Raw genomic sequence first — 53,998 nt, forward strand, 5'->3', positions numbered from 1 at the left:
GCACCATGACGGCGGGCGTGATCTCTCCTTGCTGCAAGCAGTGCTGGCATAGGTGAGCGTCGCGCGTCAGCGCCGCGTCTCTGGCGTGTTCCCAGTCGGCGGATGAGTAGAAGGCACGCGAGAAGTCCTTAGCCATGGCGCACCCCCTGAGATATGGCGGAGCGTGTAGGATTCGAACCTACGGGCGCTGGCGCGCCACACGGTTAGCAACCGTGCGCAATAAGCCACTCTGCCAACGCTCCAAACAAAAAGGCCACGAGCGCGACTGCCCGTGGCCTTGACCTAATCCACCGTACCGAATTCTAGCAGAAGTAGTGAACTGATGTGAACAACGATTTATCAGGCGCTTTTCACATGCGCCCATCCAACTTCGTCAATGTACGCAAAACCTACATCGCAAAGCGCGTGGCACCACCGCACCGAACCTTGCATGATTTCGGCAATCTCACTCCATGGCTGCGCTTGCAGATACCCCATGCAGATAGCGTCTGCGTATCGCGTGCCCTTCAGCTTCGCAAGCCCTCCGCGACCGTCAGCACCGTATAGCACTTCGCACGCTTCGTCTATGGCTTCCTCTGCATCGGCAATGCGCTTCTTCAACCTTCCCTCGAAGTCTATGCGGCGCGATATCGAATCCATAGGGTCGCTGACGTCTCCACTCCCGCCGCCAGCCTGATAGCTCTGCGCCTTGGCTCCTTCACGCGCCTTCATGCGTTCGAGCATTTCCCGCGCCCTGTCGGTCTTCACCACCTCGGCGCGGATGCCCTCGAAATACTCCTTTGCCCTCACATGCCGTCACCGCCAGATCGCGCGCGCTTGAGCTCTGAGCGCCAAAGCTTGAAGGCTTCCCACATCCCAAGCTTCGCAAGGTCGGTGCTCGGCGGCTGAGCCTTAACCAGAGCAACGCCGTCTATTGAAGCCGCTACCACTTCTGCGCCCGTAATGCACTCGATGAGCAATCCCACCTCATCAACAATGACGCGCTCGCCCTTCATGACGTAGCTAGAAGGCGTAATCACTGGCGGAATTTCCTTGTGCATCCTTCGAGCCATAAGCTCGATGCTCTCCGCCATGCCGCGCGTCGCGGTCAGGATTGGATAGCCAGTCTCGTTCGACATTTCGATAAGGCACGTTGTCTTGCCCGTTTGCCTTCCACCGATTATTGCCAGCATGACAGCCACCTACTAAACGCCCGTGCTGCCGAAACCGCCAGTGCCGCGCTCGGTGTCGCTAAGCTCATCGACCGGCACGAGATCGCACGGCACATAGGGCATAACGACAAGCTGGCAGACGCGCGTTCCAGCTTCGAGCGTAACTGTCTCGTAGCTCTGGTTTATGAGAGCCGCGCAGACCTCGCCGCGATAGCCGCTGTCGATAACGCCAACGCTATTCGAAAGCGTGATGCCCTGTTTTGCCGCAAGGCCGCTGCGCGGGAACACCAGCCCCACGCAACCGCTCGGAATCTCGACGGCAAGGCCGCAACCGACAACGCACTTCTGCATCGGCTCGAGCGTGACAGTCTCGGTAATGCGAAGGTCAAGCCCAGCATCGCCCTCATGCGCATAGCGCGGCATCTCGATTCCCTCATTGACCTTCTTAGCGCGAAGCTTCCTGCCAATCATTAGCGCACCCCCAGAACATGACGCGTGACGCGCACGCTTCCAGCCTTAACCCACTTGCCGCCGTAAGTCTGACCCTTCGGACGGATAACAACCTTGTTTCGGTGGCTCATCGCGACAACCTGATATTCGCTGCCCTCATGCTCCACCGTGTCGTTGAGAAAAACGAGCTTACCCGCCGAATCTACCGGGAACGAAGCGGCACTGGCGTATGCCGCGACCTCCGGCACGAGCACGACATAAACGGGCTGCTTGATCTCTGCGCCCTTCTTCTTGATTCCGAACATCCTTCTTCCTCCTAAAACGGTACGTCATCGTCGTAAAGGTCTGGCGCTGCCGGTTGCACTGACGCAACGGGCGACGGGTCGCCGGTAGCCATCGCAAGACCGGGCGCGGCTGCGTTCGCTTGTGCTGGCGATTGCGCGTCGCGCTTGTACTGCATGAGTTCCACATCATCAACGCGCACTTCCCAGCGTTTGATGCTCTGTCCGTCCTTCTGGTAGCTGCGCGTGTGTATGCGTCCGAGAAGCGAAATCTTGGTACCCTTGCGAAGCCACGGCGCGAGCGCTTCGGCGCGCTTGCCGAACATAACGCAATCAGGCCAGTTGGTGTATTCGCCCCACGTTCCGTCTCCGTTCGGCGTGCGCTCGTTGACAGCAAGCGAGAACGAAACGACAGGGTTTCCGCTCTTCGTATAGCGCAGCTCGGCATCTGCACCGAGATTTCCAGATAGCGTGATCTTGTTAAGGCTCACCGCGCACCCCCGAACAGTTCGACAAGCGCCGCTCGCTGATTCGCCCCAAGACCGCGAAGGCGACGCGATTCGGAAATGTGGAGCTTGCGCATGGTCTGCTGCGTGCGGGCAAATCCGTAGCCCGGTGCAGCCTTGATGAGAGTGAACACCTTCATTCGCGACACCGCATCATCGGTGAAAGCCATGTTGAGCACGTCGGGGACGGTATAGGAGCCGTCGGCAACGCCCTTCAAGATCGCGGCGCGGCGCTGCCGTGCCGCCTTGGCCTTTTCAAGGTTTTCTCTGCGTTGCTCAGTTGTCAATGTCGGAATCATCTTTCTTCCCTTCGTGTTCGTAAATCGTTTCTTCGGTTCCGTCCTCGTTGCGGACGGAAATTGAGAACTGCAAATCGCAGTCTTTGAAGATTTCTGGTGCCCTGTCAGCAACACCGTTGAAGATACGTTTCCATTGCTCATTCGTTAGACCGCTCATTGTCTTCTTCACCCCCTGTTTCGTAGGTGATGTATTCGTTGCCGTGCGTAAGCTTGACGGGCGGCGTGTAGTCCTTCATGGCATCGTCAACGCTCTGCGTCATGAGCTTGCGTTTGAGCCGTGCCCAGTCATCGTCGTTAAGCTCAATGGTCTTCATCGCACCTCATTTCTTCGTGACGCGGTAGGTGCCGGAAACCCGAATCGCCTTCAGTGACTTCAAGACGTGCTCCGCGTGCTCCTTGCCAACGATGGTCAGCGTTTGGGCGGGAATCGTGATCTCGTAGACCGTCTGCGCTTCCTGCTTCTCGCGCTCCCACATCCGCTTCAGGGCGGCTTCGGTCTTAGCCAACGTCGCTTGCATTTCCTTGCTTAGCTTCGGCGCGTCAGGCTTGAAATCGAACGTTTGCGGCTCCACTGGCACCCTCCCTTCTCACGATTGCCTGATAATTACTTCTTATCCGGCACGGGCTGTCTAAACCCGAACCGAAAGCGGCGGTTTATCTCGCGTTTCGTCCTCGGTCGCCGCGATGCCCGAAAACGGCGTTTTGGTTCACCTTTGGCACACCTCCTAACCCGCCGCACGGCGCTTCGCTTCACTGAAGAGCTGAGCCGCCGCCGCGTCTCGTCCGGGCATCAGGTGGCCGTAGATTCGAAGCGTCGTTGCTTCGTCCGCGTGCCCCATGCGCTCCGATAGCGTCTTCAGGTCGCAGCCGTTGGCGATAAGCCACGAAGCGTGCGTGTGACGCAAGCTGTGAAACGTGATCTCTCGCGGCAGTCCGCATGCGTCGCGTATGCGGCTGAAAGCCCGTGAAATCGTCGTTGGGCGCATATATGAGCCGTCTAGCGTCACCAGTGGGCAATCTGCGCCCAAACGCCCCAGAACGGCGCTCTGAAGCTTCGTGAAGGCATCAATGACCGCGATATCGTCTTGCGTAAGCGCGATGTTGCGGCACTTGCGGCCTTTGGTGACGTTGCGGCGATAAGGCTTCTTGCCCTTGCCCTCAATGACGTTGCCGCCGACGTGGACGTAAGACAGGGCTCGCTTAACGTCGATGCGCTGCACCGCGCAGACCTCGCCAACGCGCATGCCGGTAACGAGCGACAGCCACGAAGCGAAGGCGTAGACGGCGGCGCGGTAATCGGCCTTCGTCTTGATCTCCTTGCTAAGCGCGCCCTCTAGCTTCTCGTTGAAGCCCTCGAAGTCCCATTCGGTGAGCGCCGAAGCTTCGTGTCGTTCCGGCGATGGTTTGGCGACGTACACCAGCGGGTTAGCGTCGCAAATGCCAGCGTCTACGAAGTGGTTATAAGCGCCGCGCAAGAAGTTGTGGACGTTGATAACGCTATTGCGACAAAGCCCTTGCCCTCCTTCGTCCTTTGCCATGAGCAAGCGTTGCTCAAATCGGTTGAAGTCCATAACGCCAAGATCGCGTGCGTTTGCGGTCTTCAGGTAACGTGCGACGTAGCGGCAGAACAGCCGATAGCTCTTAATGCTGTTCGGGCTTGCGCCGTTGCGCTCGCGCAGTTGCACGTAGTCTTCGAGCAAATCGGTCAAGCGGGCGCTTCTAACCGTTCCGTCAGCCGTCACGTAAGCCGCCCACGTCTCAGCGAGGGCTTGCGCTTCCTCTTCGGTTGCCGCATTCGGAAACCGCTTGTAAGGGCGAATCGCCTTGCCGTCGATGCTGCGACCAAGGTACAACCGGCACTCGAAAACGCCATCTGCACCGCGCTTGACCTTAACGCCCATCATGACCACTCGCAGTTTTCACGAATCCGCGAAGGGCAGTTATCGTCGTGGCAGTCCGCGCAATCCAACGGCTCTTTCCTGATGTTGAACTCAACGATTCGGTACTTCAGAGAAAATCGGATGAGCAGCAGCAGGGCATGAGCAAGCGAGTTGGTAAATTGACCGTCCCAGAACGGGCAAAGTCCGCTCATCGCGCCGCGAACCTCGTACTTGCCGCCCATGCTACTTGCCAACCTTCATGAACGCGCGCATAACGCAGGTGAGCGCGAACACGACGAACACGGCAAAGGCGATAAGCCCGAAACCAGCGCCGAAGAACACGCCAACCGCGATGCTCACAACGAGCGCCAGAATGGAAAGCAGGACGATTGCGGCGCATCCGTATGCGCCCTGCTCGATCTCTCTATCTTCTTTCAGCATGTGAAACCTCCTAAAACGTGAGCGCTATAAGCGCGAGAAACACTAGAAACAGCGCGATTGCCAGAAGCGCTTGATAAGCCCAGTAGCAGACGCACCAGAACGCGGCTACGGTAGCTGCGGTGGCAACGGCGCAAAGTACGATCTGGTAGCGCTTCACTTCTTTCCTTCCGTCTCGGCAATCAGGTAGTCGATGCACTGCTTGCACTTCTGCAAGTCCTGAACGCCGTTCTTGCGCCGCCAGCGCCAAAGGTATTTGAATGCGCAGCCCCACCAGTAGGCCGATTGGGCGGGCAAGGCGTACTGGTCGCCGCTCATCATCGAGCGCATAGCGTCCATGCACTCAATCTGGCCGTCGCCCGCGTAGTGGTCGGGATGCTCCACGGCATCACCGCGCGAAAGCTCGCCAAGGCTCTTCGCGTGCTTCGTCTCAATCATCGGTAGGTAACTCCAATCATCCACTCACAAACCCACTTGTGAAACGCTCTGAGAAATGGCTGAACGTTCGTGTCATCAGCCCAGCCCGCAATGCCTATGAATCCGTCTTCGTTGAACGAGATAGCTTCACGGCCTGAGAAGTAGAAGCCGCTAACGCGCAAAAACGCGCTTTTGATGCCTTTACCGCCATCGGCAAGGTTGATTTGCGGCTGGTACTTCTTGCGATAGCACGGGTGCATTTCCATGTGCTCGCCGTTGCGCTCATGATGCGCGTACTCGATTGCAAGGAATCCTTCGAGCGCTCGAATGTCGTTCGTCGTGATCTGCTCATAGGAAAGCTTGCTTGCGAACAGCTCGCGCGCGCCGTCTCGTGTTGTTGGCGCAATCATGCAGTCACCCCCATTTCGTGCCATTGTTGAAAACTCTGTTGAAAACCTGTGGAAAGTCGTTTTTCTGGCGCTCGAATGAGCCGCACAAAACAAGACCGCAAAGAGAAGAAGCAAGAGAAGAAACCTTGCTTGTAGAGTTGACTAACAAGCAAGTACGGTGGGTTTTGGTTTTGGTTCAAGGAACCAAAACCCACCTTGTCTTGTTTTGTATTGTTTTGTTTTATGGTTAGGCGACCATTTGCGAGTGGGTTTAGCCAACCTGAAACCAGCGGTTTTGCATTGGGTTTGCAAGTCATGTCTTTACACCTCCTGACCTGCTGAATCGTTGTTCTTTGGGTTCTTGCGCGGTCTTCCGCCCTTGCGACCGTTTGCGCGTTGGCGACCGAAATAGAGCGCGTTTTTGAGCATCCGAAAGTTCGTCAAGAAGCCGTCAGGATCGCGTTCGAGCAGCCCTATATCCAACAGCTCTTCGACAAAGGATTTGCAATCTTCAATCGCCATGTACTCATCGAACGCGCCAGACTGTCCGAAGCCCAGAACGCCCGCGAGAATAAGCGCGTCTTCCTCCGTCTCGAAAGCGATACGGTGCCCCTTGGTAGCCGCCAGGTATTCGCAGAGCCGCCACCAGCGCCCGTAGCCGTCATAGCCCCGGCGATGAATGAGCCGTTGGCACTTCACATCTTGCGATGCGTTGGAATCGTGCGAAAAGAAGGCCATAGGCTCTTGCGCAGCGGTCGTTTCCTCCCGTGTAGGCATGTAGTCACCTCCTAACCGTCTTCCTCGTCGCAGATCACGTCTGGCGCGCCCTGCTGGTGCCATCCGTCCCATACGCAGTGCCCAACTTCGCGGCAGTTCGTCCAAACGTCGCGCCCAACGAACGTGCAGCACGTCTTGCCGCGATGCCGCATGCTTTCGAACTCGCATGCTTCGGGGTCTGGCATGGGCGGTTCGCCGAAATCGAGCGGCAAGGTTTCCTGCGCGCTATTCCTCTTCATCGCTTGAAATGTCGTAGGCAATCGAGCTGCCAACGTAGGTGAGCAGCTTTTGCATTTGCTTAACGGTGCTCGGCTCGGGCTTCGCGTCATCTTCAAGCAGGGTGTCAACCCATGCGAGGGTGCCGCGAACGATTGCGAGCGTCGCGCCCATATCAACGTCGAAGCCCTCGCCGGTCTTGGGATTGATGAGCGACATGCTGCCGTTAATGGCGAAGGTGCCAGCGCCAACCTTGGCGATTGTCTCGGTGATCTCTTTACGCTTCATGGTTGTTCTCCATTTCGTCAAATAGTGAGTGCTTAGTCCAGATGTTCATTTCGGGGTGACGTTCGAGCAGCCAACGCGCCAGAAGCGGCGTGATGGTGTTGCATATTCCGTATGTGTGCGGGTTGCCCTGATCGTCGTAGAACGTCACGGGATTGAGCTTCGCGCCGCCTTCGTAACGCTGCTTCTCGATGAGGTATTTAGTCGAAACTCGGATGCCGCGAGCGTCGATAGCGAGCGCGGTAAGCTCGATTTCGCGCATAGCGTCCGGGTTGATTCGCACCCACTCTTCGAAAAGCTCCATATGGTCGCGCGCCTTCAGCGGCAGCGGGCGCGGCCTGCGCTCTTCGCGCATGACCTTTTCGAGTGGCTGCGCGTAGTTATCGGTGTCCATGGCGCGGGCACCTCGCTTCACGGCTCATGACGCGGCGCAAGGCCGCTTCTGCTTCCGCCTTGCTCGCCGATGGTGCGACGGGTAGCATCTGGCGGCGGTAGACCCTGCCGATGCCCCGGTTTTCCGGCGTGCTCGCGTCTTCCTCTATGCGTGCCATCCAGAAGCCCGCGTTGTCGCGGTAGACTTCGGCCTTCATGACCAGATCACGCGCCACAAGACGCGTCCAACCACGATGTAAAGCGGGATGAGAAGCCACCAGCCCACGAGATCGCACAACCACCCCAGAAGGGCGGCAGCGGTCATAGGAAGGATGCCTGATAGCGTCAGAGCGGCGATTGCATACAATCCCCAGCGCTGGTAGCGCGGCATGCGCGCTATACTGTCTTCTGTCAATTGCGGCCTGCAATTTGACGCGCCCGTTCGAAGTTGCCGCTTCGGGCGGGCATCTTTCTTCGTTGCCACCACGCGATAACGAGAACCACAATCGCCCGGTAGAACTGCCGTTGCGCGGCATCTAGGCCGCACGGTTCGTGCATCCGTAAAACCACCTCCAATACCACCGGTTTTAATGTCGGTTTCCGATTTGAAGAACCGACGATTTGCGCACGGGTTCATTTACGCCGTCTCCTTCCATCCCATAAGCTCGTTGGGGCTTTTGCGCACGACGTGACAAATCGCAATGATCTTGTCCGCACCCGGCGTGTATCCCTCGCCGCTCTCGTACTTAACGATTGCGTCTTTGGACACGCCGACAGCCTTTGCAAGCTCTTCTTGCGACATGTCGAGAGCCGCGCGGGCTGCTCGAAGGTTTGCAGCGAAAACCTCCTTGTTGAATCCCATGTGTGTTCACCTCCTTCATCAATAAGTGCTAACCACGTTAGCAACTGTAACGGAACAATAGACAAGCAAAGTAGCTATGTCAAGTGAAAACAAACAATTTCGTTGTGAATTAGCTAACTACGTTGTACTATGCACTTGTACGAATAGCGAAGGAGGGTAGCGGTGAATGTCCAACTAATGAGATTGCGCAAAGCGGCTGGCTACTCAAACAGAGACGATTTCGCGAAAAAGATTGGTGTTAACAAGTACACCTATCGTTCTTGGGAATCTGGCGCGGCGATGATGAGCGCTGAACAAGTATGGAATTGCGCAGTTGCCCTAGGCTGCACACCCAACGATATTCTCGGCTGGTATGAAGACCACCCGCGCGAAGACAGCGGAGAGCGTTTGACTTCCGAAGAGCGCGAGATCGTAGGGTGCTACCGAGAGAGCACGCCGCAATGGAGACAGAACATAGCCATGACTGCCCGCGCTGCTGCGGGCGAATCTAAAGAGACTGCCAAACGTGGTGTTTCTTCCACCGAAGAGCGGAAGGTTGGTTAGAAATGATTATTAGAGCCGAAGAAGGCAAGATCATTATTGAACTCAATGAGCACGAAAAAGAGCTAAGTATCAACGAAGATGAAGTGACCTTAGCAAACCGCGCTCTTAATCGCTTTGTGAACCTTGGATTAGATGCTAATAGGCTTGTTCTAAAGCAGAACACAACAAGCTATGCAACAATTTCATATCGCGGTAATTCGTTCGATTGGGATTTGATTAGATTTAAGTACACTAACCGTGCGAAGTGGGTTTCGGTCAGCATGTCATCTAATGAACGAAAAGAATATGAACATAGCCCCATATTTGCGGCTCAAAAGAACAAGAGACAGGCAATGTGGAAGGCTCAAATTGAATCAATCGAAGACGTAGACCGCCTTACTGATATCGCTTTTAGGTACATAAAAGAGATCATGGAGAAGTTCCCTGAGAAGTTCTAACGTTTCAAGTGCTTAGCCAGGAACAGCCAGGGCAATTTTCAGACGTGTTTTAACGCATCGCAAGCCTTCTAGCTGGTGTTATTCGGTTTTAGTTGTGTTGGGAAGTGGTGAAAAACGGCAATATAAAGTGCTGTTTTCAGAGAGAAACCCCGCGCGGGAACTTTGGCGGAACGCGCGCGGGGCTGGTCAAGAAGCAGGGCGCTTTACCGCGCTCGCTCTAAGGGGTGATTTTAGCATGGTAAAGAACCGCGCCGCCATATATGCGCGCTTCAGCTCGCACAATCAGCGCTCAGAGAGCATAGAGATACAAGTTGAGAACTCACGCGCATACTGTGAGCGCGAGGGTTTGCAGGTCGTGCGCGAATACTGCGACTATGCGCAGACGGGGCGCAACATCGACCGTGCCGAGTTCCAACGAATGATGAGCGATGCCCGACACGGCCTGTTTGACTACGTAGTGATCTACAAGGTTACGCGCATCATGCGCAACCGAGACGAAATGTCGCTTGCCCGCATCATGCTTCGCAAGGCTGGCGTAGAAATCCTATACGCTGGCGAAGACATTTCCAGCGGGTCAAGCGGCGTGTTGCAGCTCGGCATGCTCGAAGTTCTCGCCGAGTACGAAAGCGCGCTTGACAGTGAGCGCATCAGAGACGGAATCCAGAAGAACGCGCAGCGGTGCATGGCGAATGGTCGCACTCTTTACGGGTGGGATATCGTAGAAGGCCGCTACGTAATCAATGAGCGCGAAGCGTCCGTGCTTAGCAGGATGAAGAACATGTTGTTTGCCGGTAGCTCCGTCGCCGATATCGTGCGCGCCGTGAGTACCGAGCGAAGCAAGCGCGGTGCCAAGTTCAATCAGGATACCGTCACGAAGCTTCTAAAGCGCGTCCAGAACGCGGGTGTATACAAGTACGCCGGTCATGAAGTGCCGGACGGGATGCCCGCCATCTGGTCGCAGGTAGAACAAGACATGATAGACAACATCCTTGGCGACCGTCACAAGCCGCGCCGCAAGATCAACTCAACGCTAGAGTTCCCGTTGTCCGGCAAGCTCTACTGCGCCAAGTGCGGTGCGCCAATGGCGGGCACAAGCGGCACGTCATGCACTGGCGCGACGTATCACTACTACAAGTGCCGGAAGTGCCGCCGAACCGTTCGGCGTGATCTCGTAGAAGACGTTGTTTGTGATATGACGCTGCAAGCCGTGGCGCGCGAAGACGTTAGGCAGCGCATAGCAAGCGGCATGGTTGCGTTTCAAGCCGAGCAACCGAAAGAGCAATCGAGAAGCTACGCGATAAAGAAGGAACTGAAGCGGATTGACCGCACCTTTGAACGCATCTGGCAAGCAATAGAAGACGGCATCGCGCCGCCCGGTGGCAAAGAGCGCACCGAAGAGCTGAAGCAGCGCAAGAGCGAGCTTGAAGCAGAGCTGCGCATCGCCGAGAGAGAAGAAGCGTTCAACATCGGCGTTGACGAACTCATGCTGTGGCTCGATGATGCGGCGGAAAACCTAACGCCAGAAGTGATCTTAGGCACCTTCGTTCGATTCGTTGAAATCGACGGGAAGACGCTTAACGTCTACTTCGCCTTTGACCGCTACGGCGATGATTTCAGGCCGAAACAGAAAAAGGCCGAACCATGCCCCGAAGGGCATAGTTCGACCAATTCTCTTGTGGTGGAGCCAAAGGGGAAGCAGTCGAACTTGACGGCTTCCCCTTTAACAAAAGGGTTGCCGTCCTCCCCGTATAGCATGTCCCACGTGACTTCAGTCCTGTCCTCCGAATACCACGACGTTACCACCAGCCCGTCGTCGGTCAGATAAATCTTATCGACGAAATACTCCAGCACCTGGTCGCGGGTCTCGGGATTGTCGAAGTCCGCGTGCAGGAACTTCTCGAAGTACGCCTTGATGGTGTGCTCGTCCTCGCACAACGCGGCGCGGATGTTCTCGGCCTCGATGGCCTCGTTCAGGGCGCGCTTCTGCTCTTCGAGCTGCACCAGGCGCTCCGTCACCGTCTCGCTGATAAGACCCGACTCGATGACCTTCACGAGGTTCGCAAGGCTCTTCTCGACCTCGCGGCGCTTGGCCTCCAGGCCGTCCAGGTAGCCCGTATCGCGGTAGTTCTTCTCGTAATACGCCGCCGCGTCCACGGCAAGCGACATCAGGTTCTCGGAGTCGTGGAGAATCGACCTGAGAATCATCGTGACAGCATCCTCCAGCTTCTCCTTGCGCACCTTCTTCAGCGTGCACTGCTTGCGGCGCTGGGCGGAGCAATAGTAGTAGTAATACGTCCGCCCCGTCCCGCTCGTGCCGGACACGCCCTGCAGGGTGCTCCCGCACTTCCCGCAGTAGACCTTGCCGGTCAGCCAATAGCGCGGGGCGTCGTTCTCGTCCATGCCGCGCGCCCGCTGGGAACCCTTGCGTTTGTTCTCGGCGAACTTCCGCTGCACCTTGTCGAAGGTCTCCTCGTCCACCAGCGCGGGCATGCCGCCCTCGACCACGATGTCGCCGTGGCGGTACTCGCCGATGTAGGCGCGGTTCTGGAGCATCTTGTTCATCGTCTTCACGCCGAACTTCGCGCCCCGCGTGGTGCGCAGCCCCTGGGCGTTCAGCTCGTCGCAGATGGTCTGCATCGCCTTGCCCTCGGCGTACTCCGCGAACATCCGCTGCACGAACGGAGCGGTGTCCGGGTCCACGATGTATCTCTTCGTAGACTTGTCCACCCCATAGCCGAACAGCTTGTGCCCGTTGTAGAGCGCGTGCTGGGCGTTGTAGTCCATGCCTCGCTGGATGTTCTGGGACAGCTGGCGGCTGTAATACTCCGCCATGGCGTCCATCAGCCCCTCGATGAGCACGCCCTCCGGCCCGTCGGTCGGGATGTTTTCCGCCAGCAGGCGTATCTCGCACCCGGCGTCGCGGATGGTGCGCTTCGCCATCGCCAGCACGTACTTGTCGCGCCCCAGGCGGTCGGTCTTCCACATGATGAGGACACGGGGACGGATTTTCGCGACCTCCGACAGCATCTGCTGGAACCCCGGTCGGTCCTCCGTGGTGCCGGATATGGCCGCGTCCTCGTACTCCTTCACGATTTTGAACCCGTGGGCATCCGCCCACGCATGCGCAAGCTCCCGCTGCTGGTCGATGCTCGCCTCGTTCTGCGAATGGGAGGAGAATCGGTAGTAGGCGATGGCGAGGTTGTTGTCGTTCAGCTCGAACTTCTTCTTGCGTGCCAAGCTCTTACCCCCTCCCGTAATTTCTGCTTATAGGTTTTCATGGTGCTCTCCTTTGATTAAGTAATTGCTTAAATGCATAATTAGTTGTCAGTAACCGATAACCTCGGTCTCTACCGTTGAGATTACATCCGCAGGAATGTTGTTTACATCGAGTCTGTACACCACATTCATACGCGGATTGTATATGCCAAGATATTTCACATTCCTATACTCGGGATGAACAGAATGAAGCCCCATGCGCCAATACATAAGCAGCTGAAGGGTGTACTTGTTTTGGAGCTTCTGCTTTGAAACCTTAAAGTCCCACAACGTATCATCTGTTAAGAAGTCACCGTCGCCAGTGGCAACGTAACCAGTATATCCGCCTTCAAAAGTCAGACCATCCAGCACCTTTGGCCCATATTGCTCAAAGAATCGTAGCGAACGCTCAACCATTACGCGTATGTTCTCAATCGTATGCGCGTCAGGCACAATATCCTCTACGGGACGATATGCCATGACCCCTGCTCTATATGCTGAATCAAATCCAGACAACTTTACGGCTGCATCTATGGAATCGTCATCCAATCCGCTCACATGGGATATCAGCCTCTCGAAAAGACCAAGTTGTTGAACATTAACCGCGCCCATCCGAGAAATCTCAAACGCCTCTTCCGCCGAGGTCCCAGACATGAACCGCGTAAGATAGTCCACGGCAAGACCGACTAAACCAGGAGATACGTTTTCCTCTGGATATAGGTCATCAATACCGCCTCCGTCGAGCACTGTTTGCTCGAACTCTTTTGGCTTGAGATAACCGCCTCTCGGCTGCTTTATCTTGCCAATGCGCTGCGTTACAGAACACATCCATCCATTTGCAGCGATATCTTGCGGCGTCAGTTCGCCGTTTTTGAGCTTTTCGATTACATCTTCTCGTGTCAACATAGCTTCCACTCCTCTCAAATCACTTTTCCAAATGCTCCGCGACCCATTCGTGGATAATCGCGGCAATCGTCGTCTCGCGCTCCGCCGCCATCATCTTCAGCGCCTTCTTGTCGCTCACCGTGAGCGACAGCGAGAGCGTGGTGCGCTTCTCGTCCTCGGCGGGCGCAGCGTCCGCCGAAACCGTTGTCTGCTTCGCAGCTGCCGGTTCAGAAACCGTCTGCTCTATCTTCTTCTGCTCGGCCTCGCGGTCGGCAGCATACTTCTCGAACATGTTCGCCATAGCTCGACCTCCTTTAATCATTTACGCATTTGTACAATTATACACCTTGTGTCTCGATTTGTCCATACGGAACACGGCTCTGACCTGCGGTTATTCCCTCGGGAATCCCGCAGCCTCGCGCACCGTGTCCACCAGGGCGCGCGTCGCCCTCGCGGCCTTGCCCCTGCGGTCGAACTCGACCACGGACACGCCTGCAGCGCCCGCCTGCACGAACGCCTCGGACTGGGGAAGCGTGACCACCGTCTGGTCGCCCGCAAGCCCCTCGAACCACTCCATGAAGTCGCGGGACGCCTTGAAGCGGTTCCACCCGTTCATCACGTAGACAATCTTCGCCCGGCTGTGCTTGAACACCGCCTTGCGCATGCGCATCAGCGGCTCGATGTCCCTCGACGTGGTGCGGGTGGGGATGACCACCACGTCCGCCTCCTTCAGCCACTCCGACAGCGCCTCCTGGAGCGCCCCCGGCGTGTCCACCACGGCGACCTGCGCGCCGTCCGCCTCGTGGGTGCGGTGCAGGGTGCCGCCCTGGGCGTCCAGGTCGTAGAAGCTCACGGGGATGCCGGAGCGCTCGAAGGAGAATGCTATCTCGTCGGCGACCAGGGACTTGCCCACGCCGCCCTTCTGGTTGCACACCAGAATCGTCTTCATATCGCTCACCTCGCTATACATTTAATCAATTACACATTTCCATATTTAATTATAAGCCCGCGAAAAGCGCAGTTCAACTGCCACTTTCTGGGCTTCAGCTGGGCTTTTCGTGGTCTCGAAACGGGCTTTCTCTCGTCGCCCGGAACGGCTCGTTTCCCGCATCGCCTCGTAAACGAGCGGATGCCGAAAACCGCCGCCTTCCGCCCCTTGCGCGTACTCCCGTCAAAAGCCCTTCTGCAGGTCTCTTCGCGTGCCGTTAGCGGGCCTGCACCCCTTGAAGGATGCCTTCGGCATCGGGTGCCCACGTGAAGAGAAAGGAGGTCCGCACATGAACGAAGGCTGGAAGAGGTTCCACGGCACGGACGAGGAGGTCATGTGGCGCATCCAGGTGCTGAAGCGCACCTCGCGCCTCTGCGCGGCCAAGGCCAAGGAGCTGGAGCGCATGGCGAAGGCGGACGGCGACATGCCCGCCATGGACCACGCGTCGCTCATGGACGTGCTGAAGCGCATCGACAACGTGATGGAGTGGCGGTTCGTGAACGCCCTGGGCGAGGTGGTGCTGGACGCAGACATCCTCGCCGAGAGCATCGACTGCGAGACCCTGCGCTCCATGCGGCAGTGCGTCGTGAACGCCATCGTGGACATCGAGGAGGCAGAGGAGGGGCGCGATGAGTGACTACGGCATCAAGACCTACGCCGACCTGGCCGAGACCTGCTGCGGCATGGTGCTCGCCAACGAGATAGCCAGCCGCCCGCTGGAGCCTGTGAGCGGGGATTGGGCACCCTGGGACGAGATATTCCAGTGGTACATCGTCCAGGACCCGAGCTTCCTCATGGAGCACACCGACGAGCCGGTGTTCTACGACGCGGAGCTGGGGCTGTACGTCTGGGGCGTGACAACTTACGGCACAAGCTGGGCAATCCTGCCCGCGCCGGAAATCCACTGACCCACAGGAAAGGGAGCAGCATCGCGCTGCTCCCTTGTTTTTTAATCAGCGAGAAAGAAGAAACTATGAAGCGAGCTGTGGAGCGCTCAAAATTAGACAGAAAAACAAATGTTGAATTAGTAGAAACCATGTGGGAGCAATTTTGCAATCTGGGAATATATGAATCGAATGTTATAGATACGACCACTTATTCCATTCAAGAAACTGTTTCCGCAGTACAAGAAAAAATCGCAAGTAGGGCAGCGTTGTTGTCTTAGATTTTTTTGCTTTTTTGTGGTATATTATCCTCAGACAGAGCTAAAGGAGAGAGCGGAACATGAAGGCTATGTCACAACAAACAGTTGATAAATAGCCATTTTTATAGGGGAGTATCAGAACTCCCCTATAAACTGTTATTTGCAGTTATCTATACTCATTTGGAATTTCGATATGAAGTGTCTCACACAATAACTTCACATCATGTGCATCATTTTCATCAAACTCGTATCCCAGATGGAACATTACTTGACTATATGGTTCAATACAGGAAACCTCTATTTCCTCAATTCTTCCTTTACCCGAAAAAGTTTCTACCGGAAAACAATCCCCATCATAAAGAATTTCACCTTCGTCCGTATATTCAAAACAATGCAAATCAATAATTCTGTTTTTCAAATCTTCCCATACAGTATGGTTCAATGTTGTATATTCCATCTTAATCTCATAAAAGCCATTAGCTTTCATTATTTCTATAAAGTTCTGATAATCGTTCTTTTCTACAAAAATGTCAATATCATTATGGGCTCTTGACTGATATCCAAGAAGAGCATCTACACCCCAGCCACCATCAAGAAAGACTTTAATCTCCGCATCTATTGCAAATTGAAGAATCTGTTTTACATCTGTTATATTGACCATCTTATCATCTCCACAAATTCTAATTAGGCGACCAGAGGAACTGCTGGTCTGTTTGATAAATCTCTGCATTTAGCAGTTTTCAATGTTGCCAAAACGAAAGTTAAGAAGATGTTCCTTTTCTCCATGTCGCTTTCTTTGGCGTAATTTACAAGGTTATTCCACACAAGATAGTTGTTCAGATACTTGGTAGAAACACCGTTAAAGCCACGCATAAACCTCTTTAGCTGGCTATGGTAGCTATTGATATGTTGGATATTATAAATGCCTTTCTTGGCTTTGCCAGTCTTTAACTGCACAAGGTCAATGCCATTGGCATTTGTAAATCTCACATAGGAGTTCATCTTGTCCGTAACAAGAGTGGAATTGGTCTTAATCCTACCATCATAAATATGATGTAAATCTCTTGTAGAAACTCTACCAGTATTCGTAATCTTGGAGATAGACAAGCCATTCCTATTAACCGCACAAGGAACACATACCTTTTCTTGGGACAAGCCTCTGATATGTGTAGAATGACCACGCTTATGAGCCTTGCGTGGCATAGCAAATGTCTTACTCTTGCTATGATTGCCCTTGTACGAGATGGCGAAAAAAGTTTCGTCAGCCTCAATAATGCCGTCAAGGGTAACATCGTCTGCCATATTCTGAAGTGCATCCAAAATCTTGTGTCTCCAAAGGAATGCGGTGTTTCTGTGAATCCCACAAGCAACAGCAGTCTTACGAATGGATAAGCCATTCATCATACAATCAATGTACTGCTCCCACACGGACAAGTCTTTTCTTGTACCAGACACAATGGAGTTCGTAGCAATCACGAAGGACTTGCCACAATCCTTACATACATATCGCTGTGTGCCATCTTTACGATGACCATTGCGAACCACATGGATACAGCCACAAAGAGGGCATACACGACCATTTGCAAAGCGTTCCTTTGCTACGAAATCTTCAATATTCAAAGACTTTACAAAGGCAGGACTTAAAAGCATTGTTTTAAGGCTTTCCTGCTCTGCGACAGTCAACTTACCGATAATATCTAATGCGTCTTTGATAGTAGGCATATCCAATTACCTCCTTCGGTGGTACTGTTTTTTACTATTATTATACGCTATTTCTCGTCAAAAATCAACCATTTGTTGTGACAGAGCCAACATGAAAAGCGATTATTCAAAAGAAAGCATCACAGAGTTTTTAAGCCGAAAGTACGGTGAGGATATAAGGCTTTTTCCGATAAAAGAAGGGCAGGAGTCACAGGCGTATTGGTTTTCGCGTGGCGGCAGAGAATATGTCGTGCGCATAAATTCAAATATGGAAGGCTTCAAAAAAGACAAATACGCCTATGAGCACTTCCGCTCGGATAGAGTTCCTATTCCAGAGGTTGTTGAAACAGGCAACTTTGACGGCACGCACTACTTCTGCATCAGCGTAAAAGCGGACGGGATTACATATGAGGACTCCGATGAAGAAACGGTTGTGCGACTGCTCGGCGATATTACGGATGTAACCGAAGCAATATCGCGAACCGATATATCAGGCACTTCCGGCTGCGGCGTGTTTGACAGCGATACGGGAAACGCTCCGTTTTACAGCTGGAGAGAATATCTTGCGGAGGTATTCGAGAGAGACTGGACGGCGGTAAGCAGGAGCTATGTTAACCTCTCACTCATCGACGAGCTTCTCGCGGCATATCGTGAGCTTATATCTTATTGCCCGGAAGAAAGAGCGCTGTTCCACGGGGATTTCGGCTCGAATAATGTTATCGTAGGCAAAAAATCGAGGATAAGTGGCGTTATAGACTGGGACTGCGCGGCTTACGGGGACTTTCTTTACGACATCGCGACCGCGTATTTTTGGCGGACATGGCTCATGTGCATGGAAAAAACTGCGGCGTATTGGGAGAGAAAATACTCTCACCTGCCGAGATATACCGAGCGAATTTTATGCTATGAGCTGCGGATAGGGCTGACGGAAATATACGAAAACGCTGTCGAAAACGATACTGAGACAACAGAGTGGCTTCAAAACAGGTGCCGCGAGATTTTGAGAGAATACAGACAAAGAAAGAAGTCGGAGCGAAGGACGAGGGACGGGGGCTTTCATATACCTGCCGCCGTTCTCTGAAAACAGGCCGATTTTTTGCTCATTCCCATTCGCAAAAATTCAGCCTGTTTTCCTGCCGGAGCAAACGGGGTGCAAGAAGCACCGCACCCCGTTTCCTCTGTCAGCCACGCCAGCAGGTATAACACACTACACTTTGCAAGCAAAGTCGTGTGCCAAAGGGGGCACCCCTTTGGAAACCCTAGACAACAAAACAGGCGGTATGCTGCCCTCTCCGGGAGCATACCGCCGTTTGTTGTCAGCAGCCCGTTTCACGGTCTGCGTGTAGTTCCTTGTAAACTGACCTAAGAGAGAGACTATACTCCCAAAGACTCCGACCGTCGGGCATCCGAAACGCTTTCATCCTCTCAACCATCGCCAACGTCTCAGAAGCAGAAGCGACTTCTTTATGGGCAACCATCAACGCCCACTCCATATCGTCTATCTTCTGGCGCATCTTTTCCATCTTGTATAAAGGACCCGCCTTATTCATGTCAGTATCCAGACGAATAACCTTGCGCCCGTACTTTTCTACGAACAACTTCTCAATAAAAGCTATTTCGCGGTCCATCCATACTGCACAGGAATTATGCATCAAGCCCTCAGATTCGCATCTCTGCTGCGCCATCGCACGATTCAGGCTCGTCTGAATGGAAGGTCCGCGCTCGTATCTATCTGCCCACGGAACAAAGGCAAGATGAAGATGTATCGTACCTCCCTTTGAGTCAGTCCAATCAGACTTACCACAGGAATACACACGGAAGAGGCGCAAACGAGGATTGCGCCTATCCCACGAATTAAAATACGATTCCAAAATACTAAGGCGCATACGCACCTCATCGTGCAATTCAATCGGAGTATAAACTTTCGACATACTCGATTCATCGAAGCCGAGAGAAACGACAACCTCATACGCAAGGCGCTGACCCTTTTCGTCACTATTATGACGATTTCGCCCTCTTAAATCGGCATCAACCCTCGCCATATAGCCATCTATGCCACCATAACGGCGGTCATGACGCTTCTGATGAGCGTCATATTCTTTAACCGCCTTTCCGAACAATTCCTCATACACATCGTTCAACGGCATGTTGAGATATACATGACGCGCAACGCTTTCTATCGCATCGCCCGGTTTAATATCCATCATCTCGTAAGGCAACACATAATACTGCATCGTAACAGTCTTATCTTCAATCATTGATTTACACAACCTCCCTATCCATCTACTCGTACTGCTTGTCCGCATCGGCCCCGTATTTCACGCGGCCACCGGCGCGCCTTGCCGCCTTGTCCTCGCGTTCCTGCAGGCGCACGCGCTTTGCCTGCTCCTCGCGCTCGTCCTCGTGGGCAAGGGCCTTCTCGGCTGACTTCAGGCGCTTCTCGGCGTCCCACATGTTCCTGCGGGACTCGTACAGACGCCTCTCCGCAGCTTCGCGCTCCCGGCGGCGCTGCTCCTCCATGGCCTGCTGAATCAGCATGCGCAGCATCATGGCCGTCATGTCCGCCATCATGCGGGACACGGGGTCCCTGGCGTCGCGCCCGGCCTTGGCGAACACCCATGTACCGGCCAGCAGGTTCGGGCACGGGTGGTTGAGCGCGTCGCGGGCCTCCTTGGAGGCGTGGAACTCGCGCCTCGCAGCGTCCACCTCGGCTTGCAGCTTCGCCAGCTGCTCCTCGGGGTGGCGCTCCGCCTCCATGAGCTGCCCGTAGCGCTCGCCCATGAACGGCTCGCCGCTCTCGCGGCAGCGGTTGATGTGCGCCCTCTGGAGGTCGCCCGCCATCTGCGCCACATCGGACTCCTCGACCGCGTACACGTCGAATGAAGGCTCTGCCGGGGAATCCGTCTGCGGTTCCGCCGCGACGGTTGCCACTGGAACAGGTGCCGGCGCGTCTTCCTTCTGGGCCTCCGCCTGCCTCTGCTTCTCCTCGAAGTAGGCCTCGACGCTTTCCTTGGTCAGGTCGTCGGCGAGGTTGGAGGCGCGGCGCCTTCTCTTGCGCTTGGTCTTGCCCAGCGGGTCGTGCGCCTTGTAGCTCCAGCCCACGGTCTCCTCGCCGGTCTCCTTGTCCACCTTGCGCACCTCGTTCAGCTCCACGCCGCGCAGCCTAAGCTCCTCGCGGAACTCGTCCATGCTGGACGACGCGTTGCGGGCTTCCTCGACGCGGTTTCCCAGCATGCGCTCGAAAGCGCCCGGCTCGAACTCGCTCTTACGGTCCGCCCATCTCGTCCTCTGCGCGCCCGGCTGGGGACCCACCACGGAGAAGCCCATCTGCCTGCTCAACTGGTCGTTCTTGCGCTTGACCGTGGCGTAGTCGGTGCCGTGCGCGATGGCGTTGCCCGTCTCCAAATCGTGGTTCGCTATGGTGGCGTGGACGTGCACGCAGCCGCCCTCACCGTCGGTGTGGACCGTGACCCAGCACGGGGCGTTGGGTGCCACCTCCTTGCACAGCAGGTAGCCGTACTCGCAGGCTCGCTGGATGTCCTCGGGGTCGTCCTTGGACAGCTCCTCGGGTGCCCACGAGACACGCACCTCGAACCCCTCGTTCTCACGCCCCTGGTTCTGCCTCTTCATGGCGGAGCAGAAGCGCACGAACTCCTCGCGGGAGTCACCGTCGCCCATCTGGGCGGCGATGCGGTTCGTCCCGTTCTGGATGTTCTCGGTGCGCTTCTTTCCCTCGCCGAGTTCCGTGTAGGCCATGCGCCCGTAGACGTTCGGCAGAGGCTGGATGTGAGTCGTTGACATCAGGCATCACCTCCCATCCCGAACCAGTAATTGACGAGCCGCCTCAACCTGCCCGGGTCATCCGAGTACATCAGCGCGGAGAACATGTCCGACCCGAAATCCTGGCGCAGGGTCTCCACCTCGCGGGCCAGCTTCGACAGCTCGCCGCGCACCTCTTCGAGGCCCTTTTCGCATCCGTTCAGGGTGTCGGAGCGGAGCATGCCCCCGCGCCCTTTCGCCTCGGCGTTCAGCGTCCTCGCAATCTGGTTCACGTTGACGCCTATGCGCCTCGCCTCCATCGCCAGACGCTCCGCGTCGGCGTTCTTCGTCACCACGTACACGGGGTTGGAACCAGCGCCCTCGCCGGGCACGGTCCAGCTGCGCAGCACGGCGGAGCGGGTCATGCCCGTGCTCTCGCAGACCGCATCCAAAGCAGCAAGCTCCTCGTCCGAGAATCGCACCTGCACGGTACGGTTCTTGCGCTGCTTCTTGGACGCCTGGCGGCGCACGCGGCTGCTTCTCTTTTCGGCACTCACTGCCATATCAACACCTCCCTTTTTTCTATCAATCGCCCGCGTCTGTTCGACGCGATTTCTCGCAAATGCTTTCGCAGGGAAAAAAGGTAGCGAGCATGGGACTTGTCCCTACAAAACTTCCGGTTTTTTCGCTGCGGCGAAAAATACCTCCGTTTTGTATGTACACGTCCCGCTCGCGAGGGGGCAGCTTTCGCTGTCCCCTTCGAACCCCCAGGAGTGCCCTGTTCCCAACCGGTTTCAGCCGACGACTCGGCAGAACTCTCCATTCGGAACGGGGCACGCCGGACACCCCTTGCGGGGTGCCGGATGGAGGCACGACTGCCTCCTTTACATGCCCTCGCCGTAGCCCCTCACGGGCATAGGCTCGCGTGCATTGTGGGCGGAATCGCCGCCCGAATCGGACGCGGCAGGCGCTCCGTTCTGGGCGGTCGCCTTGCCCGCTTCGGCACCCTTCGAAGATGCCTTTTCGGGCAGGTTGTCGCGCAGGAAGCGTGCGGCCCTGCGCATGTCGGTGACGTTCATATCGCCCAGCTCGGGGTACTCTTCGAGCATCACACGACCGACCTGCTTGTAATACTCCTCGCGCCTCGCCTCGGCCTCCTTGATGGCCTTGTTGATGTCCGAGTAACGCTTCTTAGTTGCCATATCGGATACCTCCTTTAATCAGAAATCGGCATGTCGCCGTACATCAAAATCGTGCCGTTACCAAGGTCCTCGATGGTCTGCTCGCCACCGCCATCGGTGCCCTGAACATTGCCGCCGTTAGTGTCTTCGACAGCCGGGATGTCCCATGTCGGCATAGAGCTAAAATCGACGTTCTTCGAAATCATGAACACCGAGAAAATCAGAACGAGCGTAAGACCGATGCCCATAGCAACGGCCTCAATCGCCTTGCCCCCGTCGTTCACGATTTTCCACTTCGTATCCCGCTCGGCATACCCGCAGCGCTTGCATACGTAATACTTGTGCGTCACCGAATAATTGCCACGATAGAACGCCCACATCGGAACAAGCGCGGACACAATGACAACTATCAGCGCCAGTACGGTGACGAACATGTTGCGCAACAGGAACGCCAGCACAACCGCAATGAGCGGAGCGAACATCATCGCAATCACCGTGGCCGGCTTGCGATACGTCACGTCGCTCACAATCTGCGTTGTGATAGTCGCATGGCCGCAATACGGACAGCAGAGAAGCGTTTCCGTGTCCGCCGGAACGGGCGTCTGAGGAGCGGGCTGCGCCGCAGCCTCATACGCTTCCAATGCAGCCCTCTCCTCCGCTGTGAGCATCCCGCGCTTGGCCTTCAGGTGCAGCCTCGCGTACTCCTCCTTGGTCAAATTCGTCATATCCCTAATCCTCCTTATCCTCTGAATCTGTTTCGTTGCTACCGCCCGAACCGAGAGGCACCGTACGCACGAGACCCCTCACGCGGGCGGGCAGGTCGGGCATGCAGACACGGCCCTGGTCGGAACCGCGGTACGCCTTGTTCATCCACTCGGTCACCTCGTACTCGGCAATCAGCGGCTCGGGCTGCGCCCTCATCTCGTCGGGCACGAACACCGGGTTGTCGGTGTACGACCACTCATGCCACTCCGGCAGGAGGCGCTTGATGTCAGCGATGAGCGCCTTGCGGCTCTCGGGCCTGCCGGACGGGATGTTCCTCTGGAACCAGTGGCGGTACAGGTCGTGGACGAACTGCCACGAGAGGATGTCCCAGGATGCCTCCGGCAGCACGTCGCCCAGGAACTGGCGAACGGGGTCGTTGACCTCCCGGAACTCGTCCAGGAGCGCGGTGCATGCCTGCGGCTCGTCCAACTCGTAGTAGTCGGTCTCCGCCAGCAGGTGATACAGCACGTACTCCAGCACATCCTTGCGCTTCAGATAGTCGTCCTTGATGTACTTGCGCTCGTTGCCCTCGAAGCGCTTCTCGAACGGCACGACCAGCAGGCGGCGGTACATGGACTCCGACCTGTCGCGGAGCCTCGGCAGCTCGTTGACGCACTGGACCATGAACCCCTTGAAAAGGACCGTGCGCGGCTCCTTGAACTTGCGGTTCAGCTGGAACGGGTCCCCCGTGATGATGGACTTGAGCGCCGCCGCGTCGTCCACGAATGTGCCCGTGTCGTTCTCGTCCGTGATTACGGCGGAAATGCGCATCAGCGGCTCCAGCATGAACGGGGAAGAGAAGTCCTTCAGCGAGATGGACTCCCAGGAACCGCGCCCCAGCAGGTTGCGCATGAGGGAGCACAGCGTGCCCTTGCCGTTGTTGCCGGACGTGGAGTAGAACCACGCGCTCTTGTTCCAGCTGACGCCGGGTCGGATGACCGCTCCGACAATCTGCCACAGCAGCCGTACGATGCTCTCGTCGTCGGACAGCTCGCCCATCCAGGACACGACGTCCCAGTCGGTGCCGTCCTCGTCGTTATGTATCACGGGGTTCTTCGCGTTGTTCACGAAGTCCACGCGCACCTTGCCGGTGAACACGAACTCCGGGTCGAAACCGAGGAGCATCTTGCTCCCATAATCGTATACGCCGTTGTTCACGGCGATAAGGTCACGGTCGTGACAACGCTCGACGTGCGGGCACACGGAACGGAGAACCGCAATCGTCTCGTAGACGCCGCGAATCGTAATCGCGCTGTCGTAGCTGCGGATGAGCCGCGTCAGACCGTCCTCGGAGACGTCGTAGGTGCCCTCGTTGTCGCCGGACGTCTGGTAGACGCCGATGTCGAAGTTGCCGTCGTCGCCCGCATCCTTCCAGAGGATGCCCACCGCGTGATGCAGCTCGCGCACAATCAGCGCAATCTGGTACGGGTCCAGGTGCTTGCGCAGGCGCAGGCGGGCGTCTCCCGTCTTCTGGTCGGGATAGGCGTCCTTCAGCGACGCTCCGACTGGCGCGGACGGGTCGCGGGGACCCCGGTTGTACGCCTCGATGGCGTTGTTGGTCGCCTGCAGAAGCTCCCGCTCGACCTGTTCGGGAGCGGAGCATATGTCCACGTCGATGTCCGCCAGATAATCCTCTGTGACCGTTCTAATCAGCTCGTTCTCGGTCATGTCTTGACCTGCGTAAACGGACGTGCTATCATAATTACAGGTAGAGGCCGTCCCGGAAGCTGTGCAGGCATCGGGGCGGTTTTCTTTTTTGCCCATATTCACACCTCCTTAATTCGTTAGCTCAATGCGCCTCACGTTGGCGCTCTTCCACGCCTCAAGGTCATCCACCTTGTAACGGACCGCATTGCCGACCTTGTAGTAACTCGGGCCTTTGCCTTGACAACGCCAGACGCGGAGCGTCCCGGCGCTCAGGCCGAGCAATTCCGCCGCTTCGTACGTCGTCATGTAACGGGGTTTCGACCCCTTCGTCTTCTTCTGTTCTTTAGCCATATCAGCCACCTCCATGTTCAGAATCCGTTTCACGAGAACAAAAAAGCTCCCGTGGAAACCAAAGAAGGACATAGGCAGAACATGCCTTGTCTATCTCGGTTTCCACGGGAGCTTCGTGTTCGTTATTTCGCCCGTGACGCACGGCCTATTTGACCGAGCGCTCGGCTCCTATTCCCGGTAGCAACCCCGCATCAAAGACGGGACGGGTGCTGAGCCATTTATCTATGCAACTGGTATTATACAGCGTTAACTCGATTAACGCAATACCCGATATTCCGTCTCCGCAGGTCAGAGGCTTGTTTCCACTCGTATACGAGCGGAAATCGCCCGAAAAAAATATTGCGCGCGCCCATGTTCCACTACTGCGTTCGAAAAGTGGAACAAGTGGAACATCCGCCTCTACTCCCCGATAAACACGGGGAACATTGCGTTCCACTCTCGGATTGGAAAGTGGAACGAGCCACCAAGAAGCTGAAAGCAGAAGAAGGGCCGTACACGGCAGGAGAGGGAACCTCTGACACACTTTGACACACTTCGAAGTGTGTCAGAGATTTCCCGCATTCATCGGCTTCCCCGAGCGATTGCCCGTTTTTCTGACACACTTCCATTTTTTATAGTGTGTCGGTACTTTCGTAGGATTTATCGGCTTCCTCGGACGCTTGACACACTAAACACACTATTTTTCCAACCTACGCGTACAGAGAAATTTTTTCCCTATATATATCTATATACTTATTTTTTTCTCTCGCGCGCATTAGTTCAAAAAAAGGTGTGTCAAGTGTGTCAGATGGTTGTACTCCCCGATGAACACGGGAAAAGTACCGACACACTAAATTTTTCGCAAGTGTGTCAGAAATCGGCCACCTTCCCGTACTCCCCGATAAACTGGGGAAAGTTCTGACACACTATTTTTTCGCGATAGTGTGTCAGAACCCGAAATCGCACATGCCCGCCCCCTGCTGTACCCAGACTCAAGACCCGAACCAGCCGCCCGCAGGGCGGCCAATCCCAGCATCGAGCGAGAGCGAGATGCGCACCTGCATCCGCCTTTGCTTCTCTGACGCTCTCAGAGGCGTTTTAAGGCGCAAAAAAGCCCGTTAGGGTATCGGAGTACCCCAACGGGCTTAAAACGTCTTAAAACGTAAAATACGGCGTCCTATGATTGCAATACGAAATGGGAGCGCCCCTATCTGGCGCTCCCAAATCTATACACAAGCGCGAACTCATTCCGAAAGAAGAATAGTTCGACGCTTCCTACTCTGGTGGAGGCGCGGAGAATCGAACTCCGGTCCATACTACATCGTCCATGAGGCCCTACAAGCTTAGTCGGCGATCAGCATTCGGTCGCGCGCGGTCCGCCGACGGGCGTTGCGCTTCCTAGCCGGTTCGATCTTTGCCCGAGCCATACCGGCTACGTGCTCGAGCGCATTCCCCTAGGTTGATGCCGGACCAAAGGGCGGGGAAATCCTAAGGCCGACAGCCTGGTGCTATTAAGCAGCCATGGCGAGCGCCGGAGCGCTCTGAGTCTTAGCTTTGCCAATTAAATTGACGGTACCCCTGTTTTACGTGGCGAGGAGACCACGACCTGCTCCTCATTTCGGACGTACCATGTCGAAACCAGTCGCCCCCTTGCAATGCAAGGCGAGCTCGTCGAGGGACGAGCTGTGCGGGTCGAAGGCCCCACCTTGTCAAAGTCCGAACGCCGAAAACCATCCGGCAGGCCGCCAAACGGCGAACATCCATTCTAACCGCGTCCGCTCGTTTGTCAAGCCGCGCGCAGGCAACGACGTTGTTCGGGGAGTCCGAGGAGCCGCTTTCGAACGGGAACGAGCAACGGGCGCACGACAGGCCGATGAGCCTGGCGCAAGAGGGCGTGGTATGCTTGCGCCTTTCAAAAGCGCTCTTGTCGGGAGTTAAGATACGTCGCCGTCGGTTCGCGATATGAAGCGCTCGTGGCGATATTGTGGCGCTCGTAGCAAGAGGGGCTTCGCTCGTCCTTTTGTTTGCCGTTGCTTTGCCGCATCTTGCTACAATGGAAACGAGCACCCGAGCAATGAGAGCGAGTATGAACAAGAAAAAGAACACGGCTCCGCAGGGCCGTCATGCGATCGGGCCTTCAACGGCCGACTCATCAAAGAAGGCTTCCGATCAAGGAAGCGGGACTGCGCCGTCTTCTTCCTCGGCTCGTGGCCAGGCAGCGCGTTCCGGCCTTGCAGGAAAGCCCGCTCCATCGCGGGTTCCCGACGCGACGATAGCCATGCCGCCGGCGAAGCGCGGTACAAAGCCCCCGAAAAGCACTGTTGCCGCCAGCAAGCAAAGCGCTCCGTTTCCGGGCGTGCGGCCCGTCGATGCCTCGAAGGCGAGCAAGCGCTCGCGCAAGAACAAGCCGCTCAAGGTGGTCGGGATTACGCTCGGCGTCATCTTGGGCCTGCTCGTTGCCGTTTACGCCGGGATCGCCGTCTACTTCACCGATCGATTCATGCCGAATTCCAACGTTGGAGATATCGACGTATCGCTCATGTCCGCGGCGGACGCGGAGAAGGCGCTTGTCGAAGCTATCGATGACTATACGCTCTCGATCGGCGGCGACGGCTTTTCGCTTACGCTCTCCTCGTCCGATGCTGCGCTATCGATAGACGAGGCGTCGGTCATTCGTGACACGCTGGACGACACGAACCCCTGGCTTTGGCCGCTCGAAGTGCGCAACGACCACGACGAGACGGACAAGCTCGTCGCGGTTTCGAATGGGACGGGCCTCGAGGACGCCATACGTTCAGCGGTGGAGGAGTTCAACGCGTCGGCCGAGCAGCCTGTGAACGCCACCATCGCCTACGATCCCGACCAAGGGGCGTTCGCTGTCCAGCCTGAATCGGCCGGCACTGCGCTCGATGCCGATCAGATCGTCCGCAAGGCCGATGAAGCGCTGGCGGTTCTTAATCCGAAGGTAACCCTCACAGCCGAAGATCTGCTGAAGCCTACTGTGCTCTCCACCGATGCGGCGCTTGCCACGGCAACTGCGAATGCGAACACCATGATCGCGGCCGAGCTCGTTCTGACCATGGCCGGTGACACGGCGGCGACGCTCGACGCGGGCCTCATATCGCAATGGGTTGTTCTCGGTGAGGATCTGTCTGCGACGCTTGACGATGGAGCTCTCACAGCATGGGTCGAGCAGCTTGCGTCCGACTGCAACACGGTGGGGACGCAGCGGTCCTACACGCGTCCCGATGGCAAGTCGATCACGGTGTCCGGCGGGGCGTACGGCTGGACGGTGGACTCTGAGGCGCTGCTCGCTACGGTTAAGGACGCCGTAGCCAATGGCACGCAGGCTACCGTAGAGATACCATGCTCCACGTCGGGCAAGGCCTACAACGGTGCGGGAGGACAGGACTGGGGCGCGCGCTACTGCGATATCGACCTGTCGGAGCAATATGTGCGGTTCTATGACGAATCCGGGGCGCTCGTGTGGGAATCCCCGTGCGTATCAGGCCTGCCCAACGGCAAACGCGATACGCCAACCGGCGTGTACTGGCTCAACCAGAAGGCAAGTCCGTCCACGCTTATCGGCTACGAGAACGGGAAGAAGACTTACGAGACCCCGGTACAGTACTGGATGCCGTTTGTCGGTAACAGCGTTGGCCTGCATGATGCTAATTGGCAGTCCTCGTTCGGAGGCACGCGCTACAAGACCAATGGAAGCCACGGATGCGTGAACCTGCCGCCGTCGGCTGCAGGCGAACTGTACGGTATCATCCAGGCGGGCGACGTAGTGGTGTGTCACTGGTAGTTCAGGTGATCGTGAGATCGGCCGCTTTTATCGGCACGATGCCTCTCAGGTCTTCGAGCGAGACCTCCACCTGGCAGCCGATGCGGCCGCCCGAGAATACGATGCGCTCGTGTAGGAGCGCTGTTTCGTCGATAAATGTAGGGAAGAGCTTCTTCATGCCGATGGGCGAGCACCCGCCGTGCACGTATCCCGTAAGCGGCAGGAGCTCGCGTGCCTTGATCATGGCAATGGACTTTTCGCCGGTCGTTGCTGCCGCCTTCTTCAAGCTGAGTTCGCGACCTGCGGGGATCATGAACACGTAGTAGCCGCCCGACCGTCCTTGCGTAACGAGTGTTTTGAATACGCGGTCCTGGTCGATTCCGAGTCGGCGCGCCGACTCGACGCCCGAGAGCGCGATAGGCGTCTCGAAGAACCATGAGCGGTAATCGATTCTCGCGGCGTCGAGCACGCGGATGGCGTTGGTCTTGCGATCGCGTTCTTTCGTCATCCAGTCCTTCCTATCTATTCGACTTGGGCTCCGTTGCGTCTTGCTGGCCACTCGATCGTACCGATCATGGATCGCGCAAGGACTCGAAGCATCCGAGTGTCTCGGTGAAGAATGCTTGCAGTATACTGGCAAGCATGAACGATAGTATACCAAGCGCACCGAACCAAACTTCTTCCCTCCGGTTTCCGACGCACGGGCCCGCGGGCGCTCTCTTGTCGGGCGTGAGCCCCTGCGCGCCCATAGGCGTGTTTGATTCCGGCTTCGGTGGGCTCACGGTCGCGCGCGAAATTGCGAAAGCACTGCCGCAAGAGTCCATCGTGTATGTGGGGGACTCTGCGCGATGCCCCTACGGGCCGCGCGACCTAGCAGAAGTGGATGGGTTCGTACAGCAGATTGGCGCCTGGCTTGTAGAGCGCGGGGTGAAGCTCATCGTCATCGCCTGTAACACAGCGACTGCGGCAGGACTTGCGCATGCACAGAGGACGTTCCCCGTCCCGGTCATCGGCGTTGTGGAGCCGGGTGCTCGCGCGGCTGCTCATGCGACGCAGAACCGTCGCGTAGGCGTCGTGGCTACGAAGGCCACGGTGGAATCGGATGCTTACACGCGCGCCATCCGCCATCTCGACGCCGGTATCACGGTATTCTCCACAGCTACGCCGCGCTTCGTGGAAATTGCCGAACAGGGCATCCGTATGGCAGAGGGGCCCATTGAGAATTACACATCGCTTGCATCGAAGGTCTATATTCGCCCTGCGTTCGAGGAGATTGCGCGCGAGTACCTGGAACCCCTCCGTCGTTGCGATATTGACACGCTCGTGCTTGGTTGCACGCATTTCCCTCTGCTCAAAGCGCTTATCGGCGGAGTCGTCGGGCGTGGCGTCACGCTGATTTCGTCGGCGAGGGAAGCGGCGCTGGACGTCGCCGAGATTCTTGCGCGACGCGATGCTCTGGCTCCATCCGATAATGGACCTTGCTACGAGTTCTTCACGACGGGCGAGGACGTGAGCGAATTCGCGAGCTTCGGCAGCCGCGTGTTCCGCGCGCCTATCGACACGGTTGCTCGTGTGGAGCTGGCTTGAGGGCGGCTGGGTCGCAAGAGGCGGGAACTGGAAGAATATGCCGAAGGAAGGCGGAGGCATGAAAACGGTAGTGCTCGCAACGAACAATGCGCACAAGGCTGCGGAGATCGCAACGGCGCTTGACTTCCCCGGCTGGGAGTTCCGTACGTTGCGCGAGTTGGGACTTGAGTCTGATCCGGAGGAGCTTGCTGATTCCTTCGAAGGAAATGCTCGCATCAAAGCGCGCGCTGCGCACGAGGTATCTGGCGGACTCGCGTCACTTGCCGACGACTCCGGTCTTGAGGTGGATGCGCTCGACGGAGCTCCCGGAGTGCGCTCGGCACGGTTCGCCGGCGAGCCGTGCGATGACTTCGCGAATAATCAAAAGTTGCTGGCTGCGCTTGCCGACATGCCGGATGGAGAGCGCACAGCGCGCTTCGTGAGCACGTTGGTTTTTATCGACGAGGACGGTACCGAGACGGTCGCACGGGGAACGATCGGAGGCTGCATCGGTCGTGAAGAGCAGGGGGAAGGCGGCTTCGGATACGATCCGCTGTTCTTTCCGGACGTGTTTGGCGGCAAGCGCACGCTCGCCGAGGTGAGCCAAGGCGAGAAGAACGCGGTGTCTCATCGCGGCAATGCGCTGCGCGACCTTCGCGAGCAGCTGGAAGCCTCCCTGCATTTCCTCGGCGATTCCGAGGGGTAGCGCGAAGCCGTCATCACTTCGACAAGGCTTCTGGTATAATACCCATTGCCGTTTCGGCGTCGGGGCGTGGCGCAGTTTGGTAGCGCGCCTGCTTTGGGAGCAGGATGTCGCAGGTTCGAATCCTGTCGCCCCGACCATCATATTCCGACTACGGTTTGATCGCGCACTTCGTGTCTTCGCCGGAATGCATCCGTTTGCCCAGGCGCCGCGTTCGGAAGAACGCTTGCTTTGCAGCGCGCGAGGTTGTGCATAGCTACGATTGCTTTAATGCCTGCTCCACATCGAAGAAGCCCTTCCAAGGATCGCTGTGCGAACCGATGCGCTCAAGGGCGTCAGCCATCGTCACGGCATCGGGCGCAACGTGGTCGAGTTCGTCCCATGACAGAGGCGTTGACACGCGGGCCCCGTGGCGGGCGCGCAGTGAATATGGGGCGATGCTTGTGGCGCCTCGACCGTTGCGCTGCCAATCGATGAAGATACGGCCCTTGCGCTTCGCCTTGCGTATGTTGTTGGTATACCGGTCGGGCCAACGCTGCGCCATCACGTCGGCGATGCGCCGCGCGAAGCTATGGAACGCCTCCCATGAGGCCGAGGGTTCGAACGGAACGACCACATGGTAGCCTTTACCGCCGCTTGTCTTGAGGAACGACGTCAGCGACAGCTCGTCGAGCATCCCTTTCAAGTCGCGCACGCCTTGGCGTATCTGCTCAAGACCAAGGCCCTCGTCGGGATCAAGATCGAATACCATCATGTCGGGCTGCTCGAGCGTTTCCACACGACTGCCCCATACATGGAATTCGAGCGTGTCCATCTGCGCTTCCGTGACGATGCCTCGGACGTCGTCCACGTAGAAGTACTCCTCCGGCGTGCCATCGCTTGACGGCACGGTTACCGTTACGACGCCTGCGGCGCCCGGACCGGGATGCTTCTTGAAAAAGCATGCGGATTCAATGCCGCGCGGACAGCGTACGATGCTCAAGATGCGCCCGCTCGCATAGGGCAGCAGGGCTTCGGCGGCTTGCGCGTAATAGCGTACGACGTCGGCCTTGGTCACGTCGGGATCGGTGAACAAGAGCTTGTCCGGGCTCGTGATGCGGACGCCATCCACCACGAGTCCGTCAGTCGCGGCGGTTCCGCGGGGGCTCTTCGGACGGGGCGAGCGCTCGCCCGGCTCGGCAGCGCGTCGCTTTGAGCTTGGCGGGTCGGAGGCGCGCTCGAGCCCGTTCTTCGAGTCGCTCGATTCCGCCAAGGCATGCGCGGCTCCGGTGTTCTCGGTGGTCATGCGATGCTCCGTTCTATTTGTGCTCGATGCGTTGCGTTCGGGGGAGGCGATGCGGGAAGCGGGTTCGCTCTGCTTCGCAGCGCGTCGAGTCGTATCGTCGGTGTCGTTGCTTGCGGCACTGGGTCGAGGCGCGCCGGCGGCATCCTCGCGATGAACGTCTCGGGGTTCTTTGTCGGCGCGTAAGCCCTGGTAGCTTGGATGGCGGAGTTGGCCGTCCTCGGTCCATTCGGAAAAACGCACCTGAACCACAAGCTCAGGCTTGAGCCATGTAAGGCACTCTCCCGTTCGAGCGCGAGGCGGGTTCGAGAACGGGGGGTCGCAGCGTTCAAGGCCCTGAAACCGCTCGAGCAGCTCATGCGCATCATCTGCCGAGATGCCTGACCCCGCACGCCCTGCGTATTCAAAAACGCCGTTCTCAAAGGTGCCCAGTAGAAGAGCGCTTACGCCGGCACGGGCTTTCTCGGTGCAGGTGTAGCCTCCCACGACGAACTCCTGGCTGCGGTCGCATTTCAGCTTGATCCAATCGCCGGTGCGCCTTCCACGATAGCGAGAGTCGCTTCGTTTGCCGACGATGCCTTCTAAGCCTAGTTCGCACGCGGCGCGGAAGCTCTCTTCCCCCTGCTCTGAGACGTGCGCACTGAAGCGAACAGCCAGTGGCGCATCATGTACGAGTTCCTCGAGGAGGCGCTTACGCTCGACAAGGGGTTGATCGCGTAGATCCTCACCGTCGAGCGCGAGGAGATCGAACACGATGTAGGCGGGTCGCTTGCCTTCGGGACTTCGAAGAAAGCTCTGGAGCGCCTGGAAGTCGGACCGTCCGTCCTCGTCCGTCACCACGAGTTCTCCGTCGAGGACCATCGCACGACCATCTGACCAGCGAGAAAGCGAGGCGGCTATATCGGGAAAACGATCGGTGTAGTCAAGTCCATTGCGCGTCGTAAGGCGCGTTCGCCCGCCTTCGACGTATGCGACGATGCGATAGCCATCGTATTTTACTTCGTATAGCCAGTTGCGGCCTGTAGGGACGTCAGTTACAAGCTTGGCTAGCTGGACCGGCGTTTCCTTGAAGGGATTGCGCTCTCCATGTTCGGCTGCTTCTTGCGCAATCTCTTCCATCGTGCGTCCGGTTTCAATGCTCGTCGTGAACGGCGAAATCGCGTTTTCGGATTGAGCGAATTCGTCGCGCTCCTTGATCAGAAGCCAATTGTCGCCGCGTTCGCCGGGTTTTTGCCTAAGCTTGACCAGCACCCAAGCTCCTTTGAGCCGCTGCCCGTATAGCTTGAACTTCAGCTCTCCATTGCGGAGGCTTTCGTCGACGTCGCCGAGCGGCGTCCAAAATCCCTCGTCCCACAGCATCACGGTGCCGCCGCCGTACTCGCCTTTCGGTATGGTTCCTTCGAACGAGCGGTACTCGAGGGGATGGTTCTCAACGTGCACAGCCAACCGCTTGTCACGTGGATCGAAGGATGGCCCTTTCGGAACGGCCCAGCTCAAAAGCGCGCCGTTCCACTCGAGACGCAGATCGTAATGGTCGCGCCGTGCTACGTGGTGCTGTACGACGAACCTGAGACGGTCGGAAGGATCGACCGTCGGAGAACCCGATCCGCTTTCGATCCCCTTGGGCTCGGGTGTGCGGTCGAAGCTCCTCTTTCGGTTGTACGCTTCGAGTTGTGCGTTCATGGTCGCATCGGTCCGTCCTCCGCTTCGGGTGCTGCCGGCTCGCGTTGGCTGACGACGCGACTGTACTGCTTCGAAAGCGATGCCTGGCTTGGGATGGTGGCTTCGGCAATACGACGTCAATGTGCTTTGGTATCGCCGTTACCCAGCGGACGGGAGTTTTTCGGATCGACGTCTTTGCAGTGGGAAGCGCACGTGCGATACGGCGGCTTGTGTATTGCGGGCAACCCGCGCATAGGCCTTGATGAAGCCGGGCTGTACCTCTGTGTAGTAGGGGAGGCCGACGGGATGTGAAAAGGCCGAAGGCAAGGTGCCCTCGGCCTGGCAATCGGATGGAGCGGGTGACGGGAATCGAACCCGCGTCATGAGCTTGGAAGGCTCAGGTTCTACCATTGAACCACACCCGCGTTTTGCGCGACGCTCATTGTACCGCAAATTCGTCGCATGCGCACGAGATTCTCGTGCGCAAAAGGGCCGCAGCCTGCGCCTGCAACGGCTATGGTCCTTATCGAAGAGGGCAGTCCCGGCGAGTAAGGGTACTCGCGAGAGAACGTACTCCAATGCAGCGGGTTCCATGCACGTCTTTCTCGCGGATGATCTTGAGCGCAGCGCGCTATCGTTAAGCGTACAGGTTATTGTGGCACCTGTGTCCTGAGATATTCGACGATGTCGTCCGATTCATACAACGGTTTGCCGTTGACGACCAGACAGGGAACCTGCTTTTTGCCTCCTACGCGCACAAGGTCGTTCTGAATGCCCGGCTGCAGCGTATCGCGCGTATCCATCATGATCTTTCGATCGTCCATGAACCGAAGAACTTTCTGACAATAAGGGCAGGATTTCTTGTAGTACAACGTGTGATTTTCTAGATAGGGCATTGGCGTTGCTCCTTTCGACGCTCGTCGACGAGAGGTGAGCGCACGGCGATTGAGCTTTCTATGATAAAGGAGGGTGCCATCAAAACGGCGCATCCAAACGAACCGTTGCCAATCGGTTTACCGAAGGATTACAAGGAAGCGCTGAGAACTACGCCTTGTCTTCAAAGTGCCAAAAAAGCAATAATGTCTATTGCCATACTATTATAAATATGACATCATAAAAAGTTTAATTTTTAGAAAATAAAAAAGGCCGTCCTTGTTGAGCCGGACGACCTTCGAATTCTGGTGCGCCCAGCAGGATTCGAACCTGCAACCGACGGATTAGAAGTCCGTTGCTCTATCCATTGAGCCATGGGCGCCTTTCGGAAAGCACCGATATTATACCGTAAAACTACTGCGCGAGAACAAAGGATGCGACAAAGGGGTCGAGAGGGCCGAGTCTGTGAGGATATCAGCAAGTAACAGGGGTTATGCGACAATCGCTCGGTTTCAATTCCACAGGTAAGCAGATCGCGAACGGCCTGTTTGACCGCTATCTATAAGACGCTTGCATCGGAATTGCATCTTTTCGAATGTTTATGCATTCACATTAATAAAGACTTGGCTGCTTCGAGCTTGAAACGCGTTTCTTTTGCCGCAAAACAAGGGATTGAAGCGCATGCGAACCGCTACAGTGCTTTATCGTAAAAAAGTAAATTTGTCGAAAATATGGAGAAATGCACAAAAGAATGACTCCGTTCGCCGAAAAACCACGAGGCATTTTGACGTGTTCAGATTTGTTTCAGTTTTGTGGTTGCAATTTGACCTGAAGCATGAGATTTTGGCGATATCGGACGGACGCCTGGTGCGCAACGGGCGGTTCCGAATGGCGAAAATCTGGAAAATGCATACAGAAAAGGAGGGTTGCAATGGCTGGTGTGAACGTCAAAAGCGAAATCAAGCCTTTGAAAAAAGTTCTGCTCCACCGCCCGGGTCGAGAGCTTCTGAACCTGACGCCGAACACGCTCGAGGAGCTGCTGTTCGACGATATCCCGTTCTTGAAGGTCGCCCAGGAAGAGCACGACGCCTTCGCGCAGATTCTGCGCGACAACGGCGTTGAGGTCGTGTACCTCGAAAAGCTCATGGCCGAAGTACTCGATCAGAACCCCGAGCTGCGTGAAAAATTCCTCAAGCAGTTCATCGAAGAGGCCGGAATTCGCACCGAGCGCTACCAGAAGATCATCTACGATTACCTTAACGACAACTATCCCGACAACTACGACCTCGTCCTTAAGACGATGGAGGGCATCAACCTCACCGAACTGCACACCGACAAGTCGAACTCTCTTGTCGACCTGGTGAGCGATTCGTCGAAGATGGTGGTTGCCCCTATGCCGAACCTGTACTTCACCCGCGATCCGTTCGCGATGATCGGCAACGGCGTGTCCATAAATCGTATGTACTCCGTCACGCGCAACCGCGAGACCATCTACGGAGAGTACATCTTCACGTATCACCCCGAGTTCAAGGACGTCCCTGAGTACTACAGCCGTTACAACACGTTCCACATCGAGGGCGGCGACATCCTCAATATCAACGACAAGGTGTTGGCCATCGGCATTTCGCAGCGTACCGAGCCTGATGCGATCGACGCTATCGCGAAGAACATCTTCGAGGATTCCACCAGTCCCATCGAGACGATCCTTGCGTTCAATATCCCGAACTCCCGTGCGTTCATGCACCTCGACACGGTGTTCACTCAGATCGACGTCGACAAGTTCACGGTGCACCCGGGCATCCTTGGCCCTCTGACCGTGTTCGAGATCACTCCTGACGGCCAGGGCGGCATCCACGTCAAGGAGATCAACGACACGCTCGAGGATATCCTTGAGAAGTATGTGGGTCATCCTGTTGAGCTCATCCCCTGCGGCGGCGGCGACCGCATTGCGGCCGAGCGCGAGCAGTGGAACGACGGCTCGAACACGCTGTGCATCGCACCGGGCACCATCGTGGTGTACGAGCGCAACGACGTCACAAACGCCGTGCTCAAGGAGAAGGGCCTCAAGGTTCTCGAGATGCCCTCTGCAGAGCTCTCCCGCGGTCGTGGAGGTCCACGCTGCATGAGCATGCCCATCTGGCGCGAGGACTAGGCGCTCAGCTTTTAACTCCCGGGCGAGGCGAGACCCGCTGTCGCCCGAACGTGGGGGATCCGAACGGATCCCCCACGGAAGCGGTAATCTGCGGGCGGTTTACTTGGCGTCGCCCGCTTTGTTGGACATCGATGAAAAACTTGGCAACGTACGACGAAAGGAATTGAATCATGCCCACGAGCCTCTCCGGACGCAACTTCCTGAAGCTGCTGGATTTCACCCCCGAGGAAATCCGCTATCTTATCAGGCTGTCCAAAGAATTCAAGAACCTCAAGCTGACGGGTACCCCCCATCGTTACCTCGAAGGTAAGAACATCGTGCTCCTGTTCGAAAAAACCTCCACGCGCACCCGCTGCTCGTTCGAGGTTGCCGGCATGGATCTGGGTATGGGCGTCACCTATCTCGATCCCGGCAGCTCGCAGATGGGCAAGAAGGAGTCCATCGAGGATACCGCGCGCGTGCTCGGCCGCATGTACGACGGCATCGAGTATCGCGGCTTTGCCCAGGAGATCGTCGAGGATCTGGCCGCAAACGCCGGCGTGCCGGTGTGGAACGGCCTGACCACCGAGTTCCATCCCACACAGATGATCGCTGACATGCTCACGGTCGAGGAGAACTTCCCGCAGGGTCTCAAGGGTCTCAAGTTCGTGTTCATGGGTGACGCCGAGAACAACGTGGCGAACTCGCTCATGGTCGTGTGCGCGAAGCTGGGTCTGCACTTTGTGGCTTGCGGCCCGAAGGCGCGTATGCCGAAGGCCGAGCTCGTCGAGGAGTGCAAGAAAGTAGCGGCCGAGACCGGCGCTTCCATCACCCTGACCGAGGACGTGAAGGAGGCCTGCACGGGCGCCAACGTCATCTACACCGACATCTGGGTGTCCATGGGCGAGCCGGACGACATCTGGGCCGAGCGTATCAAGCTTCTCGAGCCCTATCGCGTGACGAAAGAGGTCATGGACATGGCTTCCGATGACGCTATCTTCATGCATTGCCTGCCCTCGTTCCATGATACCAAGACCACCATCGGCGCCGAGATCGCTGAGAAGTTTGGCGTCACCGAGATGGAGGTCGAGGATGCCGTGTTCGAGTCGACCCAGTCCAAGGTGTTCGACGAGGCCGAGAACCGCATGCACACCATCAAGGCCGTCATGTACGCCACGCTCTCCTAGTCGTAATCAGAAGAAAGGAGACGAACTATGGCATACCAGAAAGGCGAAGGCAAGTCCGTGGTCATCGCTCTTGGCGGCAACGCCTTGGGCGACACGCCGCAGGAGCAGCTGGAGCTGGTGAAGAACACGGCCGAGCACATCGTTGATATGGTGGCCGAGGGAATCAACGTCGTGGTCTCCCACGGCAACGGCCCGCAGGTCGGCATGATCAATAACGCATTCGACTACGCTTCCACGCATGACGGCAAGACGCCGGCTATGCCGTTTCCCGAGTGCGGAGCTATGAGCCAGGGCTATATCGGCTATCAGCTGTCGCAGGCCATCCTGAACGAGATGAAGCGTCGTGGTATCATGCGCTCCACGGCATGCGTCATCACGCAGACGGTGGTCTACCCGGAGGATCCGGCATTCCAGAACCCGACGAAGCCCGTAGGCGCCTTCCTTACCGAGGAAGAGGCCATGAAGCGCGCCGAGGAGACCGGCTACACCTATAAAGAGGACGCCGGCCGCGGTTGGCGTCAGGTGGTGCCTTCCCCGAAGCCGCAGCGCATCGTGGAATTCGATGCCATCAAGGATCTCATGGACGATGGCTATATTGTCGTTTCCACGGGCGGCGGCGGCGTTCCGGTCGTCGAGAAGGACGATTCCTACCACGGTGTGCCGGCGGTTATCGACAAGGATCGCTCGAGCGCCAAGCTTGCAGCCGACTTCCGTGCCGACATGCTGGTTATCCTCACGGCGGTCGAGAAGGTGTGCATCAACTTCAACACGCCGGAGCAGCAGGAGCTGAATGCTATGACGGTGGCCGAGGCCAGAAAGTACATCGACGAGGGCCAGTTCGCTCCCGGTTCGATGCTGCCGAAGGTCGAAGCCTGCATCGAGTTCGTCGAGCAGCATCCCGAAGGGCGTGCGCTCATCACCTCTCTTGAGTGTGCTGCCGACGGCTTGAAGGGCAAGACGGGTACGGTCATCACGGCGTAGGGGACGCTCGCTGTACGGCTTCCTCCTGCCGCCGCCCGCTCCGCATTCGAACGGGCGGCGGCGGATGCGCCGCACGAAGAAGGCGTCTTTCGCCTTGTGGACCTTGCACGTCTTTAGGGGTGCTCGCGGGCCGCGCGGTTATGCTTCCGGCCGGTTCGCTCGCAGGTTCTTGAACGCACCACGCAACTATCAATCCTCTGGTAAGGAGGGGTCTTATGACCGCGAAAGAAAAAAGCAGAAAGAAACGATCTATTTCTTCGTTTACCATTTTGCTGATTATCCTCGTTGTGCTTGCCGTCGTCACCGTGGTGATGTCGCTTGCAGGCGTCGAAGGAGTTGAGGGAGCGACGATCGCCAATGTGACGACCGCTCCCGTCAAGGGCTTTACCGATGCGCTTCCTGTATGTCTCTTCGTCCTCATTTTGGGCGGATTCCTGGGAATCGTGACCGAGACGGGCGCTCTTGATGCAGGCATCGCTGCGCTGGTGAAGAAGCTGAAGGGTAACGAGCTTGTGCTCATCCCCATCCTCATGTTCATCTTCTCCATCGGCGGCACCACGTATGGTATGTGCGAAGAAACCGTGCCGTTCTACCTGCTGCTCGCAGCAACCATGGTCGCTGCCGGCTTCGACAGCGTCGTCGGTGCGGCTGTTGTGCTTTTGGGCGCCGGCTGCGGTGTGCTGGGCTCGACGGTGAACCCGTTCGCTGTCGGTGCGGCTGTTGACTCGCTGTCCGGCACCGGTATCGCCATCAATCAGGGCACCATCATCATGCTCGGCGTCGTGCTGTGGCTGGTAACGCTCGTCATCTCCATTCTGTTTGTCATGCGTTACGCGAAGAAGGTCAAAGCCAACAAGGGTTCGACCATCCTCTCGCTGCAGGAGCAGGAGGTTATGAAGGAAGAGTTCGGCGAGGCTCAGCAAGAGGCTGTCGAAGCCGAGGCCAACCCGAACGAGAAACTGATGACGGCGCGTCAGAAGTGGTCGTTGATCGTGTTCGCCCTGACGTTCGTTGTCATGATTGTCAGCTTTATCCCGTGGGAAGATTTCGGCGTAGATATCTTCAACGCGGGTGCGGCTACCGAGGAAGTTACCGAGCAAGTTTCCGGCGACGATATCTCGGCTGCCTGGACCGACAATGAGGTCGGCGGAGAGCTTTCGTTCACCGGCGACGTCGAGGGTACGGTGACGACCGAGGAGCAGATTTCCGAAGGTTGGTCCGCGTTCCTGACGGGCGTTCCGCTGGGACAGTGGTACTTCGACGAGGCATCGACTTGGTTCCTGCTCATGGCTCTGGTCATCGGCGTTATCGGCGGTGTGTCTGAGAGCCGGTTTGTGAAAGCGTTCATCAATGGCGCGGCGGACATGATGAGCGTTGTGCTGATCATCGCGCTTGCCCGCTCCATCACGGTGCTCATGGGCGAGACCGGTCTGGATATGTGGATTCTCGAGAACGCGGCAGCGGCACTCTCGGGCATGTCGGCCGTTATCTTCGCTCCGTTGTCGTTCCTGCTCTATATCGTGCTGTCGTTCCTCATCCCGTCATCGTCCGGCATGGCGACCGTGTCCATGCCCATCATGGGCCCGCTGGCGAATTCGCTTGGATTCTCGCCTGACGTCATGATCATGATTTATAGCGCTGGCAACGGTCTGGTGAACCTGTTCACCCCGACAAGCGGCGCCATCATGGGCGGCTTGGCTCTTGCGAAGATCGAGTACTCCACATGGCTGAAGTTCGGTGGCGTGCTGTTCATCATCCTCGGCGTCGTGTGCGCGGTTATTCTTACGGCAGCGATGCTAATCATCCCTGGCGCAGGAGGAGCAGTGTAACCGAGCGTCTCGGACAGCGTGCTTCCCGGACAGGTTTTTGAAGGGGCATCGCAGTACACAAAGGCCCCCGCGCATTGAGTCGCGGGGGCCTTTGCATGTATCGGCCTGAGGCTGGCGGACGAGGAAGGCCGCCGAAAACGATAGGGACAAAGCGGCGGTCTTCACCGGGTCAGCCGGAGCGTTTGTCCCGAGACGTGGGTGAAGCGGGCTAGAGCGGCTTTTTCATCCAGATGTGAGGAACGTGCTCGTCCAGCTCTTCGGTGCCGTACCGCTCGTATCCGGCGCGTTCGTAAAGCCCGGTTACGTGACACTGAGAATGCAGATGCATCTCGGTCGCGCCGGCTTCGCGCGCCACACGCTCCGACTCCGCTAAGAGCGCGGCGCCGAGGCCGCTCTTGCGCGACTCGGGCAGTACGGCCAAACGGCCGAACACCCAGCGTCCCGGATCATCGGCATGTTTCGGATCGGGGAACGTTCGCGCACAACCGACGAGCCTCCCGTCGCGGTACAGCGTGAGATGAACGGTTGTAGGATCATCATCGATCTCGTCGAATTCGTTCTTGAATCCTTGCTCTATCATAAAGACGCGCGTTCGCACGAAACGCGCGTCTTCGAAACGCCCCTGCTCGAACGTTAGGCCCATAGCGTACCACCTTTCATTGCGTGACTGCATCGACCGTGTCGCGTATGCCTGCCAACTGCCTACAATACCATAGTCTCTAGGTACGCGGATCTTCAGAAGCGCGCAATGAATTGAGTCTTGCACGAGGTCATGTGTACGTTTTCTGCATAACGGCCAAAGTCGCGCCCATCGCTAGATCGATGCGGCTGCATCTTGCGAAAAGGTGGTAAAATCATTCGACATATACACTCCCGAGATCCACGAGGAAAGACGTTCACCATGCAAATTCGCGAACAACTTGAAGAAGTCTTCGACCAAGCTATTGCTGCGGCAGTCGAAGACGGATCGCTCGAGCTCGAGCAGGCTCCCGAGGCGGCGCTCGAGCGTCCGCGCGACGAGGCCAACGGCGACTGGGCGTCCACCGTGGCCATGCGCTCGGCCAAGCTCGCCAAGAAGAACCCGCGCGAGATCGCCCAGATCATCGTCGACCACCTGCCGGAGAACGATCTCGTGCAGAGCGTGGACATCGCCGGTCCCGGCTTTATCAACATTCGCCTGGCCCCGTCGGCCCTGCAGGGCGTGGCCGCCCAGGTGCGCGCCGAGAAGGGTGACTTCGGCCGCGGCACCATCCCGGAGGGCGAGCGCAAGATCAACCTCGAGTACATATCGGCGAACCCGACCGGCCCCCTGCACGTGGGTCACGGTCGCTGGGCCGCGCTCGGTGACGCCACGGCGCGCGTCATGCGCCACGCGGGCTACGACGTGTTCGAGGAGTTCTACATCAACGACGCCGGCACGCAGATGGACAACTTCGGCGAGTCGGTGGCCGTGCGCTACCAGCAGCTGCTCGGCCGCGACGTGGAGATGCCCGAGGCGTGCTACGCCGGCTCTTACGTGAAGGACATCGCGCAGACCATCATCGACGAGGACGGCGACGTGTGGCTCGACGCCGACCCGAAGGAGCGCATGGAGAACTTCCGCGAGCGCGCCTACGCCTACGAGCTGGCCGAGCAGCACCGCGTCACCGAGCGCTTCGGCACCACATTCGAGTGCTGGTTCTCCGAGCGCAGCCTGTACGTGCCCGACGAGACCGGCAAGAGCGCGGTCGACCGCAGTCTCGAGGCCATGGACGAGAAGGGCTACATCTACGTCGAGGACGGCGCCACCTGGTTCAAGTCGAGCGCGTTCGGCGACGAGAAGGACCGCGTGCTCATCAAGGCCAACGGCGAGATGACGTACTTCATGAGCGACGTGGCCTACCACTACAACAAGATGGAGCGCGGCTTCGACCACCTCATCAACATCTGGGGCGCCGACCACCACGGCTACATCGCCCGCTGTGAGGCCATGCTCGCGGCCTGGGGCTGGCCCGGCGCGCTCGAGATCATGCTCGGCCAGCTGGTGAACCTGTTCCGCGACGGCGAGGCCGTGCGCATGTCCAAGCGCACCGGCGAGATGATCACGTTCGAGGAGCTCATCGACGAGGTGGGCGTGGACGCGACCCGCTACCTCATGCTGGCGAAGTCCTCCGACCAGCCCATCGACTTCGACATCGAGGTGGCGAAGAAGAAGGACGCGTCGAACCCGGTGTACTACGTGCAGTACGCGCATGCGCGCATCTGCTCCATCCTGCGCAAGGCGGCCGAACCGGCCGACGCCGCGGCTGCCGAGGCCGGCGAGATGAGCATGGACGAGCTGGCTGCGAAGGTGATTCCCGCCGACGTGGACCTCTCGCCGCTCACGCACGAGTCTGAGCTGGCGCTCATGCGCAAGATGGACGACTTCGGTCCGCTTGTGGCCCAGGCCGCCCGCGACCGCGCCGCGTTTCGCCTGACGCACTACGCGCAGGACTTGGCAGCGCTGTTCCACTCCTTCTACACGAACTGTCACGTCATCGGCGAGGAACCGGCTGTGCGCGATGCGCGTCTCGCGCTGGTGGACGCCACCCGCATCGTGCTGGCGAAGTCGCTCGACTTGTTGGGCGTGAGCGCGCCGGCGAAGATGTAGAGGAGACTCGGCGCTTAGGAAAGTGCCGGAAAGCCTATAATCCTCTGGTTGACAGATGCCTTTCAAAGTGGCCGCTCGACTCGATGTCGAGCGGCCACTGCGCTTCTTTGCGACGGACGCTGCTGTCAGGTTGTGCCTATAATTCGCGAAGTTCGGCGCAACCGAGAAAGGTTCATCCTGTCACACGTTGTCTTCGAGATCGAGCTGCATCAGGTTTACGTTCTCGCGCATCCGCTTTGCCTCCGCGCGGCAAAGGTCTCCTTCCTCGTAGCGCGATTGGATCTGCTCGAGTTCCAGCTGCAAGCCCAACCGCTCAATCTCGATCGCCTTGTCAGCTGTCCTTGTGAATGCCGTAATGGAGGGATTCGCGCTGCGCAGCATGGAAACCGTGCGTTGGTATTCCATCACAAGCGAGCTCACGTTCTCGGCCGGCTCATCGCATTCCGGCGAGGTGAGCATGGTCTGGAGCTTCCCGATAACGTACTCGGTGCCAGCAAGTTGGAGTTGGCGGCTTTCCTGCGCGTGGTCGGTGGGGGAGAAACCTGGCAGGCCGCTGAGGATGCGATGCCAGGTTGAGCGCAGTAGGATCCGCAGGCGATGCGAGGAGTGTTGGAGCGAAAAACGTCCAGCATGGTGCTCGATGAGGTTTTCAGCATGCGAAAGTCGTCCCAGGTACTGATAGCCTACCAGGGGGCTCGTCTTTCCGCTCTCGATGAGGTCGAGTACGTATTCGCGCTCCCAGTCGATCGCTTTGAGGCGCAGCCCCGTGATGGGTTCGTCCTCTATGTCGTGATGATCTTTGATGCGGGCTATGCGCTCGTTATAGGAGTGGATGACGGTCTGGGTGGCCGCGCGGTTTTCGATAGTCTGGCGTGCGGCCAGCTCTTCGATGACCGTGCGCAGGATGTCAAGCCTCACTTGCGTTTCGTCGCAGGGCTCGTCGGCTTCTGCGGATTCGTTTCGGGAGGCGATGAGGGGAACGATGAACGTGGCGATGAGCAGCGTGACGACGATAACTCCACAAGCGAGGAAGATTATGAGGTCACGCTGGGGAAAGCGCACGACCGCGAGCGGGTCGCCGTAGGAGATGGTGTAGGGGATGGTAAGGACGACGGCGAGCGTGATGGTGCCCTTTGGCCCGCCGAGCGTCATGATCAGCCAGGAACGCAAGCTTTTGCGCCAGTTTGTGCGCTCGTCCTGCGGCAGCTTGCGGTTGCGCAAGCGATCCATCACGCAGAGCCAAACGAAACGTACGATGTAGGATATGAGCACGATGAGAAGCACGTAGCCGATAAGCACGCCGTTGTTAATGCTCACGTCGTCCCATGACTGCTGCATCACACGAGGAAGCTGGGTTCCAAGGAGCACAAATACGAATCCGTTCAAAGCGAATGACACCACGCGCCACACGCTTGACGAGACGATGTTCATGCGCGAGATGGAAGGGCTCATTGCGCGCGGAGAAACGACGTTCAGAATGCCTGCCGCTACGACTGCGATGATGCCACTCGTGCCGAGTGTGTTCGCCACAAGATAGACGATAAAGGGAACGAACAACTCGAACAGCACATGAAACGTCGTGTTCTCAAGACCCCAGGAGCGCACGCGTCGCACGAAGACATTGCCGAGCAGTCCGAGTGCGACGCCGATCAGGATGCCTCCTAAAAAACTGATCGCAAAGTTTGCCGAAGCGTTCAGAAGCGAAAAGGTGCCCGTAGTCACGGCGGCTAGGGCGAACTGGAACGAGACGATGCCCGATGCGTCGTTGAGGATGGATTCGGCCTCGAGGATGCTCTTGTCGCGCGGAGCGATGTTCGCATCTTTCGGTAGAGACGCGACAGCGATCGCATCGGTTGGCCCGATGGCTGCTCCGAGTGCGAAGGCGGCGGCGAGCGGGATCGAAGGCTCAAGCCAGTGTACGGAGAACCCTACGATCAAAGCCGTGACCATCACCAGGCCTATGGCGAGCGACAGGACGGGGCTTCGGTTCGCCCAGAGAGCCTTCTTGTCAATGTTTTTCGCTTCGTCGAAAAGCAGCGGCGCGATGAACAGCACGAGGAACAGGTCGGGATCAAGGTTGATCTGGATTTGTGACGGCGCGAATAAAGCGATCAGCAAGCCGAGCGCAATCTGGATGAGAGGAGAGGATATCTTCGGGACAAGCTGGTCGATGACGGAAGAAAGAAGGATTGCGGCAAGCATGAGCAAGGCAAGTACGAGCGCTTCCACCTAGGCGTTCCTCCTTCGCTGTCCTTCGGCCGTCCGATTGATGTATTGTACCCGACGAGAACCCCGCTGATGCTCGGGATGATTGAGAGTTTCGAAGAGGAAACAAAGACGTGTCCCCGACCGCGCTCGGAACGATATGCTGGTTGGGCGCTGCTGCTCGAGCGAGTCTAAATCGAGCGCAGCAGCGCGATGCTTGTCTTGATGTAGAGCGTGTAGGCGACAGAGGCGGTCGAGGCGAGGACGAGGTCGCGCTCGAAATCGCCCTTGGACGAGCCACCGACAAGGCCGCGGGGGCTTGTGGGGTTCGGCGAGAACAGCGCGCGCAAGGCGTCTTCCAGCGCATCGCAGAAATAGTCGTATGCCACCTGGGTGTCGAAGCTCGCGATCTGAGCATGGATAAGACGTTCTATCTCGCCGATGGAAAAGGTCTGCTTGAGCGTGCCGATGACGACGAGGTAGGCGACATGCGAGCGCGTGTAGCGCTTTGAGCTTACGGCTGGCAGGACGCCTTGCTTCACGTAGTTGTTCACCATCGAGCGCGTGAGCGCTTTCTCGTCAGGCCCGTAAAGCGGCGTAAGCGCGTCTTCGAGCAGACCGACGAGCTGATCCATGTAGAGGTCGATGTGCGGAATCTCGTGGAAGCGGGGTAGATGCAGCGAGGCAAGCTCTTGTGCTCTCGCCGATGCGCTTATGTCGTCCATGGTTGATCATCCTCCGTCCGAGCTGCTTGCGATCGCACACGATCATACCAAGAGAGGTTTTGTGCGTCAATTTCAATAAACCCTTGACAAGGTTATCAACAATTTATAAGTTGGTTTTAAATACGAGGAAACCTCGTGATCGAAAGCAAGGATAGCCCATGGACGCCAATCGCATCGCGCTTATCGTAGACTCATGCACAGATGTGCCGCCGGAGGATATCGATCGGTACGGTATGTACGTTGTTCCCCTGCAAGTGAACTATGCGAACGAGAGTTTTCTCGACAAGGTGACTATCACGCCTCAGCAAGTGTACGATCGATTCGCGGACGAGGTGCCTTCGACGTCCACGCCCACTCCCGCAGTTGCTCGGGACGTGCTCAACCAGGTGGTTGCCGACGGATACCGCGAAGCGGTGATCGTGACCATATCGAGCGGCTTATCGGCGACCTATGACCTCATGCGCTCGGAGACGGCCGGTATGGCATTGCTCACATGCGAAGTCGTGGATACGAAGAATATTGGCATGGGGGCGGGGCTCGTGGCACTCGCGCTGGCGAGGCTGCTGGCCGAGGGGGCGTCGCTTGATGATGTCCGCAGGGAGGCTGCGAGTATCGTAGAGAATACCAAGGTGTTCTTCTGCGTGGACACGTTGGAGTACCTGCATAAAGGCGGGCGCATCGGGAACGTGACGTACGCCGTGGGCAGCATGCTGGACATGCGCCCGGTCATCACCTGCAACGATCAGGGCGTGTACGTGACGGTGTCGAAGGCGAAGGGCCGCCGCCAGTCGCTCAAGAAGGCCATGGGCGCAGCCGAGAAGTTCGCCTCCCGATTCGAGCGCGTCACCATGGCTGTAGTGAACGGCGACGCGGCCGCGGAGGCCGCCGAGGTGCGCGCCGAGCTGGGCGGGCGCGTGGCGCACGCGGACGCCTGGTATGAAGGGCAGATCAGCCCCGTGCTGGTGGTGCACACCGGCCCGGGCCTTATCGGCATCGGCGTGCAGGGCGTGTAGCGGCGCGGGTACAGGCCCTGCTACGCCAGCGGCAGCGCGATCTCCACGGCGAAGCCCTCGCCGGGCGCGCCCTCCAGCGCGAGCGCGCCGCCATGGGCGCGGGCGATGCGGTCCACCAGCACGAGGCCCAGGCCGTGCTCGGAGGCGGCGCTGGAGTCGAAAGCCCCCGCGGCGCAGCCCGCCGCACTCCTTGCCGTGCGGGAGCGGGCTAGGCGGGCCTCGAGCGCCGCCAGGCCCTCGCGCGAGATGCCCGCGCCGTCGTCGGCTACGCGCATCACGGCGAACCCGCCCGATGCGCTCCCAACGCCCCCCGACGCCCTCTCCCCGCCGCGGTCCCCGCGCACCGACAGCCGGATGGACACGTTGCAGCCGCTCTCGTTGTGCACACGGGCGTTCGCCAGCGCGTTCTCGACGGCGCGCGTCAGCAGGCGCTCGTCGCCCAGCACCACGGCCTCGGCCGCGTCCGCGTCCACCTCCAGCGCCAGCGGGTGTGCCTCGTCCATCCCGTCGTTCACGTGCGCGGCCACCACGGTGCGCAGCAGCTTCGCCACGTGGATGCGCCCCAGGTCGAGCGGCTGCATGTCGTAGTCGAGCCGCGAGGCTGTGTTCAGGTCGGTCACGAGGTCGGCTATGCGCAGGCCCTGCGTGCGGATGACGGCGGCCTGTGCGCGCACCTCCTCGGGCGCCCGCCCGTCGGACGCCACGGCGTCGGCGTACCCCAGGATCATGGAGAGCGGCGTGCGGATGTCGTGCGACACGCCGCGGATCCAGTTCGCCCGCGCCGCGTCCTTCTGCTCGATGAGGGCGGAGGCTTCCGTGATTCGCTCGCCCACATCGCGCAGGTCGCCCCTGAGGCGCAGCGTGGACGGGCGGCCCTCCGACAGGCCGTCCAGCGCGTCCAAGATCGGCGCCACGGCACGCTGCGTGCGCCGGCGCGACACCAGGTACACCGTGAAGAAGATGGCCAGGTCGACGGTGAAGAGCAGCAGCACGTACAGCGGCAGGTTGCGGATGGCGGAGACGGGGTACGTCATGCCCATGTGCCAGTACGTGCCCTTCGGGAACCCCACCACCAGCAGGCCGTCGTCGCGGTTCCAGAAGAAGGCGGGGTAGTCGGCCACACTGCCGTAGTGCGCAGCCATGGCCGCGTCGGCCGGCGAGAGCGTGCGCGGCACGTCGCTGGGCGCGTCGCGCTCCCACGCTATCGCGCCCGCACCGTCCACGAGCAGTGCCCACGCCCCCTGCTCACCCAGCGCCTCGGCGCCGTCCGGCGCAAGCGACCAGGAGCCGTCCTCCTGTCGCGCGAGCGCCGCGTCCACGACGCGCACGGTGGTGGCGGGCGTGCCGTCGTTGAAGTTCCTCTCCGACTCGTTGAAGGCGATGAGCAGGTACAGGAAGAAGTCCACGACCACCACCGCGAAAGCCAGCAGCAAGAACGCCAACAACTGCTTGGTGAAGAAGCGCGGGAAGCTGGTCTTCGCCGCGCGGCCAGCGCGGCCGCGGCGCCGTCCCATGGGTTCAGCGCCCCGCCAGCTTGTAGCCCAGGCCCTTTATGGTCACAAGCGACACAGGCTTGGACGGATTGGCCTCTATCTTCTCGCGCAGGCGGCGGATGTGCGCCATGAGCGAGTTCTCGTAGCCGAACGACGTGCCCCAGCACGCCTCGCACAGCGCGTCGATGGTCACGATGCGCCCGGCGTTGCGCGCCAGCACGCTCAGTATCTCGTGCTCCTTGGCGGTGAGCAGCACCGTGCTCCCGTCGGCGCGCTCCACCTCGGCCGTGGCGAAGTTCACGCGGCATGCGTCCAGCTCCAGCAGCGGGCTCTCCTGCGCGTAGCAGCGCCTGAGCACCGCGGCGATGCGCAGCACGAGTTCCTGGGGCAGAAACGGCTTGGCGATGTAGTCGTCCGCACCCAGGGCGAGACCGCTCACGCGGTCGAAGGGCTCGTCCTTGGCCGTGAGGAACAGCGCAGGGACGGAGGCGCAGGCGGGGCGCTCGCGGATGCGCGCGAGCAGGTCGAACCCGTCCATGCCGGGCATCATGACGTCCAGTACGAACAGCTGGTAAGCGTCCTCGGGCGAGGCGGCGCGCGCGTCGATGGCCGTGAGCGCCTCCGCGCCGCTCCCCACCCGGTCCACGGCCGAGAACCCCGCGCCGTGCAGGATGGCCGCCACCATGCCGGCCAGCTCCGCCTCGTCGTCCACAAGCAAGATGCGCTTGTCGCGCACGTGCCGCTCCACCATGCCGTACCCGTCCACCGTCACGGCCGCCCCTTTCTCTTCGCTCACCATTAAAGCACAAACGCCCCGGCATGCGGCCGACCTTGCGCGATCGTAAGGTCGGCGCAAGGTCGGGTAAGGAAAATGCAAGGAGCAGGGCGGGAAGGCGTAAGGCCGCCCCTTTAAGCTTGGGAGGAGGCATAACCGAGAGCGGCCCGACCGGCGCCGGCGCTGCGGCGCGCGGCCCCGGTTGGGCCCGGAAGAGCGAGGAGAGAAACCATGTCAGCAGGAAAGCACGGCGAGCAGGCCGTCCGCCCCGACACCGTGGTGGAGGTGCGCGCCCTCGGCAAGCGTTACGGCATCGAGGGCCGCAAGCGCGACGCGAGCGTGACGCAGGCGCTCGACCGCGTGAGTTTCGCGGTGGCGCGCGGCGAGTTCACCGGCATCATGGGTCCGAGTGGGTCGGGCAAATCGACGCTGCTCAACTGCCTGGCAACCATCGACGTGCCCTCGAGCGGCAGCATCCACGTCGGCGGGCGCGACGTGACGAAGCTTGCGGGCAAGGAGCTGGCGAAGTTCCGCCGCGAGGATCTGGGGTTCATCTTCCAGGATTCGAACCTGCTCGACACGCTCACGGCGTACGAGAACATCGCGCTGGCGCTGACCATTCAGAACGTTCCCGCGCGCGAGATCGATCCGCGCGTGCAGGAGGTGGCGCGTGCGCTCGGCATCGTGGACGTGCTGCAGAAGTACCCCTATCAAATGTCCGGCGGCCAGAAGCAGCGCGTGGCCGCGGCGCGCGCCACGGTGACCCACCCGCACCTCGTGCTGGCCGACGAGCCCACGGGCGCTCTCGACTCGCGGTCGGCGCGCCAGCTGCTCGAATCGCTCGCGTACCTCAACGAGCGCGGGTCCACCATCCTCATGGTCACGCACGACTCGTTCTCGGCCAGCTACTGTAACCGCATCATCTTCATCAAGGACGGTGGCCTGTTCGGCGAGCTGCGCCGCAACGGCTCCGAACGCGCGGCGTTCTACCGAAAGATCGTGGACGTGGTGTCCAGCATGGGTGGCGCGGGCGAGGACGAGGCCGCCTCGAACGAGGTGACGCGCCATGCTTGCTAGGCTCGCGCTCGGCAACGTGCGCAAGTCCCTCGCGGACTTCGGCATCTACTTCCTCACGGTCATGCTGGGGGTGGCCGTGTTCTACGCGTTCAACTCCATGACGGCCCAGCAGGGCGTGCTCGCGTTCTCCGAGACGCAGGATAAGATGTTCGAGCTGCTGGGCATGGTCATCGGTGGCGTGTCGGTGTTCATCGCGTTCGTGCTCGTGTTTCTCGTGGTGTACGCGAACAGCTTCCTTGTCAAGCGGCGCAAGCGCGAGTTCGGGGTGTACCTCACTTTGGGCATGAGCACGGGCGACGTGGTGAAGATCGTGGCGCTCGAGTCGCTCATCGTGGGCGCCGCGTCGCTTGCGGTGGGCCTTGTCGTGGGCATCGGGCTGTCGCAGCTGCTGCTGCAGCTCACGAGCGCGCTGTTCCAGGCCGACGTGGCCGAGGCCGGCGGGTTCGCGTTCGTGTTCTCGGCCGACGCGCTTGTGAAGACCGCCATCGTGTTCGCGGCCATCTTCCTGGTCGCCGCGCTGCTGAACGCGCGCACGGTGGCGCGGGCGAAGCTCATCGACCTTTTGCATGCGCAGAGCAAGAACGAGGAGATGAGGCTGACCAGCCTGCCGCTGTCGCTCGTCCTGTTCGCGGCGTCGCTCGTGGCTATCGGCGTGTCGTACAAGCTGCTCATCGACAACGGGCTGATGGAGCCCTCGCCCGAATTCGCGGCGGCCACGCTGCTCGTGTGCCTGGGCACGGTGCTGTTCTTCTACGCGCTGTCGGGCTTTCTGCTGAAGCTCGTGCAGCTCGTCCGTCCGCTGTACTTGCGGGGGCTCAACATGTTCACGTTGCGGCAGCTGAACGCCAAGGTGAACACCACCTTCGCGTCGCTGTCGGTGGTGTGCCTCGTGCTGTTTTTGGCCATCACCAGCGTGTGCGGCGGCATCGGCATTCGCAACGCCATCGACGGCTCGCTGGACCGGAGCACCGACTACAGTGCCAGCGTGTCCACCTCGTTCGGCTCGTACAACGCCGAGGCGGGCTATCAGCCTGCCGAGCTGGGCGATTTCGGGGCCTTCGCCGAGCGGCAAGGCTACGATATGGCGGCCGGGCTGCGCGCGAGTGTGACGACGGTGGGCGCGGGCGACTTCGATGCGGTCGCGTCCGCCATGGCGCAGGTCGATCTCTTGGTCGACCCTGCCGACGCCCTCGTGTTGGACGACGTGGAGCGCGCGAGCGGTCTTGTGCTGGCCGACTACGCGGGCGCGTCCATCAACAGCGGCTACGGCGCGTACCCCGTGTACGTGGCGAAGCTGTCGCAGGTGAACGCGACGCTCGAGCTGGCGGGACGGCCGGGGCTCGAATTGGGCGCGGGGGAGTGCGCCGTTTTCAGCGACTCCGACATCACGAGCGGGTTCTACCGCGACGTGGTGGAACGCGGCACCGAGCTGTCCGTGGGAGGGCACGACCTGCGCGTGGCCCAATTCCGGGACGATTGCCTGCAGACCACGCCGTTTCCCATGAACACGGGCACGCTCGTGGTGCCCGACGAGGCCGTGTCGGCCGGCTCGATGATCCTCCAATCCATCCTCAACGTGCAGTGCGGAAGCGACGAGGACGAGGCCGCGTTCGGCGAGATGATGGACGCCGTGTCGGATACCGACAACCCCGACACCTGGCCGGTAACGCTGTCCATGACGCGCGCCGATGTCTTCGACCAGAGCATCAGCCTCTCAACCATCGTGGCGTACCTGGCCATCTACCTCGGTTTCGTGCTGGTCATCGCCTGCGCGGCCATCCTGGCCATCCAGCAGCTGTCCGACGCGTCCGACAACGCGCAGCGCTACGGGCTGCTGCGCAAGCTGGGCGCTCCCGAGCGCATGATCGACGGGGCGCTGTTCGCCCAGGTGCTCGTGTACTTCCTGTTCCCGCTGCTGCTGGCGGTGGCGCATTCCGCGTGCGCGCTCGTGGTGGTCACCGACGTCGTGGCCGTGTTCGGGCACCTCGACATCACCTCGATGGCGCTCGCCTGCGCCGGAGCGTTCCTCGCGGTGTACGGCGTGTACTTCGCCGTGACGTACTTCGGCGCCCGCAAGCTCGCACGCGGGTAGGGAAGCCTCAGGGCCTGCGATGGGATCGCAGGCCCTTAAACCGGCTCCAGAAAACAAAAAAGCCAGAGGTTCAACCCTCTGGCCTGCGGTTTCGATGGTGGACCGTGTAGGATTCGAACCTACGACCTTGGGATTAAGAGTCCCCTGCTCTACCAACTAAGCTAACGGTCCGGTGCTCGTCGCGCATGATGCGCAAAGCGATTTGCTATTTTAGTGCATGTACGAGGTTCGCGCAAGCACTGTTTTCAAAAAAGCGCGCTGGGGTGGATGATGGGACTTGAACCCACGACCTCCAGAGCCACAATCTGGCGTTCTAGCCAACTGAACTACACCCACCAAGGCGCAAGGTGGAAGTATACGGATTTTTCCGGGCGAGTGCAAGAGGATTATGGACAAATTGTATCAGCCATCTTGCAAATGACCGCCGACGTGCGGGTTTCGAGTAGTATGGGACCGTGATCGATGCCGAAACGGCATGTCGGGGCACCGCGCGAGCGCGGTTCGCCCGGCTTTTCCAGGGCGGGCGCGAGCCTTCCCGCGCATGAAACCGAGGAGCGACAAAAGTGGATACTAAGCAATCGTCTGAGAAGCGGTTCGCCCTCTTGATCGATGCCGACAACGTGTCGGCCAAGTACATAAAGCCCATCACCGACGAGCTGTCGAAGTACGGCACCGTCACCTACAAGCGCATCTACGGCGATTGGACGCTCACGCTCCACGCTAAATGGAAGGACGCGTTGCTGGAGAACTCCATCACGCCCATCCAGCAGTTCGGCTACACGCAGGGCAAGAACGCCACCGACTCGGCCATGATCATCGACGCGATGGACATCCTGTACACGCGCTCGGTAGAGGGCTTCTGCATCGTGTCGAGCGACAGCGATTTCACGCGCCTGGCCAGCCGCATCCGCGAGAGCGGCCTCACGGTCATCGGCATGGGGGAGAAGAAGACGCCCACGCCGTTCCGCAAGGCGTGCGACATCTTCACCACGCTCGAGCTGCTGCTGCCGAATGCGGGGTCGAAGCCGAA

Annotated in this window: 61 protein-coding genes, 6 tRNA genes, 1 other RNA gene and 1 pseudogene (2 of these 69 cut by a window edge); 20 read left to right on the plus strand and 49 right to left on the minus strand. The window is 58.7% G+C overall.

Annotated features, from left to right (window positions below):
* From ABGT83_RS01695 to ABGT83_RS01805, 23 genes are all read right to left on the minus strand, one after another.
* A protein-coding gene (locus ABGT83_RS01695) for an HNH endonuclease (RefSeq protein WP_346685653.1) crosses the window boundary here: on the minus strand, positions 1-136 show its 5' end (the start). The gene continues 182 nt to the left of window position 1, outside the view; 136 of the gene's 318 nt are visible here — the first part of the coding sequence; its start codon is at positions 134-136; the stop codon falls past the left edge of the window.
* Positions 137-154: 18 nt separating this feature from the next.
* Positions 155-242, minus strand: a tRNA-Ser gene (locus ABGT83_RS01700).
* Between the two features lie 97 nt (positions 243-339).
* A complete protein-coding gene (locus tag ABGT83_RS01705) occupies positions 340-789 on the minus strand; it encodes a hypothetical protein (protein WP_087193602.1) in 450 nt (149 codons plus the stop codon).
* Positions 786-1,172, minus strand: coding sequence for a hypothetical protein (locus ABGT83_RS01710; protein ID WP_140396446.1), 387 nt, complete (start codon positions 1,170-1,172; stop codon positions 786-788). The genes ABGT83_RS01705 and ABGT83_RS01710 overlap by 4 nt, the downstream gene beginning before the upstream one ends.
* Before the next feature lie 12 nt (positions 1,173-1,184).
* Positions 1,185-1,622 (minus strand): dUTP diphosphatase, encoded by a 438-nt coding sequence (dut, locus tag ABGT83_RS01715; protein WP_087193604.1) that lies wholly within the window; start codon positions 1,620-1,622, stop codon positions 1,185-1,187.
* A complete protein-coding gene (locus tag ABGT83_RS01720) occupies positions 1,622-1,906 on the minus strand; it encodes a hypothetical protein (RefSeq protein WP_087193605.1) in 285 nt (94 codons plus the stop codon). The genes dut and ABGT83_RS01720 overlap by 1 nt, the downstream gene beginning before the upstream one ends.
* A gap of 11 nt (positions 1,907-1,917) precedes the next feature.
* On the minus strand, positions 1,918-2,373 hold the full coding sequence (locus ABGT83_RS01725; protein WP_162610918.1) for a single-stranded DNA-binding protein: 456 nt from the start codon (positions 2,371-2,373) through the stop codon (positions 1,918-1,920).
* Positions 2,370-2,828 carry an integration host factor, actinobacterial type gene (mihF, locus tag ABGT83_RS01730; protein WP_239442940.1) on the minus strand — a complete coding sequence of 153 codons (459 nt, stop codon included), beginning with the start codon at positions 2,826-2,828 and terminating at the stop codon, positions 2,370-2,372. The genes ABGT83_RS01725 and mihF overlap by 4 nt, the downstream gene beginning before the upstream one ends.
* Positions 2,825-3,001 carry a hypothetical protein gene (locus tag ABGT83_RS01735; RefSeq protein WP_162610919.1) on the minus strand — a complete coding sequence of 59 codons (177 nt, stop codon included), beginning with the start codon at positions 2,999-3,001 and terminating at the stop codon, positions 2,825-2,827. The genes mihF and ABGT83_RS01735 overlap by 4 nt, the downstream gene beginning before the upstream one ends.
* A 6-nt stretch (positions 3,002-3,007) precedes the next feature.
* Entirely contained in the window at positions 3,008-3,259 is a 252-nt protein-coding gene (locus ABGT83_RS01740) for a hypothetical protein (protein WP_087193608.1), read from the minus strand.
* Positions 3,260-3,412: 153 nt separating this feature from the next.
* Entirely contained in the window at positions 3,413-4,591 is a 1,179-nt protein-coding gene (locus ABGT83_RS01745) for a tyrosine-type recombinase/integrase (protein WP_289836410.1), read from the minus strand.
* Positions 4,588-4,809 carry a hypothetical protein gene (locus ABGT83_RS01750; protein WP_022386145.1) on the minus strand — a complete coding sequence of 74 codons (222 nt, stop codon included), beginning with the start codon at positions 4,807-4,809 and terminating at the stop codon, positions 4,588-4,590. The genes ABGT83_RS01745 and ABGT83_RS01750 overlap by 4 nt, the downstream gene beginning before the upstream one ends.
* 1 nt (position 4,810) lies before the next feature.
* Positions 4,811-5,008, minus strand: a complete 198-nt coding sequence (locus tag ABGT83_RS01755) for a hypothetical protein (protein WP_087193610.1) — start codon at positions 5,006-5,008, stop codon at positions 4,811-4,813.
* Positions 5,009-5,018: 10 nt separating this feature from the next.
* Complete coding sequence (locus ABGT83_RS01760; RefSeq protein ID WP_346685654.1) at positions 5,019-5,165, minus strand: hypothetical protein; 147 nt, start codon at positions 5,163-5,165, stop codon at positions 5,019-5,021.
* A complete protein-coding gene (locus ABGT83_RS01765; protein WP_022386143.1) occupies positions 5,162-5,443 on the minus strand; it encodes a DUF3310 domain-containing protein in 282 nt (93 codons plus the stop codon). Before ABGT83_RS01765 ends, ABGT83_RS01760 begins: the two co-directional genes overlap by 4 nt.
* Complete coding sequence (locus ABGT83_RS01770) at positions 5,440-5,832, minus strand: hypothetical protein (protein WP_346685655.1); 393 nt, start codon at positions 5,830-5,832, stop codon at positions 5,440-5,442. The genes ABGT83_RS01765 and ABGT83_RS01770 overlap by 4 nt, the downstream gene beginning before the upstream one ends.
* Positions 5,829-6,128 carry a hypothetical protein gene (locus ABGT83_RS01775; RefSeq protein ID WP_346685656.1) on the minus strand — a complete coding sequence of 100 codons (300 nt, stop codon included), beginning with the start codon at positions 6,126-6,128 and terminating at the stop codon, positions 5,829-5,831. Before ABGT83_RS01775 ends, ABGT83_RS01770 begins: the two co-directional genes overlap by 4 nt.
* A 4-nt stretch (positions 6,129-6,132) precedes the next feature.
* The gene (locus ABGT83_RS01780) at positions 6,133-6,588 is read right to left on the minus strand and encodes a Lin1244/Lin1753 domain-containing protein (protein ID WP_289836413.1); all 456 of its coding nucleotides are present in this window, start codon (positions 6,586-6,588) and stop codon (positions 6,133-6,135) included.
* 11 nt (positions 6,589-6,599) lie between these two features.
* A complete protein-coding gene (locus tag ABGT83_RS01785) occupies positions 6,600-6,773 on the minus strand; it encodes a hypothetical protein (RefSeq protein ID WP_229066492.1) in 174 nt (57 codons plus the stop codon).
* A 40-nt stretch (positions 6,774-6,813) separates the two neighbouring features.
* Entirely contained in the window at positions 6,814-7,092 is a 279-nt protein-coding gene (locus tag ABGT83_RS01790; protein WP_346685657.1) for a hypothetical protein, read from the minus strand.
* A complete protein-coding gene (locus ABGT83_RS01795; protein ID WP_346685658.1) occupies positions 7,082-7,483 on the minus strand; it encodes a hypothetical protein in 402 nt (133 codons plus the stop codon). The genes ABGT83_RS01790 and ABGT83_RS01795 overlap by 11 nt, the downstream gene beginning before the upstream one ends.
* 192 nt (positions 7,484-7,675) lie before the next feature.
* Complete coding sequence (locus ABGT83_RS01800) at positions 7,676-8,098, minus strand: hypothetical protein (protein WP_346685659.1); 423 nt, start codon at positions 8,096-8,098, stop codon at positions 7,676-7,678.
* Positions 8,099-8,323, minus strand: coding sequence for a helix-turn-helix transcriptional regulator (locus tag ABGT83_RS01805; protein ID WP_346685660.1), 225 nt, complete (start codon positions 8,321-8,323; stop codon positions 8,099-8,101).
* A gap of 162 nt (positions 8,324-8,485) precedes the next feature.
* Here ABGT83_RS01805 and ABGT83_RS01810 point away from each other — a divergent pair, with 162 nt between their 5' ends.
* From ABGT83_RS01810 to ABGT83_RS01820, 3 genes are all read left to right on the plus strand, one after another.
* Complete coding sequence (locus ABGT83_RS01810) at positions 8,486-8,866, plus strand: helix-turn-helix domain-containing protein (RefSeq protein ID WP_346685661.1); 381 nt, start codon at positions 8,486-8,488, stop codon at positions 8,864-8,866.
* 2 nt (positions 8,867-8,868) lie between these two features.
* The gene (locus ABGT83_RS01815; RefSeq protein ID WP_346685662.1) at positions 8,869-9,303 is read left to right on the plus strand and encodes a hypothetical protein; all 435 of its coding nucleotides are present in this window, start codon (positions 8,869-8,871) and stop codon (positions 9,301-9,303) included.
* 235 nt (positions 9,304-9,538) lie between these two features.
* Complete coding sequence (locus ABGT83_RS01820) at positions 9,539-11,128, plus strand: recombinase family protein (protein WP_346685663.1); 1,590 nt, start codon at positions 9,539-9,541, stop codon at positions 11,126-11,128.
* A gap of 392 nt (positions 11,129-11,520) precedes the next feature.
* Here ABGT83_RS01820 and ABGT83_RS01825 read toward each other — a convergent pair.
* The 4 genes and pseudogenes from ABGT83_RS01825 to ABGT83_RS01840 form a co-directional block, all read right to left on the minus strand.
* Positions 11,521-12,540 (minus strand): annotated as a pseudogene (locus ABGT83_RS01825) (recombinase family protein); the annotation flags it as partial.
* Between the two features lie 87 nt (positions 12,541-12,627).
* Complete coding sequence (locus ABGT83_RS01830; protein WP_238726248.1) at positions 12,628-13,464, minus strand: hypothetical protein; 837 nt, start codon at positions 13,462-13,464, stop codon at positions 12,628-12,630.
* Positions 13,465-13,483: 19 nt separating this feature from the next.
* Positions 13,484-13,744, minus strand: a complete 261-nt coding sequence (locus ABGT83_RS01835; protein ID WP_115267903.1) for a hypothetical protein — start codon at positions 13,742-13,744, stop codon at positions 13,484-13,486.
* Positions 13,745-13,834: 90 nt separating this feature from the next.
* Positions 13,835-14,392 (minus strand): ParA family protein, encoded by a 558-nt coding sequence (locus tag ABGT83_RS01840; protein WP_283713906.1) that lies wholly within the window; start codon positions 14,390-14,392, stop codon positions 13,835-13,837.
* A 328-nt stretch (positions 14,393-14,720) separates the two neighbouring features.
* On the opposite strand from ABGT83_RS01840, the gene ABGT83_RS01845 reads away from it, so the two are divergent.
* From ABGT83_RS01845 to ABGT83_RS01855, 3 genes are all read left to right on the plus strand, one after another.
* Complete coding sequence (locus tag ABGT83_RS01845; protein WP_009609069.1) at positions 14,721-15,068, plus strand: cAMP-binding protein; 348 nt, start codon at positions 14,721-14,723, stop codon at positions 15,066-15,068.
* Positions 15,061-15,339, plus strand: a complete 279-nt coding sequence (locus ABGT83_RS01850) for a hypothetical protein (RefSeq protein WP_238726249.1) — start codon at positions 15,061-15,063, stop codon at positions 15,337-15,339. Before ABGT83_RS01845 ends, ABGT83_RS01850 begins: the two co-directional genes overlap by 8 nt.
* Positions 15,340-15,404: 65 nt before the next feature.
* Entirely contained in the window at positions 15,405-15,596 is a 192-nt protein-coding gene (locus ABGT83_RS01855) for a hypothetical protein (RefSeq protein ID WP_428994598.1), read from the plus strand.
* Positions 15,597-15,741: 145 nt separating this feature from the next.
* Here ABGT83_RS01855 and lnu(C) read toward each other — a convergent pair whose 3' ends face one another.
* On the minus strand, positions 15,742-16,236 hold the full coding sequence (gene lnu(C), locus ABGT83_RS01860) for a lincosamide nucleotidyltransferase Lnu(C) (RefSeq protein ID WP_019543803.1): 495 nt from the start codon (positions 16,234-16,236) through the stop codon (positions 15,742-15,744).
* Between the two features lie 23 nt (positions 16,237-16,259).
* A complete protein-coding gene (locus ABGT83_RS01865) occupies positions 16,260-17,297 on the minus strand; it encodes an IS1595-like element ISSag10 family transposase (RefSeq protein WP_002837184.1) in 1,038 nt (345 codons plus the stop codon).
* 91 nt (positions 17,298-17,388) lie between these two features.
* On the opposite strand from ABGT83_RS01865, the gene ABGT83_RS01870 reads away from it, so the two are divergent.
* The gene (locus tag ABGT83_RS01870; protein WP_346685664.1) at positions 17,389-18,357 is read left to right on the plus strand and encodes a phosphotransferase; all 969 of its coding nucleotides are present in this window, start codon (positions 17,389-17,391) and stop codon (positions 18,355-18,357) included.
* A 235-nt stretch (positions 18,358-18,592) separates the two neighbouring features.
* On the opposite strand, the gene ABGT83_RS01875 is transcribed toward ABGT83_RS01870, so the two are convergent.
* The 8 genes from ABGT83_RS01875 to ssrA all read right to left on the minus strand — a co-directional run bounded on the left by ABGT83_RS01875 (position 18,593) and on the right by ssrA (position 26,608).
* Positions 18,593-19,534, minus strand: a complete 942-nt coding sequence (locus tag ABGT83_RS01875) for a hypothetical protein (RefSeq protein ID WP_346685665.1) — start codon at positions 19,532-19,534, stop codon at positions 18,593-18,595.
* A gap of 25 nt (positions 19,535-19,559) precedes the next feature.
* The gene (locus tag ABGT83_RS01880; RefSeq protein ID WP_290995845.1) at positions 19,560-21,077 is read right to left on the minus strand and encodes a relaxase/mobilization nuclease domain-containing protein; all 1,518 of its coding nucleotides are present in this window, start codon (positions 21,075-21,077) and stop codon (positions 19,560-19,562) included.
* Positions 21,077-21,598 (minus strand): plasmid mobilization protein, encoded by a 522-nt coding sequence (locus tag ABGT83_RS01885; RefSeq protein WP_013979604.1) that lies wholly within the window; start codon positions 21,596-21,598, stop codon positions 21,077-21,079. Before ABGT83_RS01885 ends, ABGT83_RS01880 begins: the two co-directional genes overlap by 1 nt.
* Positions 21,599-21,919: 321 nt before the next feature.
* Entirely contained in the window at positions 21,920-22,237 is a 318-nt protein-coding gene (locus ABGT83_RS01890) for a hypothetical protein (RefSeq protein WP_290995837.1), read from the minus strand.
* Positions 22,238-22,251: 14 nt separating this feature from the next.
* On the minus strand, positions 22,252-22,941 hold the full coding sequence (locus tag ABGT83_RS01895; RefSeq protein WP_009609068.1) for a hypothetical protein: 690 nt from the start codon (positions 22,939-22,941) through the stop codon (positions 22,252-22,254).
* Positions 22,942-22,945: 4 nt separating this feature from the next.
* Positions 22,946-24,745, minus strand: coding sequence for a DNA primase family protein (locus ABGT83_RS01900; RefSeq protein WP_346685666.1), 1,800 nt, complete (start codon positions 24,743-24,745; stop codon positions 22,946-22,948).
* A gap of 12 nt (positions 24,746-24,757) precedes the next feature.
* Positions 24,758-24,979 carry a helix-turn-helix transcriptional regulator gene (locus ABGT83_RS01905; protein ID WP_202977516.1) on the minus strand — a complete coding sequence of 74 codons (222 nt, stop codon included), beginning with the start codon at positions 24,977-24,979 and terminating at the stop codon, positions 24,758-24,760.
* A 1,260-nt stretch (positions 24,980-26,239) separates the two neighbouring features.
* Positions 26,240-26,608, minus strand: a transfer-messenger RNA (tmRNA) gene (gene ssrA, locus ABGT83_RS01910).
* A gap of 436 nt (positions 26,609-27,044) precedes the next feature.
* Between ssrA and ABGT83_RS01915 the strand changes: the two genes are divergently transcribed.
* On the plus strand, positions 27,045-28,766 hold the full coding sequence (locus ABGT83_RS01915) for a L,D-transpeptidase family protein (protein ID WP_346685667.1): 1,722 nt from the start codon (positions 27,045-27,047) through the stop codon (positions 28,764-28,766).
* A gap of 1 nt (position 28,767) precedes the next feature.
* On the opposite strand, the gene ybaK is transcribed toward ABGT83_RS01915, so the two are convergent.
* Complete coding sequence (gene ybaK / locus ABGT83_RS01920; RefSeq protein WP_103265250.1) at positions 28,768-29,253, minus strand: Cys-tRNA(Pro) deacylase; 486 nt, start codon at positions 29,251-29,253, stop codon at positions 28,768-28,770.
* A 212-nt stretch (positions 29,254-29,465) separates the two neighbouring features.
* On the opposite strand from ybaK, the gene murI reads away from it, so the two are divergent.
* The 3 genes from murI to ABGT83_RS01935 all read left to right on the plus strand — a co-directional run bounded on the left by murI (position 29,466) and on the right by ABGT83_RS01935 (position 31,154).
* Positions 29,466-30,332, plus strand: coding sequence for a glutamate racemase (murI, locus tag ABGT83_RS01925; RefSeq protein ID WP_338065896.1), 867 nt, complete (start codon positions 29,466-29,468; stop codon positions 30,330-30,332).
* Positions 30,333-30,390: 58 nt separating this feature from the next.
* Positions 30,391-31,017 (plus strand): RdgB/HAM1 family non-canonical purine NTP pyrophosphatase, encoded by a 627-nt coding sequence (gene rdgB / locus ABGT83_RS01930; RefSeq protein WP_346685668.1) that lies wholly within the window; start codon positions 30,391-30,393, stop codon positions 31,015-31,017.
* 60 nt (positions 31,018-31,077) lie between these two features.
* A tRNA-Pro gene (locus ABGT83_RS01935) sits at positions 31,078-31,154 on the plus strand.
* A gap of 116 nt (positions 31,155-31,270) precedes the next feature.
* Here ABGT83_RS01935 and ligD read toward each other — a convergent pair.
* From ligD to ABGT83_RS01955, 4 genes are all read right to left on the minus strand, one after another.
* The gene (gene ligD / locus ABGT83_RS01940) at positions 31,271-33,979 is read right to left on the minus strand and encodes a non-homologous end-joining DNA ligase (protein ID WP_346685669.1); all 2,709 of its coding nucleotides are present in this window, start codon (positions 33,977-33,979) and stop codon (positions 31,271-31,273) included.
* Between the two features lie 330 nt (positions 33,980-34,309).
* Positions 34,310-34,383 (minus strand) — tRNA-Gly (locus ABGT83_RS01945).
* Between the two features lie 225 nt (positions 34,384-34,608).
* Complete coding sequence (locus ABGT83_RS01950; protein ID WP_103265247.1) at positions 34,609-34,854, minus strand: glutaredoxin family protein; 246 nt, start codon at positions 34,852-34,854, stop codon at positions 34,609-34,611.
* A 283-nt stretch (positions 34,855-35,137) separates the two neighbouring features.
* Positions 35,138-35,213: transfer RNA gene (locus ABGT83_RS01955), tRNA-Arg, on the minus strand.
* 549 nt (positions 35,214-35,762) lie between these two features.
* On the opposite strand from ABGT83_RS01955, the gene arcA reads away from it, so the two are divergent.
* The 4 genes from arcA (at position 35,763) to ABGT83_RS01975 (ending at position 40,959) form a co-directional block, all read left to right on the plus strand.
* Complete coding sequence (arcA, locus tag ABGT83_RS01960; protein WP_103265246.1) at positions 35,763-36,983, plus strand: arginine deiminase; 1,221 nt, start codon at positions 35,763-35,765, stop codon at positions 36,981-36,983.
* Positions 36,984-37,153: 170 nt separating this feature from the next.
* Positions 37,154-38,149: an ornithine carbamoyltransferase gene (gene argF / locus ABGT83_RS01965; RefSeq protein ID WP_103265245.1), complete on the plus strand. Its 996-nt coding sequence runs from the start codon at positions 37,154-37,156 to the stop codon at positions 38,147-38,149.
* A gap of 27 nt (positions 38,150-38,176) precedes the next feature.
* Positions 38,177-39,130, plus strand: coding sequence for a carbamate kinase (gene arcC, locus ABGT83_RS01970; protein WP_103265244.1), 954 nt, complete (start codon positions 38,177-38,179; stop codon positions 39,128-39,130).
* Between the two features lie 215 nt (positions 39,131-39,345).
* Positions 39,346-40,959, plus strand: coding sequence for a YfcC family protein (locus ABGT83_RS01975; protein WP_103265243.1), 1,614 nt, complete (start codon positions 39,346-39,348; stop codon positions 40,957-40,959).
* Between the two features lie 208 nt (positions 40,960-41,167).
* Here ABGT83_RS01975 and ABGT83_RS01980 read toward each other — a convergent pair whose 3' ends face one another.
* Positions 41,168-41,602, minus strand: a complete 435-nt coding sequence (locus ABGT83_RS01980) for a GNAT family N-acetyltransferase (RefSeq protein WP_103265242.1) — start codon at positions 41,600-41,602, stop codon at positions 41,168-41,170.
* Positions 41,603-41,860: 258 nt separating this feature from the next.
* On the opposite strand from ABGT83_RS01980, the gene argS reads away from it, so the two are divergent.
* Complete coding sequence (gene argS / locus ABGT83_RS01985; protein WP_346685670.1) at positions 41,861-43,588, plus strand: arginine--tRNA ligase; 1,728 nt, start codon at positions 41,861-41,863, stop codon at positions 43,586-43,588.
* Between the two features lie 180 nt (positions 43,589-43,768).
* Here the strand turns inward: argS and ABGT83_RS01990 are convergent, their stop codons facing one another.
* Both ABGT83_RS01990 and ABGT83_RS01995 read right to left on the minus strand, forming a co-directional pair.
* The gene (locus ABGT83_RS01990) at positions 43,769-45,817 is read right to left on the minus strand and encodes a Na+/H+ antiporter (RefSeq protein ID WP_103265240.1); all 2,049 of its coding nucleotides are present in this window, start codon (positions 45,815-45,817) and stop codon (positions 43,769-43,771) included.
* Between the two features lie 167 nt (positions 45,818-45,984).
* A complete protein-coding gene (locus ABGT83_RS01995) occupies positions 45,985-46,518 on the minus strand; it encodes a DUF1836 domain-containing protein (RefSeq protein ID WP_346685671.1) in 534 nt (177 codons plus the stop codon).
* Positions 46,519-46,676: 158 nt separating this feature from the next.
* On the opposite strand from ABGT83_RS01995, the gene ABGT83_RS02000 reads away from it, so the two are divergent.
* Positions 46,677-47,531: a DegV family protein gene (locus ABGT83_RS02000; RefSeq protein WP_346685672.1), complete on the plus strand. Its 855-nt coding sequence runs from the start codon at positions 46,677-46,679 to the stop codon at positions 47,529-47,531.
* A 20-nt stretch (positions 47,532-47,551) separates the two neighbouring features.
* Here ABGT83_RS02000 and ABGT83_RS02005 read toward each other — a convergent pair whose 3' ends face one another.
* Together ABGT83_RS02005 and ABGT83_RS02010 are read right to left on the minus strand one after the other, a co-directional pair.
* The gene (locus ABGT83_RS02005) at positions 47,552-49,045 is read right to left on the minus strand and encodes a sensor histidine kinase (protein WP_346685673.1); all 1,494 of its coding nucleotides are present in this window, start codon (positions 49,043-49,045) and stop codon (positions 47,552-47,554) included.
* A gap of 4 nt (positions 49,046-49,049) precedes the next feature.
* A complete protein-coding gene (locus ABGT83_RS02010; RefSeq protein ID WP_428994599.1) occupies positions 49,050-49,796 on the minus strand; it encodes a response regulator transcription factor in 747 nt (248 codons plus the stop codon).
* Positions 49,797-50,030: 234 nt separating this feature from the next.
* On the opposite strand from ABGT83_RS02010, the gene ABGT83_RS02015 reads away from it, so the two are divergent.
* Entirely contained in the window at positions 50,031-50,876 is an 846-nt protein-coding gene (locus ABGT83_RS02015; RefSeq protein ID WP_346685674.1) for an ABC transporter ATP-binding protein, read from the plus strand.
* Positions 50,866-52,968 (plus strand): ABC transporter permease, encoded by a 2,103-nt coding sequence (locus ABGT83_RS02020; RefSeq protein ID WP_346685675.1) that lies wholly within the window; start codon positions 50,866-50,868, stop codon positions 52,966-52,968. Before ABGT83_RS02015 ends, ABGT83_RS02020 begins: the two co-directional genes overlap by 11 nt.
* Positions 52,969-53,063: 95 nt before the next feature.
* On the opposite strand, the gene ABGT83_RS02025 is transcribed toward ABGT83_RS02020, so the two are convergent.
* Together ABGT83_RS02025 and ABGT83_RS02030 are read right to left on the minus strand one after the other, a co-directional pair.
* Positions 53,064-53,139, minus strand: a tRNA-Lys gene (locus ABGT83_RS02025).
* Between the two features lie 88 nt (positions 53,140-53,227).
* Positions 53,228-53,304: transfer RNA gene (locus ABGT83_RS02030), tRNA-His, on the minus strand.
* A 227-nt stretch (positions 53,305-53,531) separates the two neighbouring features.
* On the opposite strand from ABGT83_RS02030, the gene ABGT83_RS02035 reads away from it, so the two are divergent.
* Positions 53,532-53,998, plus strand: the start of a protein-coding gene (locus tag ABGT83_RS02035) for an NYN domain-containing protein (protein WP_346685676.1). It continues 1,078 nt past the right edge of the window; the window shows 467 of its 1,545 coding nt (coding positions 1-467); the start codon lies at positions 53,532-53,534; its stop codon lies beyond the right edge, outside the window.

The sequence above is a fragment of the Enteroscipio rubneri genome, assembly GCF_963929405.1.
GTDB classification, from domain to species: Bacteria; Actinomycetota; Coriobacteriia; order Coriobacteriales; family Eggerthellaceae; genus Enteroscipio; species Enteroscipio rubneri.

Excerpts from the sequence above, each read along its gene's own strand:
- ABGT83_RS01720 (WP_087193605.1), bottom strand. The coding sequence starts at position 1,906 with ATGTTCGGAATCAAGAAGAAGGGCGCAGAGATCAAGCAGCCCGTTTAT.
- ABGT83_RS01895 (WP_009609068.1), bottom strand. The coding sequence starts at position 22,941 with ATGACGAATTTGACCAAGGAGGAGTACGCGAGGCTGCACCTGAAGGCC.
- ABGT83_RS01835 (WP_115267903.1), bottom strand. The coding sequence starts at position 13,744 with ATGGCGAACATGTTCGAGAAGTATGCTGCCGACCGCGAGGCCGAGCAG.
- ABGT83_RS01840 (WP_283713906.1), bottom strand. The coding sequence starts at position 14,392 with ATGAAGACGATTCTGGTGTGCAACCAGAAGGGCGGCGTGGGCAAGTCC.
- argS (WP_346685670.1), top strand. The coding sequence starts at position 41,861 with ATGCAAATTCGCGAACAACTTGAAGAAGTCTTCGACCAAGCTATTGCT.
- ABGT83_RS01900 (WP_346685666.1), bottom strand. The coding sequence starts at position 24,745 with ATGGGCAAAAAAGAAAACCGCCCCGATGCCTGCACAGCTTCCGGGACG.
- ABGT83_RS02020 (WP_346685675.1), top strand. The coding sequence starts at position 50,866 with ATGCTTGCTAGGCTCGCGCTCGGCAACGTGCGCAAGTCCCTCGCGGAC.
- ABGT83_RS01745 (WP_289836410.1), bottom strand. The coding sequence starts at position 4,591 with ATGATGGGCGTTAAGGTCAAGCGCGGTGCAGATGGCGTTTTCGAGTGC.
- ABGT83_RS01890 (WP_290995837.1), bottom strand. The coding sequence starts at position 22,237 with ATGGCAACTAAGAAGCGTTACTCGGACATCAACAAGGCCATCAAGGAG.
- ABGT83_RS01870 (WP_346685664.1), top strand. The coding sequence starts at position 17,389 with ATGAAAAGCGATTATTCAAAAGAAAGCATCACAGAGTTTTTAAGCCGA.
- ABGT83_RS01980 (WP_103265242.1), bottom strand. The coding sequence starts at position 41,602 with ATGGGCCTAACGTTCGAGCAGGGGCGTTTCGAAGACGCGCGTTTCGTG.
- ABGT83_RS01815 (WP_346685662.1), top strand. The coding sequence starts at position 8,869 with ATGATTATTAGAGCCGAAGAAGGCAAGATCATTATTGAACTCAATGAG.
- ABGT83_RS01865 (WP_002837184.1), bottom strand. The coding sequence starts at position 17,297 with ATGCCTACTATCAAAGACGCATTAGATATTATCGGTAAGTTGACTGTC.
- rdgB (WP_346685668.1), top strand. The coding sequence starts at position 30,391 with ATGAAAACGGTAGTGCTCGCAACGAACAATGCGCACAAGGCTGCGGAG.
- ABGT83_RS01765 (WP_022386143.1), bottom strand. The coding sequence starts at position 5,443 with ATGATTGAGACGAAGCACGCGAAGAGCCTTGGCGAGCTTTCGCGCGGT.
- ybaK (WP_103265250.1), bottom strand. The coding sequence starts at position 29,253 with ATGACGAAAGAACGCGATCGCAAGACCAACGCCATCCGCGTGCTCGAC.
- ABGT83_RS01805 (WP_346685660.1), bottom strand. The coding sequence starts at position 8,323 with ATGGGATTCAACAAGGAGGTTTTCGCTGCAAACCTTCGAGCAGCCCGC.
- ABGT83_RS02000 (WP_346685672.1), top strand. The coding sequence starts at position 46,677 with ATGGACGCCAATCGCATCGCGCTTATCGTAGACTCATGCACAGATGTG.
- ABGT83_RS01915 (WP_346685667.1), top strand. The coding sequence starts at position 27,045 with ATGAACAAGAAAAAGAACACGGCTCCGCAGGGCCGTCATGCGATCGGG.
- ABGT83_RS01950 (WP_103265247.1), bottom strand. The coding sequence starts at position 34,854 with ATGCCCTATCTAGAAAATCACACGTTGTACTACAAGAAATCCTGCCCT.
- ABGT83_RS01795 (WP_346685658.1), bottom strand. The coding sequence starts at position 7,483 with ATGGACACCGATAACTACGCGCAGCCACTCGAAAAGGTCATGCGCGAA.
- ABGT83_RS01875 (WP_346685665.1), bottom strand. The coding sequence starts at position 19,534 with ATGATTGAAGATAAGACTGTTACGATGCAGTATTATGTGTTGCCTTAC.
- argF (WP_103265245.1), top strand. The coding sequence starts at position 37,154 with ATGCCCACGAGCCTCTCCGGACGCAACTTCCTGAAGCTGCTGGATTTC.
- ABGT83_RS01770 (WP_346685655.1), bottom strand. The coding sequence starts at position 5,832 with ATGATTGCGCCAACAACACGAGACGGCGCGCGCGAGCTGTTCGCAAGC.
- mihF (WP_239442940.1), bottom strand. The coding sequence starts at position 2,828 with ATGAGCAATGGAAACGTATCTTCAACGGTGTTGCTGACAGGGCACCAG.
- ABGT83_RS01755 (WP_087193610.1), bottom strand. The coding sequence starts at position 5,008 with ATGCTGAAAGAAGATAGAGAGATCGAGCAGGGCGCATACGGATGCGCC.
- ABGT83_RS01995 (WP_346685671.1), bottom strand. The coding sequence starts at position 46,518 with ATGGACGACATAAGCGCATCGGCGAGAGCACAAGAGCTTGCCTCGCTG.
- ligD (WP_346685669.1), bottom strand. The coding sequence starts at position 33,979 with ATGAACGCACAACTCGAAGCGTACAACCGAAAGAGGAGCTTCGACCGC.
- arcA (WP_103265246.1), top strand. The coding sequence starts at position 35,763 with ATGGCTGGTGTGAACGTCAAAAGCGAAATCAAGCCTTTGAAAAAAGTT.
- ABGT83_RS01710 (WP_140396446.1), bottom strand. The coding sequence starts at position 1,172 with ATGCTGGCAATAATCGGTGGAAGGCAAACGGGCAAGACAACGTGCCTT.
- ABGT83_RS01790 (WP_346685657.1), bottom strand. The coding sequence starts at position 7,092 with ATGAAGCGTAAAGAGATCACCGAGACAATCGCCAAGGTTGGCGCTGGC.
- ABGT83_RS01885 (WP_013979604.1), bottom strand. The coding sequence starts at position 21,598 with ATGGCAGTGAGTGCCGAAAAGAGAAGCAGCCGCGTGCGCCGCCAGGCG.
- ABGT83_RS01855 (WP_428994598.1), top strand. The coding sequence starts at position 15,405 with ATGAAGCGAGCTGTGGAGCGCTCAAAATTAGACAGAAAAACAAATGTT.
- ABGT83_RS01735 (WP_162610919.1), bottom strand. The coding sequence starts at position 3,001 with ATGAAGACCATTGAGCTTAACGACGATGACTGGGCACGGCTCAAACGC.
- ABGT83_RS01830 (WP_238726248.1), bottom strand. The coding sequence starts at position 13,464 with ATGTTGACACGAGAAGATGTAATCGAAAAGCTCAAAAACGGCGAACTG.
- ABGT83_RS01800 (WP_346685659.1), bottom strand. The coding sequence starts at position 8,098 with ATGAACCCGTGCGCAAATCGTCGGTTCTTCAAATCGGAAACCGACATT.
- dut (WP_087193604.1), bottom strand. The coding sequence starts at position 1,622 with ATGATTGGCAGGAAGCTTCGCGCTAAGAAGGTCAATGAGGGAATCGAG.
- ABGT83_RS01845 (WP_009609069.1), top strand. The coding sequence starts at position 14,721 with ATGAACGAAGGCTGGAAGAGGTTCCACGGCACGGACGAGGAGGTCATG.
- ABGT83_RS01780 (WP_289836413.1), bottom strand. The coding sequence starts at position 6,588 with ATGCCTACACGGGAGGAAACGACCGCTGCGCAAGAGCCTATGGCCTTC.
- ABGT83_RS02015 (WP_346685674.1), top strand. The coding sequence starts at position 50,031 with ATGTCAGCAGGAAAGCACGGCGAGCAGGCCGTCCGCCCCGACACCGTG.
- ABGT83_RS01820 (WP_346685663.1), top strand. The coding sequence starts at position 9,539 with ATGGTAAAGAACCGCGCCGCCATATATGCGCGCTTCAGCTCGCACAAT.
- arcC (WP_103265244.1), top strand. The coding sequence starts at position 38,177 with ATGGCATACCAGAAAGGCGAAGGCAAGTCCGTGGTCATCGCTCTTGGC.
- ABGT83_RS01975 (WP_103265243.1), top strand. The coding sequence starts at position 39,346 with ATGACCGCGAAAGAAAAAAGCAGAAAGAAACGATCTATTTCTTCGTTT.
- ABGT83_RS01785 (WP_229066492.1), bottom strand. The coding sequence starts at position 6,773 with ATGCCAGACCCCGAAGCATGCGAGTTCGAAAGCATGCGGCATCGCGGC.
- ABGT83_RS01775 (WP_346685656.1), bottom strand. The coding sequence starts at position 6,128 with ATGACTTGCAAACCCAATGCAAAACCGCTGGTTTCAGGTTGGCTAAAC.
- ABGT83_RS01905 (WP_202977516.1), bottom strand. The coding sequence starts at position 24,979 with ATGGCTAAAGAACAGAAGAAGACGAAGGGGTCGAAACCCCGTTACATG.
- ABGT83_RS01750 (WP_022386145.1), bottom strand. The coding sequence starts at position 4,809 with ATGGGCGGCAAGTACGAGGTTCGCGGCGCGATGAGCGGACTTTGCCCG.
- ABGT83_RS02005 (WP_346685673.1), bottom strand. The coding sequence starts at position 49,045 with ATGGGACGGCGCCGCGGCCGCGCTGGCCGCGCGGCGAAGACCAGCTTC.
- ABGT83_RS01880 (WP_290995845.1), bottom strand. The coding sequence starts at position 21,077 with ATGTCAACGACTCACATCCAGCCTCTGCCGAACGTCTACGGGCGCATG.
- ABGT83_RS01850 (WP_238726249.1), top strand. The coding sequence starts at position 15,061 with ATGAGTGACTACGGCATCAAGACCTACGCCGACCTGGCCGAGACCTGC.